The organism is Ruegeria sp. HKCCD4884, from assembly GCF_013110855.1.
Taxonomy (GTDB): Bacteria; Pseudomonadota; Alphaproteobacteria; order Rhodobacterales; family Rhodobacteraceae; genus Ruegeria.
Map to the genome: position 1 here is coordinate 114,998 of NZ_WVRJ01000003.1, position 57,671 is coordinate 172,668.

49 protein-coding genes (2 of these 49 running past the window's edge) are annotated in these 57,671 nt (G+C 57.8%); 17 read left to right on the plus strand and 32 right to left on the minus strand.

From position 1 onward, the window contains the following. The 4 genes from gatB to GS636_RS05380 form a co-directional block, all read left to right on the plus strand. Positions 1–874: the 3' portion of an Asp-tRNA(Asn)/Glu-tRNA(Gln) amidotransferase subunit GatB gene (gene gatB / locus GS636_RS05365; protein WP_171175256.1), read on the plus strand. Its footprint begins 638 nt before the window's first position; 874 of the gene's 1,512 nt are visible here — the last part of the coding sequence; its start codon lies beyond the left edge, outside the window; its stop codon occupies positions 872–874. Between the two features lie 147 nt (positions 875–1,021). Beyond that, positions 1,022–2,278, plus strand: a complete 1,257-nt coding sequence (pepT, locus tag GS636_RS05370; RefSeq protein ID WP_171092259.1) for a peptidase T — start codon at positions 1,022–1,024, stop codon at positions 2,276–2,278. Positions 2,279–2,358: 80 nt separating this feature from the next. After that, positions 2,359–2,778: a DUF4177 domain-containing protein gene (locus GS636_RS05375; RefSeq protein WP_171639120.1), complete on the plus strand. Its 420-nt coding sequence runs from the start codon at positions 2,359–2,361 to the stop codon at positions 2,776–2,778. Positions 2,779–3,108: 330 nt separating this feature from the next. After that, positions 3,109–4,185, plus strand: a complete 1,077-nt coding sequence (locus GS636_RS05380) for a PLP-dependent cysteine synthase family protein (protein ID WP_171668718.1) — start codon at positions 3,109–3,111, stop codon at positions 4,183–4,185. Between the two features lie 11 nt (positions 4,186–4,196). On the opposite strand, the gene GS636_RS05385 is transcribed toward GS636_RS05380, so the two are convergent. Next, positions 4,197–4,451, minus strand: coding sequence for a BolA family transcriptional regulator (locus tag GS636_RS05385; RefSeq protein ID WP_171184953.1), 255 nt, complete (start codon positions 4,449–4,451; stop codon positions 4,197–4,199). A 108-nt stretch (positions 4,452–4,559) separates the two neighbouring features. Here GS636_RS05385 and GS636_RS05390 point away from each other — a divergent pair, with 108 nt between their 5' ends. Both GS636_RS05390 and GS636_RS05395 read left to right on the plus strand, forming a co-directional pair. Then, positions 4,560–5,186, plus strand: a complete 627-nt coding sequence (locus GS636_RS05390) for a J domain-containing protein (protein WP_171668719.1) — start codon at positions 4,560–4,562, stop codon at positions 5,184–5,186. Between the two features lie 137 nt (positions 5,187–5,323). Next, positions 5,324–5,872 (plus strand): hypothetical protein, encoded by a 549-nt coding sequence (locus GS636_RS05395; protein WP_171668720.1) that lies wholly within the window; start codon positions 5,324–5,326, stop codon positions 5,870–5,872. 166 nt (positions 5,873–6,038) lie between these two features. Here GS636_RS05395 and GS636_RS05400 read toward each other — a convergent pair whose 3' ends face one another. After that, positions 6,039–6,872, minus strand: coding sequence for a Hint domain-containing protein (locus GS636_RS05400; protein ID WP_171668721.1), 834 nt, complete (start codon positions 6,870–6,872; stop codon positions 6,039–6,041). 375 nt (positions 6,873–7,247) lie between these two features. On the opposite strand from GS636_RS05400, the gene cobS reads away from it, so the two are divergent. The 5 genes from cobS to GS636_RS05425 all read left to right on the plus strand — a co-directional run bounded on the left by cobS (position 7,248) and on the right by GS636_RS05425 (position 14,113). Continuing rightward, a complete protein-coding gene (gene cobS, locus GS636_RS05405) occupies positions 7,248–8,234 on the plus strand; it encodes a cobaltochelatase subunit CobS (protein WP_171092274.1) in 987 nt (328 codons plus the stop codon). Positions 8,235–8,357: 123 nt separating this feature from the next. Beyond that, positions 8,358–10,235 carry a cobaltochelatase subunit CobT gene (gene cobT, locus GS636_RS05410; RefSeq protein WP_171092276.1) on the plus strand — a complete coding sequence of 626 codons (1,878 nt, stop codon included), beginning with the start codon at positions 8,358–8,360 and terminating at the stop codon, positions 10,233–10,235. Between the two features lie 136 nt (positions 10,236–10,371). Then, entirely contained in the window at positions 10,372–12,162 is a 1,791-nt protein-coding gene (locus GS636_RS05415) for an aminopeptidase P family protein (RefSeq protein ID WP_171668722.1), read from the plus strand. A 63-nt stretch (positions 12,163–12,225) separates the two neighbouring features. Then, positions 12,226–12,567, plus strand: coding sequence for a DUF427 domain-containing protein (locus tag GS636_RS05420; RefSeq protein ID WP_171092280.1), 342 nt, complete (start codon positions 12,226–12,228; stop codon positions 12,565–12,567). Between the two features lie 178 nt (positions 12,568–12,745). Beyond that, a complete protein-coding gene (locus GS636_RS05425) occupies positions 12,746–14,113 on the plus strand; it encodes a DUF3179 domain-containing protein (protein ID WP_171668723.1) in 1,368 nt (455 codons plus the stop codon). Between the two features lie 3 nt (positions 14,114–14,116). On the opposite strand, the gene GS636_RS05430 is transcribed toward GS636_RS05425, so the two are convergent. The 19 genes from GS636_RS05430 to GS636_RS05520 all read right to left on the minus strand — a co-directional run bounded on the left by GS636_RS05430 (position 14,117) and on the right by GS636_RS05520 (position 35,639). Continuing rightward, complete coding sequence (locus GS636_RS05430) at positions 14,117–15,802, minus strand: chloride channel protein (protein WP_171668724.1); 1,686 nt, start codon at positions 15,800–15,802, stop codon at positions 14,117–14,119. A 100-nt stretch (positions 15,803–15,902) separates the two neighbouring features. Next, positions 15,903–17,552, minus strand: coding sequence for a DNA repair protein RecN (gene recN, locus GS636_RS05435; protein ID WP_171668725.1), 1,650 nt, complete (start codon positions 17,550–17,552; stop codon positions 15,903–15,905). Between the two features lie 36 nt (positions 17,553–17,588). Then, a complete protein-coding gene (locus GS636_RS05440; protein WP_171184968.1) occupies positions 17,589–18,452 on the minus strand; it encodes an outer membrane protein assembly factor BamD in 864 nt (287 codons plus the stop codon). A 126-nt stretch (positions 18,453–18,578) separates the two neighbouring features. Beyond that, positions 18,579–19,499, minus strand: coding sequence for a UDP-3-O-acyl-N-acetylglucosamine deacetylase (lpxC, locus tag GS636_RS05445; protein ID WP_171668726.1), 921 nt, complete (start codon positions 19,497–19,499; stop codon positions 18,579–18,581). Between the two features lie 213 nt (positions 19,500–19,712). Further along, a complete protein-coding gene (gene ftsZ / locus GS636_RS05450) occupies positions 19,713–21,317 on the minus strand; it encodes a cell division protein FtsZ (protein ID WP_171668727.1) in 1,605 nt (534 codons plus the stop codon). 345 nt (positions 21,318–21,662) lie between these two features. Continuing rightward, positions 21,663–22,082 (minus strand): hypothetical protein, encoded by a 420-nt coding sequence (locus GS636_RS05455; protein WP_171092295.1) that lies wholly within the window; start codon positions 22,080–22,082, stop codon positions 21,663–21,665. Further along, positions 22,069–23,403, minus strand: a complete 1,335-nt coding sequence (ftsA, locus tag GS636_RS05460) for a cell division protein FtsA (protein ID WP_171092297.1) — start codon at positions 23,401–23,403, stop codon at positions 22,069–22,071. The genes GS636_RS05455 and ftsA overlap by 14 nt, the downstream gene beginning before the upstream one ends. 8 nt (positions 23,404–23,411) lie before the next feature. Then, positions 23,412–24,419 carry a cell division protein FtsQ/DivIB gene (locus GS636_RS05465; RefSeq protein WP_171668728.1) on the minus strand — a complete coding sequence of 336 codons (1,008 nt, stop codon included), beginning with the start codon at positions 24,417–24,419 and terminating at the stop codon, positions 23,412–23,414. Then, the gene (locus tag GS636_RS05470) at positions 24,407–25,324 is read right to left on the minus strand and encodes a D-alanine--D-alanine ligase (RefSeq protein ID WP_253762655.1); all 918 of its coding nucleotides are present in this window, start codon (positions 25,322–25,324) and stop codon (positions 24,407–24,409) included. Before GS636_RS05470 ends, GS636_RS05465 begins: the two co-directional genes overlap by 13 nt. A 108-nt stretch (positions 25,325–25,432) precedes the next feature. Continuing rightward, complete coding sequence (gene murB / locus GS636_RS05475) at positions 25,433–26,359, minus strand: UDP-N-acetylmuramate dehydrogenase (protein ID WP_171092303.1); 927 nt, start codon at positions 26,357–26,359, stop codon at positions 25,433–25,435. Further along, positions 26,356–26,649, minus strand: coding sequence for a hypothetical protein (locus GS636_RS05480; protein ID WP_171092305.1), 294 nt, complete (start codon positions 26,647–26,649; stop codon positions 26,356–26,358). The genes murB and GS636_RS05480 overlap by 4 nt, the downstream gene beginning before the upstream one ends. Before the next feature lie 21 nt (positions 26,650–26,670). Further along, positions 26,671–26,937 carry a DUF2484 family protein gene (locus GS636_RS05485; protein ID WP_171668730.1) on the minus strand — a complete coding sequence of 89 codons (267 nt, stop codon included), beginning with the start codon at positions 26,935–26,937 and terminating at the stop codon, positions 26,671–26,673. Continuing rightward, a complete protein-coding gene (locus GS636_RS05490) occupies positions 26,934–27,182 on the minus strand; it encodes a DUF2484 family protein (protein ID WP_171092309.1) in 249 nt (82 codons plus the stop codon). The genes GS636_RS05485 and GS636_RS05490 overlap by 4 nt, the downstream gene beginning before the upstream one ends. A 75-nt stretch (positions 27,183–27,257) precedes the next feature. After that, positions 27,258–28,667: a UDP-N-acetylmuramate--L-alanine ligase gene (murC, locus tag GS636_RS05495; protein ID WP_171668731.1), complete on the minus strand. Its 1,410-nt coding sequence runs from the start codon at positions 28,665–28,667 to the stop codon at positions 27,258–27,260. Then, positions 28,664–29,761, minus strand: coding sequence for a UDP-N-acetylglucosamine--N-acetylmuramyl-(pentapeptide) pyrophosphoryl-undecaprenol N-acetylglucosamine transferase (locus tag GS636_RS05500; RefSeq protein WP_171668732.1), 1,098 nt, complete (start codon positions 29,759–29,761; stop codon positions 28,664–28,666). The genes murC and GS636_RS05500 overlap by 4 nt, the downstream gene beginning before the upstream one ends. Beyond that, entirely contained in the window at positions 29,761–30,924 is a 1,164-nt protein-coding gene (gene ftsW / locus GS636_RS05505) for a putative lipid II flippase FtsW (protein WP_171092315.1), read from the minus strand. The genes GS636_RS05500 and ftsW overlap by 1 nt, the downstream gene beginning before the upstream one ends. Positions 30,925–31,061: 137 nt before the next feature. After that, complete coding sequence (locus GS636_RS05510) at positions 31,062–32,639, minus strand: S8 family serine peptidase (RefSeq protein WP_171668733.1); 1,578 nt, start codon at positions 32,637–32,639, stop codon at positions 31,062–31,064. 18 nt (positions 32,640–32,657) lie between these two features. Beyond that, the gene (locus GS636_RS05515) at positions 32,658–33,794 is read right to left on the minus strand and encodes a phosphatase PAP2 family protein (RefSeq protein WP_171668734.1); all 1,137 of its coding nucleotides are present in this window, start codon (positions 33,792–33,794) and stop codon (positions 32,658–32,660) included. 21 nt (positions 33,795–33,815) lie between these two features. Beyond that, positions 33,816–35,639 carry an adenylate/guanylate cyclase domain-containing protein gene (locus GS636_RS05520; protein ID WP_171668735.1) on the minus strand — a complete coding sequence of 608 codons (1,824 nt, stop codon included), beginning with the start codon at positions 35,637–35,639 and terminating at the stop codon, positions 33,816–33,818. Positions 35,640–36,450: 811 nt separating this feature from the next. Here GS636_RS05520 and GS636_RS05525 point away from each other — a divergent pair. After that, positions 36,451–37,686 carry an NAD(P)/FAD-dependent oxidoreductase gene (locus GS636_RS05525; protein ID WP_171668736.1) on the plus strand — a complete coding sequence of 412 codons (1,236 nt, stop codon included), beginning with the start codon at positions 36,451–36,453 and terminating at the stop codon, positions 37,684–37,686. Here the strand turns inward: GS636_RS05525 and GS636_RS05530 are convergent. The 10 genes from GS636_RS05530 to mraZ all read right to left on the minus strand — a co-directional run bounded on the left by GS636_RS05530 (position 37,629) and on the right by mraZ (position 47,720). Then, the gene (locus GS636_RS05530) at positions 37,629–38,003 is read right to left on the minus strand and encodes a glycine zipper family protein (RefSeq protein ID WP_171668737.1); all 375 of its coding nucleotides are present in this window, start codon (positions 38,001–38,003) and stop codon (positions 37,629–37,631) included. The two genes, GS636_RS05525 and GS636_RS05530, sit on opposite strands and share 58 nt — an antisense overlap. Before the next feature lie 99 nt (positions 38,004–38,102). After that, on the minus strand, positions 38,103–39,500 hold the full coding sequence (gene murD / locus GS636_RS05535; RefSeq protein ID WP_171668738.1) for a UDP-N-acetylmuramoyl-L-alanine--D-glutamate ligase: 1,398 nt from the start codon (positions 39,498–39,500) through the stop codon (positions 38,103–38,105). After that, a complete protein-coding gene (locus GS636_RS05540) occupies positions 39,497–40,042 on the minus strand; it encodes an AAA family ATPase (RefSeq protein WP_171668739.1) in 546 nt (181 codons plus the stop codon). Before GS636_RS05540 ends, murD begins: the two co-directional genes overlap by 4 nt. Further along, positions 40,039–41,121: a phospho-N-acetylmuramoyl-pentapeptide-transferase gene (gene mraY / locus GS636_RS05545; protein ID WP_171184995.1), complete on the minus strand. Its 1,083-nt coding sequence runs from the start codon at positions 41,119–41,121 to the stop codon at positions 40,039–40,041. The genes GS636_RS05540 and mraY overlap by 4 nt, the downstream gene beginning before the upstream one ends. Before the next feature lie 36 nt (positions 41,122–41,157). After that, positions 41,158–42,552 carry a UDP-N-acetylmuramoyl-tripeptide--D-alanyl-D-alanine ligase gene (gene murF / locus GS636_RS05550; RefSeq protein ID WP_171668740.1) on the minus strand — a complete coding sequence of 465 codons (1,395 nt, stop codon included), beginning with the start codon at positions 42,550–42,552 and terminating at the stop codon, positions 41,158–41,160. Beyond that, entirely contained in the window at positions 42,549–44,048 is a 1,500-nt protein-coding gene (locus GS636_RS05555; RefSeq protein WP_171668741.1) for a UDP-N-acetylmuramoyl-L-alanyl-D-glutamate--2,6-diaminopimelate ligase, read from the minus strand. The genes murF and GS636_RS05555 overlap by 4 nt, the downstream gene beginning before the upstream one ends. A 22-nt stretch (positions 44,049–44,070) precedes the next feature. Further along, positions 44,071–45,858 carry a penicillin-binding protein 2 gene (locus tag GS636_RS05560; RefSeq protein ID WP_171668742.1) on the minus strand — a complete coding sequence of 596 codons (1,788 nt, stop codon included), beginning with the start codon at positions 45,856–45,858 and terminating at the stop codon, positions 44,071–44,073. Continuing rightward, positions 45,855–46,223 (minus strand): cell division protein FtsL, encoded by a 369-nt coding sequence (locus GS636_RS05565; RefSeq protein ID WP_171092339.1) that lies wholly within the window; start codon positions 46,221–46,223, stop codon positions 45,855–45,857. Before GS636_RS05565 ends, GS636_RS05560 begins: the two co-directional genes overlap by 4 nt. Next, positions 46,220–47,212 carry a 16S rRNA (cytosine(1402)-N(4))-methyltransferase RsmH gene (rsmH, locus tag GS636_RS05570; protein ID WP_171668743.1) on the minus strand — a complete coding sequence of 331 codons (993 nt, stop codon included), beginning with the start codon at positions 47,210–47,212 and terminating at the stop codon, positions 46,220–46,222. The genes GS636_RS05565 and rsmH overlap by 4 nt, the downstream gene beginning before the upstream one ends. Before the next feature lie 4 nt (positions 47,213–47,216). Then, on the minus strand, positions 47,217–47,720 hold the full coding sequence (gene mraZ, locus GS636_RS05575; protein WP_171092341.1) for a division/cell wall cluster transcriptional repressor MraZ: 504 nt from the start codon (positions 47,718–47,720) through the stop codon (positions 47,217–47,219). A 992-nt stretch (positions 47,721–48,712) separates the two neighbouring features. Here mraZ and GS636_RS05580 point away from each other — a divergent pair. After that, positions 48,713–48,937 (plus strand): DUF1127 domain-containing protein, encoded by a 225-nt coding sequence (locus GS636_RS05580; protein WP_171668744.1) that lies wholly within the window; start codon positions 48,713–48,715, stop codon positions 48,935–48,937. Between the two features lie 373 nt (positions 48,938–49,310). Next, positions 49,311–49,601 (plus strand): DUF1330 domain-containing protein, encoded by a 291-nt coding sequence (locus GS636_RS05585; protein ID WP_171105720.1) that lies wholly within the window; start codon positions 49,311–49,313, stop codon positions 49,599–49,601. A gap of 4 nt (positions 49,602–49,605) precedes the next feature. On the opposite strand, the gene GS636_RS05590 is transcribed toward GS636_RS05585, so the two are convergent. Further along, on the minus strand, positions 49,606–51,999 hold the full coding sequence (locus GS636_RS05590; RefSeq protein ID WP_171668745.1) for an ATP-dependent helicase: 2,394 nt from the start codon (positions 51,997–51,999) through the stop codon (positions 49,606–49,608). Positions 52,000–52,178: 179 nt separating this feature from the next. Between GS636_RS05590 and GS636_RS05595 the strand changes: the two genes are divergently transcribed. The 3 genes from GS636_RS05595 to GS636_RS05605 all read left to right on the plus strand — a co-directional run. After that, entirely contained in the window at positions 52,179–53,954 is a 1,776-nt protein-coding gene (locus tag GS636_RS05595; protein WP_171668746.1) for a diguanylate cyclase, read from the plus strand. A gap of 38 nt (positions 53,955–53,992) precedes the next feature. Then, positions 53,993–55,120, plus strand: coding sequence for an alpha-hydroxy acid oxidase (locus GS636_RS05600; protein WP_171668747.1), 1,128 nt, complete (start codon positions 53,993–53,995; stop codon positions 55,118–55,120). Between the two features lie 154 nt (positions 55,121–55,274). Further along, positions 55,275–57,671 carry the 5' portion of a pyruvate carboxylase gene (locus tag GS636_RS05605; RefSeq protein WP_171668748.1) on the plus strand. Its footprint extends 1,041 nt past the window's final position, so the window shows 2,397 of its 3,438 coding nt (coding positions 1–2,397); the start codon lies at positions 55,275–55,277; its stop codon lies beyond the right edge, outside the window.

The window sequence follows — 57,671 nt, forward strand, 5'->3', positions numbered from 1 at the left end:
CGTGAACGTATCGATCTGTTTGCCGGGTGCCTATGAGAAGTATCAGGAAACGCAGGATTTCTCGCATCTTGGCACGCGGTGTGAGATCAAGAACATGAACTCGATGCGCTTTATCCAGCAAGCGATCGAGGTCGAAGCCCGCCGCCAGATCGCCATCGTCGAAGGGGGCGGTGAGGTCGAACAGGAAACCCGCCTGTATGACCCGGACAAGGGCGAGACCCGCTCGATGCGGTCCAAGGAAGAGGCGCACGATTATCGTTACTTCCCCGACCCTGATCTGCTGCCGCTGGAAATCGAACAAGCGTGGGTCGACGACATCGCCGCGAAGCTGCCCGAACTGCCCGACGAGAAGAAGGCACGTTTTATCAGCGAATTCGGTCTGACCGACTATGACGCATCGGTTCTGACCGCCGAGGTGGAATCTGCCGCGTATTTCGAAGAAGTCGCCAAGGGTCGCAACGGGAAACTGGCCGCGAACTGGGTGATCAACGAGTTGTTCGGCCGTCTGAAAAAAGAAGATCACGACATCACTGACTCGCCGGTTTCCCCGGCACAGTTGGGTGGGATCATTGACCTGATCTCGTCGGATGCCATTTCGGGCAAGATCGCCAAGGACCTGTTTGAAATCGTCTATACCGAAGGCGGTGATCCGGCACAGATCGTCGAAGACCGCGGCATGAAGCAGGTGACCGATACCGGCGCCATCGAAGCTGCTCTGGATGAAATCATCGCTGCCAACCCGGCACAGGTCGAAAAGGCTAAAGTGAACCCGAAACTGGCGGGCTGGTTTGTCGGTCAGGTCATGAAGGCGACCGGAGGCAAGGCGAACCCGAAGGCCGTGAACGAACTGGTCAGCAAAAAGCTGGGGTCTTAACCCGTTTTATGTGTACAGGTCTGCCAACGGCGACGCGCGGATTTGTACACATCATATACTCACGAAATCTTAAGACTTGGGGTCAAGCCATCGGCTTGACTTCCCGCTGTTCGCGTCCTTTCTTCGCCTCCAGAAAGGTGAGGTATCATGCAGAACAGATTTGATCAGGAACTCGAGGACCGGCTGGTGCGGTATGCGGCCATCGACAGTCAGAGCGACGAGACTTCCCCCACAACCCCCAGCACGCAAATCCAGTTCGACATGCTGAATCTGTTGCGCGATGAACTGGCCCAGATCGGCGCGCAGGATATCGAAGTCACAGGCGACAGCGTAGTGGTTGCGACCATTCCCGGAACCGCTCCGGGGCCGACAGTGGGCTTTTTGGCGCATGTGGATACCGCCCCTCAGTTCAATGCTACTGGCGTCAAGCCACGGGTGATCAAGGGATACAATGGCGGTGATATCTCATTCCCAGACGATCCTGATCTGGTTCTATCACCGGAAGAAAACCCCTATCTGGCCGAGAAAATTGGCCATGACCTGATCACCGCTTCAGGCACGACCCTGCTGGGTGCGGATGACAAGGCGGGCGTGTCGATCCTGATGACCATGGCGCGGCACCTGATTGAAAACCCGGATATTGCACACGGACCGATCCGCATCGGGTTTACCCCGGATGAAGAGATCGGGCGCGGTGTAACCGAACAGCTTCCCAAGGATCTGGGCGCGGATTTCGCCTATACTCTGGACGGTCAGGAAGTCGGTGAGATCGAGTACGAAAGCTTTTCAGCCGACCGTGCGGTGATCAAGATCGAAGGCGTTTCGATCCATCCCGGTTTGGCGAAAGACAAAATGGTGAACGCTGCACATCTGGCTGCAAAAATCGTTCAAACGCTACCTCAGGCCACCATGACTCCGGAAACCACAGATGGGCGCGAGGGATTCATCCATGTCACCGACATGAATGGCGGCTCGTCCGAGATGGAGATCAAGCTGATCCTGCGTGATTTCGAAATGGACGCACTGGAAGCCCAGCGCAACATCGTGCGACAGGTTTGTGCCGCCGTACAGGCCACCGAACCACGCGCAAATATCACCTGCGAGATCAGCCATCAGTATCGCAATATGCGCTATTGGCTGGAAAATGACATGACACCGGTCGACCTGGCCCGCGATGCCTGTCGTGAGTTGGGGATCGAACCTCTGTCCGTCCCGATCCGTGGCGGAACCGACGGGTCGCGCCTGACCGAATTCGGCACCCCCTGCCCCAACCTGTTCACTGGGATGCAATGCATTCACGGACCGATGGAATGGATCTCAGTACAAGACATGGCACTGGCGACTGAGCTGTGCCTTTCGGTTGTGACCAAGGCAGCACAGGCAGGCGGCAATCATCAGGGCTGATTTCCGCTGGTTGGGCAACGGCTCTTTCCCTCGGGGATCAGCGTGTTAGTTTGGCGCGAACAGGTGTTTAGGAACAGTTGATGCAGCGCTACGAATACAAGGTGATCCCCGCCCCACAAAAAGGTGTCAAAGCCAAAGGGGTGAAAACACCCGAGGGCCGCTTTGCGGTCTCGGTTGAACAGGTCCTGAACCAGATGGGTCAGGACGGCTGGGAATACCACCGCGCCGAGTTGCTACCCAGCGAGGAACGCGCGGGCCTGACCGGATCGACAACGAACTGGCGTAACGTGCTGGTGTTTCGGCGCGTGGTGGAAGAAGAAGTTGACGCATCCGAAATCGGTACAGCACCAGATATGGACAGCACCCCTTTGGCCCAGCCGGTTCCGGGCCCCGACGAGGTTCAGGCGCCGAAACCGATTGCGGCGGAAGCGGATGAACCGCCGTTGTCGTTGAAACAGTCTGATGAAGTATCCGAGGCCGATGACGCTTCAAAATCTTAGTCTTTGTCACAGGGGTGGGTATCTGAGATAAGGCATTAGACCACCTGCTGTTTTGAGATAAGTCCAACATCTTTAATCATTTGCCACGCCTTCAACACAGGTTGCCCGGCGGAACCCGTGTCCAGGCTTGTCCCGTGCGGGTTCCAGCGCACTCCGATTGCAAATGACCGGAACAGACGCCTGTCTATGCGTGATCTCGTCCGAAAAAGAACAAAAGCGTCAAAAGACTGGCGGCGACTTGAACACAAGCAGGACACGCCATTTGAAAAAGGGATACGCACCCCGAAAATCTGTGGCATGCTAATCGAACAACCGGGAGGGACATCAAAAATGGCTATTCGGCAGACGCAAGGGCGGGCACGCCTTTATGACAGCATTCTCGATACAGTAGGCGACACGCCTTGCATCCGAGTCAATCGTATCGCGCCAGATCATGTAACCGTCTATGTGAAGTTCGAAGCGTTCAATCCCGCTGGTTCGGTCAAGGACAGGCTGGCGCTGAATATTATCGAAGCGGCGGAGCGCGAGGGGCGGTTGAAACCAGGCCAGACCGTTGTCGAAGCAACCTCGGGCAATACCGGCATCGGACTTGCCATGGTTTGCGCGGCCAAGGGCTATCCTCTGGTTGTGACAATGGCCGAGAGCTTTTCGGTCGAACGGCGCAAGCTGATGCGGTTTTTGGGCGCAAAGGTCGTTTTGACTCCCAAGGCCCAGAAAGGGTTTGGTATGTACACCAAAGCCAAGGAACTGGCCGAGGAAAACGGGTGGTTTCTGGCCAGCCAGTTCGAAACCTCTGCCAATGCCGATATTCACGAAAACACGACCGCACGGGAGATTCTTGTCGATTTCGAAGGGCAGCGGCTGGATTACTGGGTGACCGGATATGGGACCGGCGGCACAGTTTCAGGTGTCTCGCGCGCCTTGCGGAAAGAGCGGCCCGAAACGAAGATCATCCTGACCGAACCAGCCAATGCAGCCATCGTGTCATCGGGGTACACCAACACCCGCAACGGGGATCATCAGCCGACCGAGAGCCACCCGAATTTCGAGCCGCACCCGATTCAGGGATGGACGCCGGACTTCATTCCTTGGGTCCTGCAGGAAGCCATAGACAATAAGTATTACGACGAACTGATCCCCGTACCCGGACCCGAAGGGATCGCGTGGTCGCGCCGACTTGCCTCGGAAGAAGGTATTTTCACCGGAATCTCGGGCGGGTCGACCTTTGCCGTCGCGATGAAGATGGCCAAATCCGCACCGGAAGGATCCGTTTTTCTGGTCATGCTGCCGGACACTGGCGAGCGTTATTTGTCGACCCCTTTGTTCGAAGGCATCGAAGACGACATGACAGAAGAAGAGTATGCAATATCAGCTTCAACACCTTCGGCGCAGATGAGCGCAGACTGACGTCTTAGCGTTCAGGTATCGATATCCAAGGCCAGCGCGTGAATGCGGGGCACGATATCGCCCAAAGCTTTGTGAACCGCGCGATGGCGGGCGACACGAGATTGCCCTTCAAAAGCGGCGGCGCGAATGCGGACGTTGAAATGGCTCTCGCCGCCTTCCTGAAAACCCGCGTGGCCGCGGTGGCTTTCGCTGTCGTCGATCACCTCAAGCTCGCGCGGGTCAAAGGCGGCTTGCAGGCAGGTTCGGATCTCATCGGTCACGCTCATTTTTTCGCTCAGCGGTAAAAATTTTACCGCCCCCCTCTTCTACTTTCGGCTGCTTAGATTAAACTGCTGCCTCCGAGTCGAAAAGATGCGTTCGTGAGGATTGAGAGCATGACGAAGTCAGACCCCTTCGGATTTGATATGTCCGTTTCCAGCGCCAAGAAAAAGAACCCGCGCGGGCGTCGGGGCATGTCAGGCGCGTCCGAGACGTCGGTCCGGATCTGTGATCATGAGGGCTGCAACGAGCCGGGCAAGTTCCGCGCCCCCAAGGCACCGGATGTTCTGGACGATTTCTACTGGTTCTGCCAGCAGCATGTCCGCGAATACAATCAGAAATGGAACTTCTTCGACGGCACCACAGAGGCCGAGTTGAACGCGCAGCGGTCGAAAGACAAAGTGTGGGAACGCGAAACTAAACCGATGGGCGACCCCGAGGCGCGCGCCTGGGCCCGTTTGGGTATCGAGGACCCGCATCAGGTTCTGGGTGCCAACAGCACGCAAAACAAAGGCCGCACGTCGGGTGGTGGTGGCCGTCGCCTGCCCCCCACCGAACGCCGCGCGATCGAGATTCTGGAAGCCAATGACAGCTGGTCCAAGGCAGAGGTGCGCAAGGCCTACAAGAAGTTGATCAAGGTTTTGCACCCGGACATGAATGGCGGTGATCGCTCGCAAGAAGAACAGCTGCAAGAGGTCGTCTGGGCCTGGGACCAGATCAAGGACAGCCGGAACTTCAAATAAATCTGCGATCCGACAGCTGTGGCTTTGTGTGTACACTGCCCGGCCCGATTGCGATCAAGCTCACTGGAAACCTTGTTCAATTCCCGCAATAGTGGTGGGGTTTGAACACGGGTATTAACGGAGCAGCCGCTGTGCGTATGCCATACCTCCTTTTGCTTTTTTCGCTGGGCGTTTATTTCGCGGCCCCGTTTCTTCCGCCTGAATTCGCGTTCGCCCGAGAACTGAGCCTGCTATTCATCGTCATCAGCCTGATTTGGGGGCTGCGCGCGTGGCTCAGGTGGCGCAAGGCAAACACATGGATCATCGTGGACGGGTCCAACGTGATCCATTGGAAAGAGGGTAAGCCGGATCTGGGCACATTGCGGCTGGTGCTGTCGGCGCTGAAGATGGCCGGGTTCAAACCGGGTGTCGTATTCGATGCAAATGTCGGCTATAAGCTCGACGGCGAATACATGAACGACCGGGCGCTGAGCCGCGCTTTAGGTCTGCGCACCAAGCAGGTCATGATCGCACCCAAAGGAACGCCGGCGGATCCTTTGATTTTACAAGCGTCGCGGGACAGCAAGGCACGCATTATCACAAATGACCGGTTTCGGGATTGGGTGGACGAGTTTCCGGATGTTTTGAAAGCGGATCGCCTCGTGAAAGGCGGCTTTCGTAACGATGAGCTTTGGTTTTCGCAATGAGTAGGTGACCGTCGTTTCAAAGCTAAAGTTTGCGCGCGGCGCTGTGACGTACTTTGTGTGCCGCCCTCATTTCAAATTGATGGTAGTCGATCTAGAGAAGCAAACTTTGCACTAACTTGCTTGACCGCGGTGTAGATCAGTAAATGGCAGGGCTTTCTCCGCGAGCTTAACTTCGAATTACAAGTGCTTCCCAACGCTTCAAGCAACTCAGGCGAGCTTGTGAGGGCACTGTCGAGCGATCACTTAATTCCGAAAATAGCGTTAGCAACTCTTTTACGTCTTCGCGGTGGAAGGATTTCAGCGCTATATCACCCAGAAATAAACTTTCAGTTGGCAAACCGTTGGACATCAGTATTGCGTGGCGACAACAAGCAATGTGGTAGTACGTGACTGGCTCATTGAAATGAACCTGACGAATGGTTTTGTCGTTCACCAGATGGATTGCTGCGGCAAAGACTCTAGGCTCTCCGTACAGAAGTTCTGCGCGCCATCCTTCCAGAACAATTCTGTGTTGCGGAGATACGTACAAATCGCGGTGAGGAATGCCTTCTCCCAACGCTCCCTTTTGGATACAAACGGGGTGCAATTGAGGGTTGCGCCTCAAATCCTCCGCGCTCAGGGTCTTTTCTCCAATCCACTCAATGGGCAGCAGATCACCGCTGGAAAGGCGCACTTTCTCTCCGACTGAAAGATCTTCGACAGCACAATACCCTTTTTCGGTTGCTATCATAGTGCCCTTCACGAAACACGGCACAGTTCCAGCCGGAAGCGCGACCGTCACTGAGAGTGTGTCGTTGTTGCCATTTCCAGGACCCGTAGACGCGAATATTTCGACGGCCAGTTGCGTGTTGGGAGGAATGACGACACCCGGGGTGAGGTCAACAGTTAAAACCCCGCTCGACGAAATCGAAACAGAGTAATCGGAAGGGTTCAATCCCCCTGTTCCCGTAACAACAACATTCCATGAAGCTCCGGCTTTGGTTGCAGTGTATTGTTGCATAACGGAAGACGACCCAGTGGGGACCGCAATTGAAGATGGGCCTAGAATTGTAAGCGCCATTCGAACTTTTTCCGTTAACAAACACCTAGAGCGACTTATGCATGAGCATATAGCCAGATTAACCCTTCACATAATATAATTGTAATATTTTTATATTTAATTTCTTTTAAGCTGCAAGCCCCGGGGATAACGTTCCTTTCTCGGTTTGAGCCGAAAGTCACAAGCCTCGGCGCGCGATAACGATAAGGCCAGTTTCAAAGAAACATCCCCTCAGCTTTTCAGGTCTGCCTCTTTCCCTTGCCCTTGCCCGCAATATGTTGCACCACACACGGGTTCAGACCCGGCAAGGCGGGCCAAAGGATAAGGACAAGACGAATGGCTGACGGATCGATCGACGTTAACGCAAAACCAACCGAAGATATCTCGGTTCGCGACGTATTCGGCATTGATACGGAAATGAAGGTCAAGGGTTTTGCCGAGGCCACTGACCGTGTGCCGGCCATCGACCCGACCTATAAATTCGATCCTGAAACCACGCTGGCCATACTGGCGGGTTTTGCCCACAACCGTCGTGTGATGATCCAAGGCTATCACGGTACGGGTAAATCGACTCACATTGAACAGGTTGCGGCGCGTTTGAACTGGCCCGCAGTACGCGTGAACCTGGACAGCCATATCAGCCGGATCGACCTGATCGGTAAGGACGCGATCAAGCTGCGCGATGGCAAGCAGGTCACTGAGTTCCACGAAGGCATCCTGCCCTGGGCTCTGCGTAACCCGGTCGCCATCGTGTTCGACGAATATGACGCGGGCCGCGCGGACGTGATGTTCGTAATCCAGCGTGTTCTTGAGCATGACGGCAAACTGACCCTGCTGGACCAGAACGAGATCATCACACCGAACCCGAACTTCCGCCTGTTTGCCACCGCCAACACGGTTGGTCTGGGCGACACCACGGGTCTGTACCACGGCACGCAGCAGATCAACCAGGCACAGATGGACCGCTGGTCTTTGGTCTCGACCCTGAACTACCTCAGCCACGATGCCGAAACAATGATCGTGCTGTCGAAAGCGCCACATTACAACACCGCCGACGGCCGCAAGACCGTCAGTCAGATGGTCACTGTGGCCGACCTGACCCGGACTGCCTTCATGAATGGCGATCTGTCGACCGTCATGAGCCCCCGTACGGTGATCAACTGGGCTCAGAACGCCGAGATTTTCCGCGATGTCGGGTATGCTTTCCGCCTGTCTTTCCTGAACAAATGTGACGAGCTGGAGCGTCAGACCGTGGCCGAGTTCTATCAACGCTGCTTCGACGAAGAGCTGCCGGAAAGCGCGGCGAGTGTGAGCTTAGGGTAGTACGCCGAATTGCGCCCGTTTGCGGGCGCAATGCCTCCGGCGGAGGTATTTTTAGCCAGATGAAGGCGGATCCTGTTTCCCTGCTGATGGAAATCGGGGCTGCAATGTGAAAGGCTTGGGGACATGGCACAGAAGAACGACAACCCTGCTGATCCGTTCAAGAAGGCTTTGGCCGAGGCAACCAAGGTCATGGCCGATGACCCCGAGCTGTCCGTAACCTATACGGTTGATCCTTCGGGCATGTCCGGCGAGTCGATGCGTTTGCCTCAGGTATCGCGCCGGATGACGCGCGAAGAGGTGCTTTTGGCGCGCGGCACTGCCGACGCTCTGGCCTTGCAGCGCAAATATCACGACGATGCCACTCATGCACGCTATGCCCCGCCGGGTGATATGGCGCGGGACCTCTATGAGGCGATGGAGACCGCTCGCTGCGAAGCGATGGGCGCTCGGGATATGCCCGGCACCGCCAGCAATATCGACGTCAAGATCGGGCATGAGGCGATCCGGCGTGGCTATGACCAATGCAAACAGCCTGCCGATGCACCTCTGGCCGTGGCAGCAGGCTATCTGATCCGGCATCTGGCCACCGGGCGCGATCTGCCGCCTGCGGCCGAGAACATCATGAACCTGTGGCGCGGCTTCATCGAGGAACAGGCCGGAGGCACGCTGGAGAATCTGGACGAAATTCTCTCGGATCAGGCCGAGTTTGCCAAATTTGCCCGTCAGGTGATCAAGGATCTGGGCTATGGCGACCAGCTTGGGGATGACCCTGATGAGCTGGACGATGAGCAGGAAGATCAGGCCGAGGAAGACGCTGAAGAACAGCCCGACCCAGACAGCACCGGTCAGGATGATCAGGACGAGCAGGACGCCGACGCCACCCCTGAACAAAGCCAGGAAGAGCAACAGGATCAATCTCAGGCACAGGTCTCGATGGATGAGATGGCCGAGGATGAGCTGGGCGATGAGGCGGAGATGCCTGAAGGTGAGGCCCCGATGGAGCCACCTGCCCCGCCGCCAGCATCCGAGGCTGACCCGGATTACAAAGTCTATCTGGATACCCATGACGAAGAAATCGCTGCCGAGGACCTGGCGGAACCTGCCGAGCTGGAACGGTTGCGTGCCTATCTTGATCAGCAGCTGGAACCGCTGAAGGGGGCTGTGAGCCGCCTGGCCAACAAGCTACAGCGTCGACTGCAGGCACAACAGAACCGCAGTTGGGAGTTCGACCGTGAAGAAGGTATTCTGGATGCCGGTCGTCTGGCGCGTGTGGTGGCGAATCCAACCACACCATTGAGCTTCAAGGTCGAGAAAGATACCGAATTCCGCGATACAGTGGTCACACTGCTACTGGACAATTCCGGCTCGATGCGGGGACGTCCGATTTCGATCGCGGCCATCTGTGCGGATGTTCTGGCGCGGACGCTGGAACGCTGCAATGTGAAGGTCGAGATTCTGGGTTTTACCACGCGGGCGTGGAAAGGTGGTCAGGCGCGCGAGGCTTGGCTAAACGATGGCCGCCCGCAGCAGCCGGGGCGTCTGAACGATCTGCGCCATATCATTTATAAGGGTGCCGACGCGCCCTGGCGTCGAGCGCGCCCCAATCTGGGCCTGATGATGAAAGAGGGCTTACTGAAGGAAAACATCGACGGTGAGGCCTTGGAATGGGCGCATCGTAGGATGCTGGCGCGGCGCGAGGCGCGAAAGATCCTGATGGTCATTTCGGATGGTGCTCCGGTCGATGATTCCACGCTGAGCGTGAACCCGGCCAACTATCTGGAAAAACACCTTCGCGATGTGATCGCCATGGTCGAAAAGCGCAAGATGGTGGAACTGTTGGCCATCGGGATCGGCCACGACGTGACCCGGTATTATGACCGCGCCGTGACAATCACCGATGTGGAACAGCTGGCAGGAGCTATGACCGAACAGTTGGCGGCTTTGTTCGACAGTGATCCGCGCGCACGGGCCCGGGTGATGGGGATGCGAAAGGCCAGCTGAGGCTGGCCTTGCCTCCGGCGGGAGTATTTTTGAAAAGATGAAGTCTGGGATCGGCTTTTGTTCGGGTCATACTGATCTGGACATTTGTTCCACTGCGCCTCAGGGTCTGCCGGTACCACAGTGAATGAGGCCCTTCATGTTCCAATCCTTTCAAGTGACTGCCCGCCCGGAACAAGGCCCACCAAGGTTGACCGCGCTGCGAGCGGAAATGGCGCAAGCGGGTTTGGATGGGTTTCTGATACCGCGCGCGGACGCCCATCAAGGGGAATATGTGGCCCCACGTGATGAACGTTTGGCTTGGTTAACGGGTTTTACAGGCTCGGCCGGGTTTTGCGCCGCCTTGCCTGATGTCGCCGGGGTCTTCATTGACGGGCGCTATCGTACGCAGGTTAAGGCACAGGTTGCCGATGACTTCACGCCAGTGCCCTGGCCCGAGGTCAGCCTGAGCGCGTGGCTGAAAGAGCAGCTGCCCAACGGGGGCAAGGTGGGGTTTGATCCTTGGCTGCACGCTGCAGGTCAGATTTCCGACTTGATACGTGACCTGGACGGTACCGGTATCGAACCAGTGAGATGTGAGAACCTTGTTGACCGGATCTGGGCGGATCAACCTGCACCACCCATGAACCCGGTCAAGGTGCATCCGATTGAATTTGCCGGGGAGTCGTCGGACAGCAAAATTACGCGTCTGGCCAAAGATTTGCAGCGGAATGGGAATAGTGCTGCGGTCCTCACCCTGCCGGATTCGATAATGTGGCTGTTGAATATTCGCGGATCTGACATTGCCTATAACCCGGTCGCACATGGTTTTGCGATTTTACATGCAGATGGCAGGGTCGACCTGTTCATGACAGCCGACAAGCTGGCCGAAGTCAGGGATCATCTAGGTTCAAATGTGACCGTGCATGACCCGCAGACTTTTCTCGACACGGTCGGCGCACTGGAGGGACCAGTTCAAGTGGACATTGGCACCCTGCCCCAGATCGTAGCGGATGTGTTGGGGACCGCGATGACTGAAGGTGGCGATCCTTGTGCCCTGCCCAAAGCCTGCAAAAACCCTGCCGAAATCGCGGGCAGCGCCGAAGCGCATTTGCGTGATGCAGTGGCCGTGATCGAGACCCTCTGCTGGCTGGACGAGCAAGCCCCTGCCAGTGTGACCGAGACTCAAGTGGTCACGCGCTTGGAAGAGAACCGGCGCAAGGACAATGCGCTTCAGGATATCTCGTTCGACACCATCGCAGGGACCGGGCCAAACGGTGCGATCATGCATTATCGCGTGACCGAAGAAACCGACAGCCGCTTGGAAGACGGTCACATTCTGGTTCTGGACAGCGGCGGGCAATATCTGGACGGTACAACCGATATCACACGAACCATTGCCATCGGCGAAGTTGGCGATGAAGAGAAAACCTGTTTCACACGTGTTCTGAAAGGCATGATTGCCATGTCGATGTTGCGCTGGCCTGCAGGGCTTGCAGGTCGTGACATCGAATGCGTGGCGCGAACGCCGCTTTGGGCCGCAGGGCAAGACTTCAATCATGGGGTCGGCCACGGGGTCGGAGCTTATCTGAGTGTTCACGAAGGGCCGCAGCGCCTGTCAAGGGTAAGCCATGTGCCGTTGCAGCCAGGTATGATCCTGTCAAACGAGCCTGGATACTATCGTGAAGGCGCTTTTGGCATCCGCATTGAAAACCTTGTCGTAGTGGAAGAGGCTCCCGCCCTGCCCGGCAGCGACGCAGAGCGTGCAATGCTGAACTGGCAGACCCTGACTTTCGTACCGATTGACCGCAGGCTGATCCTGGTCGATATGTTGACACCCGACGAACGTAACTGGCTGAATGCCTACCACCGCGACGTTGCGGAAAAGATCCGCCCAAGGCTGGGACGTGACGCGCAACTGTGGTTGGATGCCGCAACTGCGCCGGTCTGACACCGGGCTGTTACATAGAACGGGCAGAGGAGAGGCCCGAATACGACGAAGGAAGGAATAGGAATGACCGAGATCACGATCCAAAAAGCGCCGGGCAAATGGAGTGTCCGCTCGGGCGGTGCGATCCTGGGCGAGACAAACAATGCCCTGGAACTGCACGAAGGCGACAAGGATCCGGTGATCTACTTCCCGCGCAACGACATCGCGATGGCCTTTTTGGACCGTACCGACAAAGTAACCCATTGCCCCGGCAAGGGCGACGCAACGCATTTTTCCATCGTCAACAAATCATCCGTGACCGAAAATGCAGTCTGGAGCTATGAGAACCCAATCCCGGACGTGGCTGAGATCAAAGATCATCTGGCATTTTATCCTGTGGAATCAGTGAAGGTAGAGCAGATTTAGTCTCTGCTTAGGGATCTTTGTTGCGCATTCAAACGGGCCGGAAGGCCCGTTTTTTTTGCGACTATTGTAAAGCTTCTGGAAGCGAAAGCGCTCTCCATTTCCTACCCTCACGCAGCTGTGGAATGCATGTGAGCGGCAATTGCGGCACACTTACCTGCGGGTATCACCGGAGGCTTCCATGTTGATTTCACGTCGCGGTTTTGCAGGGATGATCGGGGCTGGTGCGCTTGCCCCCGGTGCGCTGTGGGCACAGCAGGATCCAGTGCTTGAAGCTTTGCGTAGCACGCTGGAGGGGCGACGTACCGCGTTTGAGGCGCAGATGGCGTACCTCAAGGATCGTGGGCAGCCGGATGTTGTTCCTGGGTTGTTGACCGCGATGCGTTATGCCGACCGTCGGCGAGACGAGATCGTCAAGGTGATGGAGGCTCTGACCGGGCAGCGCTATGGCAACGACTGGTTCGAGTGGATGCTGTGGCAGGAGCGGAACCCGCAGATTACTCCTCATCCGTCGCTTATCCCGTTCAAGCGCGAGGTTCTGCTGCGGATCGACCCGAACTTCGACGTGTTCCTGCAACCCGAATACCTGCAACGCGACCGGATGAGGATCCGTTTGGAAGAAATCGCATGGGGCGGAGTGCATAAGGACGGTATTCCGTCTTTGGACAATCCGTCTCTGATTTCACCTTCGAATGCCGGATATCTTAAAGGCGATGATCTGGTCTTCGGCGTAGCAATCAACGGGGACGAGCGCGCCTATCCGTTGCGGATCATGGGCTGGCACGAGATGTTCAATGAAGTGATCGGCGGAGTACCCGTGGCGCTGGCCTATTGCACGCTTTGCGGGTCCGGCATTCTTTTTGAAACGCAGGTGGCGGGGCGGCGAAAACCGTTCATTTTCGGTTCGTCAGGGTTCCTTTATCGCTCGAACAAGCTGATGTTTGACCGCGAGACACATTCGCTTTGGAACCAATACACCGGCAAACCTGTTGTGGGTCCTTTGGTGAATAGCGGCATCACGTTGAAACAGCGCCCGGTTGTGATCACTACGTGGGACAGTTGGAAAACCTCGCACCCAAAGACGCGCGTCTTGTCTCTGAATACCGGGCATCGGCGCAACTATGGGTCGGGCGTTGTCTATCGAGATTACTTCGCCTCAAGCGAGTTGATGTTCCCGGCAGTGGTGGATCAGTCCAGACATCGGCAGAAAGACTACATCTTTGCCGTGCGCCAGTTCGGAGCCGCGCGCGCTTGGCCGCTGGATGCATTCAAGCGCAAGCCGGTGATAAACGACGCCATTGCCCAAACGCCACTGGTTCTGATCGGGGACCCAAAAGAACGCAGCGTACGCGCCTATGAGCGCAAAGGTCATACATTCAAGGCCACGCAAACAGGTTTGCAGGATGGCAGAGGTCAAAGCTGGACCGTGACTGAAGACGCGTTGATCGGACCGGATGGCACACGCTTGTCTCGGGTTGCGGGCCACATCTCTTATTGGTTTGCGTGGGACAATTACCTGGGGGACGCTGCCAGCGTCTACGGTGGTTGAGGATCAGGAATGTTCCTCGGCCGCGGTGGCGGCAAGCGCTCTGTTGTAGGCCTTGAGCGCATCTATGTGGTAAAGCGCACCTACCGGTGTTTCAGTTCCATCGGCATCCAGAATAACCACCGGAATACAAGGGATGTCCGCCCGGTCGAAATAGGGCATAGCAGCTTCCAGTGTGGCGCTGGCCTGAATGCACAGGCCCTGTTCGATCAGTCTCTGCGCTTCTTCCTTGGTGATCGAACGCGGGTCACCGATTGGGCGCATCACGGCCCCGGCGCGCAGCATGGCCAACAGATATGCCTGCGGCCCGGCCGCCAGATGGACATCCCGCCGTTCCAGTTGGGTCAGGAAGAAGGACCGATCCACAAGACGCGAGGCCAGCGCAGTGGACATAGAAACCGTCACCATCACCGCAAGACCGATCTGCCAATCCCCGGTCAGTTCAAAGACAATCAGTGTGGTCGAAATAGGTGCACCCAGCACCGCGGCAGCCACAGCACCCATTCCGGCAAAGGCATAAAGCGTGTGTGTTCCGGACACGTCCGGCAACAGACCGGTGGCGATCAGTCCAAAGGCCAGCCCGGTCAGCGCGCCCACCATAAGTGAGGGAGAAAACACACCACCGCCCATGCGCCCGCCCATGGTGATGGCGACGGCAACGGTTTTGGTAACGGCAAACAGGATGGCCGTTGTCAGAACCAGATCACCGGTCAAAGCACGGATTGTGGTCTCGTATCCCACGCCGATGATATGCGGGAACCAGATCGCCATAAGCCCCAGCATCGCGCCAGAGACCGCCGGGCGCAGCCACCCCGGGATGGACAGACGGCTTTGGATATGACTGCCGATATCCTCGGCAAAGAAGATCGATCGCATCAGCAGCAGGGCGACAAATCCACAGATCAGACCGAGGATCAGGAAAGCCGGAAGTTCGACATAAAATTGCAGCGACCCCGGCGTATCCAGGGTGAATTCGGTAACATCGCCGTATTCCAGCCGGTTGATCACCGTTCCCGCGACCGAGGCGATAACGATCGGCGCAAAGGCATGAACGGCGAAATGGCGCAGCACGACCTCGAGCGCGAACAAGGCCCCCGCGATAGGCGCGTTAAAGCTGGCCGATACGGCGGCGGCAACGGCACATCCCAAAAGGTCACGTCCCGTGATCCCGTCCGCATGGATGCGGTTACTGACCCAGGTGGAAATCACTCCGGCCATATGCACTACAGGCCCTTCCCGGCCCGTTGACCCGCCCGAACTGAGCGTGATCAGAGAAGCAAAAAACGACGCGATCCCGGCCTTGACCTCAACCCGGCCGTCCGTCACGGCGGCGCCTTCGATTACATCGGCCACAGACCGCACACGCCCGTCATTGGTGAAACGGTTCAGGATGACGCCCACAAGCAGGCCGCCGACGATGGGAATAATCAGAACCATGAACCACGGCAGTTTCTCGGCATGACTGTGCAGCAGCAGGATATCATCCGTGTCGTAAAGGTAAGCCTGCAGGGAACGGATGGCTTTGCGGAAGCCAAGCGCCATGAACCCTGCCGCGATACCGATGGCCAGTGCGATGAACCAAAACTGGATCTGGCTTGGCCCCCGGCGCAACATCACCCGCCACGCATCCTTGATCGCGGCCAGAGCCTGATTGAACTGGTTGCGCAGAACGGTGCGGGTCGATTGGGTCATTGGCCCTCGGGGATCATCACTTACACCTTAGTAAGCCACGGAGCGCCCATATAAAAGTGAGATAGCGACAGTGTGAGCACTGATTCACGCCATAGGCACATCAGGCTTGCAGCAGAGCCCGGGCAGCAGCGCGTGCTTCCTCGGTGATTGTATCACCTGCCACCATACGCGCGATCTCATCCACACGGTCCGGTTCCGCCAAGGGAATTACGGTGGACAGGGTTTGCCCCTTTGTCACCTGTTTCTGCACACGCCAGTGATGCGCGGCACGGGCGGCAACCTGAGGCGAATGGGTGACGACAAGAACCTGACCGCCCTGCGCCAATGACGCCAGCCTGCGCCCAACCGCATCAGCTGTGGCACCGCCAACGCCCCTGTCAATCTCGTCAAAGATCATCGTGCGCGCGCTGTCATCCCCAGTCAGACAGACCTTAAGCGCCAGCAAAAAGCGGCTGAGTTCACCGCCCGATGCAATCTTGTTCAAAGGACCGGCCGGAGCGCCGGGATTGGTCGCCACGGTGAACGCAACTGCGTCAGTGCCTTCGGGGCCCGGCTCTGCCAAAGTGAGCTCGGTTTGGAACACGGCGCGTTCCATCTTGAGCGGGGCCAGTTCAGTCATGACGGCCGCATCAAGCCGCCCAGCAGCCGCCTTGCGGGCTGCGCTCAGCTCGGCAGCAGCGGTGTTATAGGCGTCCTGCGCCGCGTTCACGGCTGTACGTTTATCCGTCAGATCGGCGTCACCCGCCTCCAGCCGATTCAACCGGTCGCGCAGGGTGTCGGCAAATGTTCCCAGATCATCCGGTGATACATCATGCTTTCGCGCTTGTGCCCGGATGGCAAACAGGCGTTCTTCGGCCTGTTCCAGTTCCGCCGGGTTGAAATCCAGCGCCTGAAGGCATGCATTCACGCCGTCCTGCGCCTCGCCCAGTTCGATCATCGCACGCCCAAGCGCGGCAATCGGTTCTTCCAATTGACCACCTGCGTTGTCTGACACGCCTTCCAACCAGCGGATCGCGTCAGACATTGCACCTTCAGCCCCATCCCCGGATAACAGCGCGAAAGCGCGGGCGACATCATCCCGGATGCGTTCGGCCCCTTGCATCATGCGGCGGCGCGCATCCAGTTCGGCATCCTCGCCCGGTTGCGGATCAAGCTGGTCCAGTTCGGCCACGGCATGGCGCAGAAATTCTTCTTCGCTGCGGACAGCGGCCAGTGCGGCCTCGGTCTCGGCCAGGGCCTTACGCGCACGAGACATCTCGGACCAGGCCGCACGCACTTTGGCCAAATGCCCCGATACACCAGCGAAATCGTCCAGCATCGCCCGATGCCCGCGCGGGTTCAGCAACCCGCGATCGTCATGCTGGCCATGCAGTTCGATCAGGGTTTCGGACAGAGCCCGCAACACGTCGCCCGAGCAGCGCCGGTCATTGACCCAGGCGGTCTTACGCCCCTCAGCAGTGTTGACCCGACGCAGGATCAGTTCTTCGCCCCCCGGCAAGCCGGCTTCAGACAGAATCGCATGAGCGGGATGGTCGGCAGAGAGTTCAAATTCGGCGACGACCTCGCCCTGTGCTGCACCCTGCCGCACCAATTCGGCCCGTCCGCGCCAGCCCAATACGAACCCAAGCGAATCCAGAAGGATCGATTTGCCAGCCCCTGTTTCCCCGGTCAAAGCGTTCAAACCCGGTTGGAAGGTCAGTTCCAACCGGTCGATGATGAGCATGTCGCGGATATCTAGGGCGCGCAGCATCGGGTCTTTAGCGTCCCAAGCCAGAAGCCATGGCGATTACAACCATTCACCCTTGATGGTCTGACGATAGATCGTGCTGAGCCAGTTGTTGCCACGGCTCTTGAGATCAAGACCGCGTGACGTCAGCAGCTTGTAGGCATCGTCATACCATTCCGAGGATTGATAGTTATAGCCCAGGATGGCACCGGCTGTCTGCGCTTCGTCCAGCAGGCCAAGGGACAAATAAGCCTCGACCAGACGATAGAGCGCTTCAGCGGTGTGAGAGGTCGTCTGGAAATCTTCAACAACAACGCGGAATCGATTGATCGCTGCGATGTAGTGATCCTGACGCAGGTAATAGCGCCCGATTTCCATCTCTTTGCCTGCCAGATGGTCAAAGGCGAGGTCGAATTTCAAAACCGCCGAGGTGGCATATTCGCTGTCGGGATACACCTCGATCACGGTGCGCAGCGATTGCAGCGCCTGAAAGGTCAGGCCCTGATCGCGCCCGACCTCATCGATCTGATCATAGTAGCTGAGCGCCAGCAGGTATTGCGCGTAAGCTGCATCTTCATCCGTGGGGTAGAAGTCGATATATCGCTGCGCCGCAGCCCGGCTTTCTTCATAGTTCTTGTCGGAGTGGAACGAAAACGCCTGCATGATCAGCGCACGTTTGGCCCAATCGGAATAAGGATACAGGCGTTCAACTTCCGAGAAATACCAAGCCGCATCGTCCGAGCGATTCTGCGACAGTTCGTATTCACCACGGGTGTAGATCTGTTCCGGCGTGAACCCTTCAAGGTTCTGGCTCCGGTCAGCGCCTTTGTTGCCGAAAAGGCCGCCTCCGTTACCACACGCTGCCAAAACTGCTGTCAGAAGAATCGCGCCTGCGAGTCTGACTGCCGCTTTGCTGCCAACCATACCGCCCATCCTTGTCGTCTTACTTAATGGGGTTCGCCCCGAATTGAGCCATGGTCTAGCACAGAAAATTCCGGTGCAAAACGCCTTATGCAACATCTGGCGCAAATGTCGTCAGAGTTGATCTGATCAGGCGACTTCCGGAATTTCGTTTACAATAAGCCCCTGCCCCGGCAGACGTGCGGCCTGCTGCGGCGTGCACAGCACCGGACGCACCGCACCGGGTGTCTCGAACAGGTTGCGCAGAAGGGTATTGGTCAGAGAATGGCCCGACTTGTTACCGGTGAAATGGCCCAGAATCGGACCACCTGCCAGATAAAGGTCACCTAGAGCATCCAGCATCTTGTGACGCACAGCTTCGTCGGCGCGGCGGAAACCACCGGGCGTCAGCACCTCGTCGCCCTGAACAACAACGGCATTGTCCAGCGTACCGCCCAAGGCCAGCCCGTTGGCACGCATGGCTTCGACATCCGTGCGACGGCAGAATGTACGGCAATCGCTGAGTTCGCGCGCAAAGGAACCGTTGCGCATATCCAGCGTTTTGGTCTGGCTGCCGATTGCGCTGTCTTCGAAATCAATGTGGAAGTCGATGATCAAACCGTCGGCAGGAACGATACTGGCATCCGCGCCTTCGCGCGATGCAGTCACGGGCTTTAGAACCTCATAGGCCAGAACCGGGCTGGCCTGACGGCGTACGCCTTTGGCCATGATCCCGCGCACAAAATCAATCGACGACCCGTCCATGATCGGTACTTCGGGACCGTCAATCTCGATCAACGCGTTATGAACACCGCATCCGGCCAAAGCGGCCATGATATGTTCGATGGTCGAGACCGAGACGCCTGAGTCATTCACCAGTCGGGTGCAGAGCGGGGTACGCTCGACCGAATGGTAGATGGCGGGGATCATTGCATCGCCCAGATGAATATCCGTACGTTTGAACCAAATCCCATGCCCCGCTGCAGCAGGCTTGAGAACCATGGTTGCGGGTTGGCCGCCATGCAGTCCAACGCCTTTGAACGTGACCGGAGATTTGAGCGTATGTTGCAAAATGGGCCTCGGTGAGCAGTGTCCAGCCTGCGAGGGCTGTGTTGGACACTCAGTTAAGGAAGCCTGCGTCAAGGCTCAACTCACTCTTTGTAACCGAATGAAACATGTATGTAACAGATCGGCAAAACCCTGCTTACATATTCGTAAACCACCATTTCTAAACGATAAAGGGCCGCTAAGAAGCGGCCCTGTGAGTGGATTTTGTTACCGCGATCAGTTGGCTTGGCGGCGCAGGAAGGCAGGAATTTCGATACGATCCTGCTCGGGATCGGCCTCATCCTGGACCGGCGCGGTGGCCTCGGACTGGCGCAGAACCGGTTGCTGACGTGGTGCTTGCGCCGGTGTATCCGCTGCGTGACCGGTCATCCGATCGATCAGACGATTGAAGCCAAAACGCGACCGCTCTTCAGGTTCGGGCTGCGAAACGGCCTCGGGCTGACGCGGTGCAGCCGGACGCTGCGGCGCAGACGGAACCTTTTGTACAGCCGCCTGCAGACGCTGCAGCGCTTCAGGCGACGGTGTCCCTGCCGCATGGCCGCGCGGGGCGACAAAGCTTTCGGGCGCGGGTTCGACGTGTTCGGGCTGCGGCTCAAAGTCGGCGACGCGCGGCTGGTACGCCGGAGGCGGCAGATCATCCTCTTCCCGCTCGTCTCGCGGCTGGAACTGCGGTTGCGCAGGCTCTTCCGCTGTCTCAAACAGCGAAGGTTCACGAGGCTCTTCCATCTGAGGCGCGGCTTCTACCATTTCGGCTGCAACAGGTGCGTCTTCCTGAATGTGCTCTTCCGCCGAAACGGTGCGTGTCAGTGGCTCGGACATTGACCGACGCGCAACAGGTACATCCACGGGTTTTTCGCTGGCGTCGATACCGGTCGCAACGACCGATACACGCATGCCGCCTTCCATGGCTGTGTCCAGCGTCGACCCGACGATGATGTTTGCTTCGGGGTCCACTTCTTCGCGAATGCGGTTGGCCGCTTCGTCCAGTTCGAACAGGGTCAGGTCGTGGCTGCCGGTGATGTTGATCAACACGCCCTTCGCGCCTTTGAGGCTGATTTCGTCCAGCAGCGGGTTGGCAATGGCTTTTTCTGCCGCTTGAACCGCACGATCTTCGCCGGTTGCCTCGCCGGTTCCCATCATCGCCTTGCCCATCTCGTCCATTACGGCACGAACGTCGGCAAAATCGAGGTTGATCAAGCCCGGGCGAACCATCAGGTCCGTAACACCCTTAACGCCTTGATACAGCACGTCGTCTGCCATCGAGAACGCCTCAGTAAAGGTGGTTTTTTCGTTGGCCAGACGGAACAGGTTCTGGTTCGGGATGATAATCAGCGTGTCGACAACCTTTTGCAGTGCTTCAACGCCGTCTTCGGCCTGACGCATCCGCTTGGCGCCTTCGAATTGGAAAGGCTTAGTGACGACACCCACCGTCAGCACACCCAATTCACGGGCGGCTTGCGCGATGATCGGTGCAGCGCCGGTGCCGGTGCCGCCGCCCATACCGGCGGTGATAAAGCACATATGCGCGCCTGCCAGATGATCGACGATCTGCTCGATGCTTTCTTCGGCGGCTGCCGCGCCAACGGTTGGACGAGCCCCTGCGCCCAGACCTTCGGTGACCTTCACGCCCAACTGCACGCGTGCCGAAGACTGGCTTTGCTGCAGCGCTTGCGCGTCGGTGTTGGCGACCACAAAGTCGACGCCGTCCAGCTGTTTCTCAATCATATTATTGACGGCGTTCCCGCCTGCACCGCCAACGCCAAATACTGTAATCCGAGGCTTCAGTTCGTCGTGCCCGGGCATCGAAAGATTCAATGTCATGCTCTGTCCGCCTGTATTTATGTCCCGCCAAAGCGGTGTTTTTCTTACCTATCCTTGTTCGATTTTAGCCGGATGATGCGAAAAGGTCACGTCAAAAATCGCGTTTTGCCACAAAATATGGAGGAAATAAGGCAGCAACCGGCGGCATTTCGCAAGCACTGCCAGATATAGCGGAAACATCGGCGACCATAACAAGACACCCATCACCACGCGAAGGAATCCTCTCCTTCGCGCTCAGACAGACTATTTCTACACTGCGGAAAACTGCTCAGGTCCTGCCGCGAGACCTCTGACGGGCCCTGTGGATATTTTGAGGGATAAATCTGCGCGCCGCAACCAGAAACTTCAACTGGTCGGGGCGTTTGGACAGTTCAGGCTGCTTTCCGTGATACTACGCACTTCCTGAATTTCTCCGTCTGCAAATGAAGCCAGCCTCACCATCAGACGGCCTTCGTGCAAAAACGGCCACCAGCAAACCGGGATTCCGTCCGGATCGTTGTCATAAAGAAAGCAGATCTGACCGTTTGGCGTTGTGATTTGCCCATAAACACATCCACGTCCCTCTTCCCGCCAAACCGAGACGCGACGGTTCAGAAATTGCTCTGTCCCGACCAGATCGCCACTGCGAATCTCGTAAAACGTAAGCGTTTTGCCGACCGCAGCGTCCAGAAACGCGTCTGGCGTGATCATACTCTGCGCCGTGGCCCAGCCCGGCAACAGGGCAGCGCCCAGCGCGGCCCAGCGCAAGTGCTTACCAGTTATCACGGAACCACCGCACTGCGCGTTTGAACGGGCGCGCAGCATAGGTGTCGACCGGGATCTCGAAATCCCACCATTCATCCTGAGGATGGGCCGCAAACAGGCTGAGACCCACGGCTGAGGAAAACGCAGGGCCTGTCGCCGATTGCGGCAGGCCATGCACACGCAACGGGCGTCCCAGACGCACGCGCTGTCCCAGAATGCGGGTGGCAAGTCCGTCCAGCCCCATGATCTGGCTACCGCCTCCTGTCAGAACGATTTGTTGGCTTGGCATATGTTCGAACCCAGCGGCGTCAAGACGCACGCGGACCTCTTCCAGAATCTCTTCGACGCGCGGGCGCATGATGCCGATCAGCTCGGCCCGGCTGACGGTGCGGCGGTCATGTTCCCAGTCGCCCGTGTCACCACCGATATCGATCATATCCCGGTCATCGGCCCCGGTTGCGTGCACGCCCCCGTTGAAGGTTTTGATCCGTTCGGCCACAGCCGCAGGCACACCCAAACCCATCGAGATGTCGCTGGTTACGTGATCGCCCCCCATACCGACGCAATCCGCATAGATCATGTGCTTCTTCATGAAGATCGACACGCTGGTGGTGCCACCACCCATGTCGATACAGGCTGCGCCCAGCTCCTGCTCGTCCTCGACCAAGGCTGAGATGCCCGACACGTATGCCGAGTTGGCAATACCTGCGAGCTCAAGATCACAACGCTTGATACAACGCACGATATTCTGGATCGCCATCGCGTCTACGGTCAACATATGCATGTCGACCGCGAGGCTTTGACCCATCTGGCCGCGGGGATCGATCAGACCCGATCGGTTGTCGAGCGCAAAGTTCACCGGCTGCGCATGCAACACCTCGCGCCCCTCACCGTAATCTGGCACGTCGCAGGCGTTCAGAACACGGCCGACCTCGGCCTCGGTCACAAGCTGACCATCAAGGTCGACTTGCGCATCCAACCCATAAGAGCGCGGATTGGCCCCCGAGAAACAAGCGATCACGTGATCGACTCGCATATCGGCCATCTTCTGCGCCGCTTGCAACGCGGTGCGGATGGCGCGTTCGGTTTCCTGCATGGCGGTGACTTCGCCAAATTGTACACCGCGCGAGCGCGTGGTCGCCGCGCCAATGACGCGGAACCCGGTCTGGCCAGCCATCGAACCGATGGTGTTGTCTTCACTCAGCCGACCCGTGCCGTCAAAACGCAAAACAAGGCAGGCGATCTTTGAGCTACCCACATCCAGAATGGCAATCACACCGCGTTGCAATGCCTGCCGCCGCATCTGACGCATAGCGCGTTGGGACTGATAAAGATCGGTCATCATGGTCGTTACTGCCCGTTACTCACGTTCACTTTTGTATTCCACCAGTCTTCGCTGGCGGCTTTGCTCATTCGGATGGTTGGACGCTGGCCAAGGCGCATGTCGACAACGGCCACATCACGTTCCAGAAGGTCCTGCACTTCGTTGACAGCCAGCACGCGTTCGAGCGCACGCACCGGGCGGGTGGTCGGCAACATGATGCGCTGGCCACGGTCCAGAACCAGATCCCAGCGCCGCTCGCCCACGCGCACCAGCCCACGCACGCGGTTGCCCAGGCTGCGCGAGGTTTGAAAGATCTCAAGCGCTTCAGCGACATGAGCGTCCGCGCCCTTGCCGGCAATCAAAGGCAGGTCTGAATGGTCCTTACGCGAAGGAGTCTCTTTGACGTGGGCTCCGGTATCATCCAACAATTCCAGCCCATCGCGGGTGCGCCAGACTATCGCTGGCTGACGCTCAACTACATCCACCTGCAGGATACCGCCCGGACGGATGCGCACGGTTGCTGATTTCACCGGGTCCAGGCCGGTTATCGTATCGCGCATGTGTTCGACATCCAGGTCCCAGGAACTGATCGGGAAATCCAAAGGCACGACCTCGCGGATGTCCTCGGACAAGCTGGTGCCAGCCCCATCAATGGCCATCAGATTGACCATGAACTCAGGACGTTCCTGAATCGAAGTGCGTATATCGGCAACAAAGGCCGTGACAGCATCGCGCCGCTCTGGCGAGGCGAAGTAAAGCCCAACGGCCGCAGCAACAGCACAGATCGGCAAACCGACTTTGACACCCATGCGGATGCCCGGCGTGAGCATCCAGCGCTGAAGCCTGTAGCTCAGGCGCGACGGTGCCGGATCGCTGCGGCGTGCGGTGCGGGAAAACACCCGCGCCCCGCGCAGGCGCAAAATCGGCTCTGCTTCGTGCGTTTCCGTGTCTGCGGATGCGAAATCAGCATCCGGCCCCGCAAGCGGTTTGGATCGATGGATTTCCAGTGAACGGCTGGCGGTCAACGGTCGCATGAGGCGTCCTCCACCATCCAGGCGCATAGCTGGCCAAATGTCATGCCCAGATGGGCGGCCTGTTCCGGGGCCAGCGACGTGGGCGTCATTCCGGGTTGCGTGTTGGTTTCCAGCAGAAACAGACCATCAGCGCCCATGCTGTCATCCCACCGGAAATCGGTACGGCTGACGCCCCTGCACCCCAACACATCATGCGCGCGCACGGCGTAATCCATGCAACGATCGAAAATTTCTTGCGGAACGTCAGCGGGCAGAACATGCCAAGATCCGCCGGGTTTGTACTTGGCGTCGTAGTCGTACCAGCCATCATCCGTCATGATCTCGGTCACGGTCAGGGGTCGGTCCCCCATCACAGTCACGGTCAGCTCGCGCCCGGCCACGTATTTCTCGACCATGACCTGCTCGGGCATCGCTTCATCCAGCTGCGGCGGACCATTGGCGTTTTCGTGCACGATGTAGATACCGACGCTTGAACCCTCATTATTGGGCTTGGCCACATAGGGTGGCTCCATCACGTGGACTTCGATAACTTCGACCTTTGGCACGATCACGCTGGGCACGATCGGCAAGCCCTCGGCCTGATACACTTCTTTGCTGCGCTGTTTATCCATCGCGAGGGCCGAGGCCAAAACGCCGGAATGGGTGTAGGGAATCCGCATCCACTCCAGCAGACCCTGCACACAACCATCTTCACCCCAGCGTCCATGCAGGGCGTTGAAAGCCACATCCGGTTTGATGTCCAAAAGGCGCGCATAAAGGTCGGGACCTGCGTCCAGTTCGACCACTTCAAAGCCTTCTCCCACAAGGGCGGCTGCGCATTCGCGCCCAGAGCTGAGAGACACCTCGCGTTCCGCCGAGGGTCCACCCATCAATACCGCCACTTTGGGGTTTGTCCTGCTCGACATTCCCAACGTGCGCCTCAATGTCCCCGGACCTTATGTGGTGGTCCGTACTGCGTTATGCCTTTGATCCGTCGCCTGAATTAGCCTGTTATTGGTCTGACGGTTGGGGCTTTATTCTTTCAGCGGATCACCGACCCGCATGATTTCCCACTCTAGCGTGATGCCGCTTGTTTCGTAAACCTTTTTTCGCACTTCTTCGCCCAGACCTTCCAGGTCAGCGGCAGTGGCCGCGCCGGTATTGATCAGGAAATTCGAGTGTTTGGGGCTCATCTGTGCACCACCCAGCGTCGCGCCACGCATTCCGGCGTCATCGATCACTTTCCACGCCTTGAGATCATGCACGTCATCCGCCTGCCCCGTCGACGAAAACCCGGCCGGATTGCGGAAAGTTGACCCGGCGCTACGATCTTTAGTGGGCTGGGTTTCATCACGCTTTTTCAGTTGCGCTTCCATGCGGGCGTGAAGCTCTGCCGGGTCGCCAGAGGGCCCTTGAAACGTCGCCGAAATCAACACGGAGCCTTCAGGCAGATCGGACTGGCGGTAGCGGAAGTTCAGATCTTCGGGGGTCAGGTCAAGCAACTCACCCCGTCGGGTGACAATAGTCGCTTTGCGCAAGACATCCGCCGTGTAGCTGCCATAACAGCCCGCGTTCATCCGAACCGCCCCGCCAACAGAACCGGGTATGGTACGCAAAAAGGTCAGATCGACCCCGGCATCCGCTGCTTTGCGCGCCACATGGGCGTCCAATGCCGCCGCGCCTGCGGTGACCGTGTTTCCTTCGATCTCGATCCCGTTGAAACCGCGTCCCAAGCGGATCACCACAGCGCGCAAGCCACCGTCACGCACGATCAGGTTTGAACCGACACCCATTGGGAAAACCGGAACATCCGACGGAAGACCGCGCAAAAACGTTTGCAGGTCCTCGACGTCGGCGGGTTGGAATAAGTAGTCTGCGGGGCCACCAACGCGCAGCCATGTCAGATCGTTCAGCGGTCGGGCCGGGGTCAGACGACCCCGAACTTCGGGCAGATTGCTCATGTGGTTGACTTTTTCGCCAGGCTGCGCCCGCCAACACCACCCACGATAACAGCAAGAAGGAACGGCAGGACCGATCCAGTCAGCCAGATGAAGGGACCAAATGCCTGCTCCTCCTCGCCCGTGCTGACGCCCGCCAGCAAAACGATCAGCGCCAACGCAACTGCCGAGGTCAGGCCGATGAGCCAAAACAATCCTCTCACACCGATCCAGAGCCCGGCAATAAGCCCGGCAACTCCGCCAAGTATCAAAGAAATGAGTGGCAAATAGGCGAATGTGGCAATATCGACCATGTGGCCTCCTGAATATGGCCGTTACTTGTTGGCCGCCTTCATGCCCTGCATTTTCGCTTTTGTCCAACGGCTCAGGTAAATCACCGGCCAGCGCAGCATCGACATGCCCATACCCAGCACCAACAGGCCGATCCACGGACCGTGCTGATATGTGACATAACCGAGAATCGGGATTCCCACGACAATCAGGATATAAGCACGTGTCCAGTGGTTATCCTTGCTGGGAACCATCGCAAGGATATTGGCGGACAACCCCCAAAGAGCGGCCAGAGCAAGGGACCAACTCATTCCGCCACCTCTCGGCCCGTCCATTTACGCCAGAAAAAGCGGATCGGATTGCGGAACATCGAAACAAAGCCGCCAAAAGCGAGAGCAGACCAAACCCAACCATGGTCATATCCCAACCAAACGATCAAAACCGGCGCACAAATCAAAAGTACAATCCCCGGTGGGAATTGCAGCCGCATTGGCATCATCGCCACAACAGTGGCACAGATTACCCAGAGGGCTGAAAAGATCACGGAAAAATCCATTTCCCCCTCCAAAGGATGGTGATGGCGGTTAGCAGGTCAATACACCCTATGGTTGCGCACCAACGGCCCGGAATGTCAAACGGCTTGTTTTCTCATCAGTCTCTCTGGCAGACCATTGGCCCATGCACTGATGGTCCCCGCCCCGAGACAGACGACCATGTCCCCTGGACGGGCTTGTTCCCGCACCAGACGTTCAAGATCGTTTTCGTCCAACAGCGCTCGTGCGTGGCGATGGCCGTGACGGATCAGGCCCTGTACCAGATCGTCGCGCGAGGCGCCTTCAATCGGGTCTTCCCCGGCGGCAAAAACCTCGGCGATGGCCACGACATCCGCATCGTTGAAACAAGTACAGAAATCATCAAACAAGTTGGAAAGACGTGAGTAACGATGAGGTTGGTGGACAGCGATGACACGACCTTCGGTTGCTTGGCGCGCAGCTTTGAGGACAGCAGCGATTTCGACCGGGTGATGCCCATAGTCATCGATGATGGTAACCCCATCGACTTCTCCGACCTTGGTGAAGCGACGATTAACGCCGCCAAAATTGGCAAGCGCATCACGGATCTCATTCGCTTTCATGCCCAGATGGCGCGCAACCGCCACCGCAGACAGCGCGTTCGAGACGTTGTGGTCCCCAGGCATCGGCAGGGTGCAACCTTCAATCACTTTGTCTTCGTATTGCAGGTGAATGTCGAAATGCGCAACGCCGCCTTTGTAGGTCAGATTCTCGGCCCGCACATCTGCCTGAGCATTGAAGCCATAGGTGCGCACACGGCGGTCCGTGATGCGCCCGACCAAAGCCTGCACCTCGGCATGATCCGTGCAGCAAACGGCCAGACCATAGAAAGGCAGGTTCGAGACGAATTCGTGGAACCCATCACGCAATTTGTCGAAATCCCCCCAATGCTCCATATGCTCAGGGTCGATATTGGTAACGATTGCGATGGTCGCGGGCAGACGATTGAACGAGCCGTCGGATTCATCCGCCTCAACCACCATCCATTCGCCCTGCCCCATGCGCGCATTCGAGCCATAGGCGTGGATGATGCCGCCATTGATCACGGTTGGGTCGAAGTCACCCGCCACCATTAGCTCAGCCATCATCGTGGTCGTGGTGGTCTTGCCGTGTGTGCCCGCAATCGCGATGTTCGAGCGCAGGCGCATCAACTCGGCCAGCATGTCAGCACGCCGGACAACGGGCAGTCCTTGGGCGCGTGCCTCATCCAGTTCCGGGTTGCCGGGTTTAATCGCAGTCGAAACAACCACAACAGCGGCGTTTTCAAGGTTTTCAGCCCGCTGCCCGACGAAGATTTCAGCCCCCAAACCCGCCAGCCGGTCAGTGATCTTCGATGCCTTCAGGTCCGAGCCCTGCACCCGATACCCCAGATTCAAAAGCACCTCGGCGATCCCGGACATCCCGATCCCTCCGATCCCTACAAAGTGGATCGGTCCTACGTCTTGCGGCAGTTTGGTTGCAGGATTCATGCGGTCTCCTTCTGCGCCAGTTGTTCGACAAGATGCACCAAACGCTCGGTCGCGTCGGGGGCACCGGTCGAAAGGGCGGCATGGGCCATTTTCTGTGCGGCTTCGGGGTTGGTCAGAACCGTGGTGATTTGCTGCGTCAAGGCGCGAACGTCAAGCGCATTTTCAGGGATCATGATCGCACCGCCCGCCTGTACCAAGCCACGCGCATTGGCGGTTTGGTGGTCTCCGGCAGCGGCGGCAAAGGGGATCAGGATCGAGGGTCGCCCGATGACCGAGATATCGGCCACGCTGGATGCACCCGAACGCGAAATGACCAATTGGGCGTCCGACATGCGACGGGGCACGTCCGCGAAAAAGGTCTGAACTTCGGCGCGGATGCCATGATCATTGTAAAACGCTGTGACTCGTGCACTGTCCTCATCCCGGGCCTGATGTGAAACGCGGATGTGGTTGCGGATGTTTTCAGGCAAGGCGGCAATGGCCTCGGGCACCACGTCGCTGAGGATACGCGCACCTTGTGAGCCGCCCATGACCAAAATCGACATCGGATAATCGCCGGGTGGAATGTATCCCGCGGCGGCGCGGTCCAGAACGGCGGCGCGCACCGGATTGCCTGTGTGGACGCCCTGTGCCCCCTCGGGCAGATCGGTTGGCCAGACACCGCAAGCAACCTGTGCAACGCGAGTGGCGAACAGCTTGTTCACACGGCCCAAGACACCGTTCTGTTCATGGATCATGCGCGGGATTTTCAGCAGTGTTGCCGCGCCCAGCGCAGGGATCGACGGATACCCGCCAAACCCGACAACCACGTCGGGCTTATTACGCATCATCTGGAACGCCATGCTGGTCACGCCGCCCACGATCTTGGGGCCGACCAGCGCCTTGGCTGCTAAACCGCCGCGCGCAAAGGTGGCCGAGGACACCTCGGTAATCTCGGTCGCATCCGGGAAGGCGCCGGTATAGCGCGCACCGCGTGCATCGGTGGACAAGCGCACGCGCCAACCTTTGTGAAGCAAAGCCTCGGCCAGGGCCTGAGCGGGGAACATATGCCCCCCGGTTCCGCCAGCCGCAATTAACAGGTAAGGGTTCCCCATTATCCTCGTCCGCGCAGAATATCACCAAGCTCGCCCTGTGGACGGGTTCGGGTAAAGGCCAGCAACATGCCGATGGCAATGCCACCCGCAATCAGCGACGAGCCGCCATAGCTGACGAAAGGCAACGTCATGCCCTTGGCGGGCAACAGGCGCACGGCGACGCCCATGTTGATCATCGCCTGAACGCCGAACATACAGGCCAATCCGGTGCCTGCCAGACGTATGAACATGTCCCGTTCGCGCATCAGCCGCAGCAACGAGCGCACGACAATCAACGCATAGAGCGCGATGATGATCAGCACCAGGATCAGGCCGTATTCCTCGGCCGCGACAGCAATGATGAAATCGGTATGGGCATCAGGCAGGGACCATTTCACTTGCCCTTCCCCGACACCAACGCCGAACAACCCGCCTTCGCGAATGGCGTTGGTGGCATAGCCAAGCTGGGTGGTCGGATCGACCTCTTGATTCAAGAAGCCATCGATGCGGCGGGCAAAGTGTTCGGAGTTTGAATAGGCAAACATACCAGCCAAAACGACCGCGCCTGCCATGCCGACGAGCAAAAGCATCGGGGCCCCTGCCACGAAATACATCACGCCCCAGCCGAACAGGATCAGGCAGGCCTGACCGAAATCGGGCTGCATCACCAACATCCCGACGATCGACATGCACAGCGCGAAGGACCAGATACGCCCAGGAGGGCCATTGATCTCTTGCGAGGCCGCCAGCAACCATGCGGCCACGACAATGAAACCGGGCTTCAAGAACTCGGACGGTTGCAGAGAGGCAAAGCCCAGCGAATACCAGCGGACAGCACCTTTGCCAAAGTCGGTTCCGAAGACCGGAAGGAAGACCAGCGCTACAAATGACGCCAGAAAACCAAGAACGGCCAAGCGCCGCACCAGCGTCGGTGACATCATCGATGTCAGCAGCATCGCGATCAGCGCCAATCCGCCGAAGATGGCCTGACGCTCAACATAATGGAAAGGATCGAACCCGTTGCGCCCGGCCAGCGGCGGCGATGAAGCCAAACCCAACAACAGACCGATGGTGAAAAGGATCAACACGCAGGACATCGTCCAGCGATCAATTGTACGCCACCACTTTGGTAGAATCGGTTCTCCGCGCTGGTCCTGGACCGCGCCATACACCATCTCAGTCATGAGATACCGCCACTCTCTGCCTCGTTAACGTCCCGTTTTCGGGATCTGTTTGAGAGTCTACATGCAATTTGGTGTTTGGGCTAGTGGAATGAGGGCCAAACCAGATTTTCAGCCCCCATGCTGTTTCGTTCGAATGATCAGACCAGCGCCAGCAGCTTTGCAACGTCCAGAAGACCCGCTTTTCCAAAAAGCTCATCCTTGGAAGGCATGACCGGATTACCGGCGGCATCCTTTTTCCCGTTCACGTCGTCCACCTGAAGCTCATTAACTGCGGCGGGCAACCAATACCAATGTGCAACACTGTGTCGAGTTGGACTTGCATTCAGCCCCTCGAACAGGTCCTTGATGTCCTTTCCCGACAAATTGACCGCAGATTTTCGCTGCATCAAGGCAATCGCCCCGGCGACCAGAGCACAAGCGCCAGACGTACCGCCAAACTCTGTGTACAGCCCAGCCGGATCGTCTCCTGCTTTTGCCCGAGCAGCGACCGGCCCCGCAAGCGTTCCTTCAACATAACCACGAGGTCCCGGCACGTCGAGCGTGACAAGTCGCTGAGGTGAATAGCTAAGGTAAGGTATTTTTTCCGTGCAAGATCCCGGTTTCTTGTGCAAGTCGGGATCTACGTGAAAATCGCCAGCTGAAGCGGCTTGCCGGTCAAGGCGGATCTGGTTCCGGTTATACACCTCTCCGTCATCCGAAGGGGCCACAACGGTCAGGTGGTCGTCGGACGAATAGTTTGAATAGCCAGACCGAAAAGCCTGATAACTCACGGCACCTACAGAAATGACACCGTTATCTGTGTCGGACGACAAGCTGGCGGGGTAGATCAACTTGCTTCTGCCATCATTGCCCGCAGCGCAAACCACAGGGATTTTTTTGCTGACCCATGTGATGACCTTGCTCAGAAGAGCCCAGTCCGCGCTGATGCCAAGTGCATCCTGTGACGGCTCACCTAGCTTGGTTTCGTGAATCCGCGTCTTTTCGTCGTCATCTAGATCAGGATACCCCGGCCAATGGTTCGGGTCCGCAACATCCCTTGGGAAAAGGATCACCTCGACATCCTTCGAAAAGGCATACAGGAACGCTGCAATCAGTTCTCGCGGACTGGGAGAGATTGAGGTGGTGATTGGCAGGACTTTGCTCAGCGGGTCGACACCGAAATAGGTTGCGATGTTGCCCGCGTTACCGAACTGATCAGCCGCATATGAGGTGCCGCTGGTTAGACCTGCGCAGCTGGTCCCGTGCGCGGCATAGCGGTCATCATAGGCGTGAACATACCGTTTGACACCGCACCCTGACCGGATTTCATCGACGATCTTTTCTTCTGCCGAAGTGAGCGTGCCGATGGTCGAGCCTGCGGGCAAGCCATTCAGCCAAGAAACCTTTTCTTCCCGATGCTTGGCAGCCGCTGGGAACGAGGTCAGCAGATCGTATTTCACCCCATATGGATGGCTGGCAAGATCAATCGCATCGTCCCATAGAATCTGTCCGTCCCCTGTTGGTGCATCCAGATTCGGGTGATAGGGCGCGACACCCATATCGATCAGAGCGATATGTGCCTTGCTGTCCGGCGGCGGGGTGAAATCCCAAGCCACATCCCCAATCACCGGGCAAATCTCACCGCTTGCCGGAGGGGTCGGTACCGTGATCGCGTTGATCGCGACCAGATGCCAAAGATAGTAGAAACGTTCATAGTTTTCCTGACCGTCGGTCATCTCAAATCCTCCCCTATCTCAACCCAGCCACTCGTCCTGGGCGGCGTCCATTAGCTCGTCCAGAACCTCGGCCATATAGGCGACTGTCTTGCGGGCCAATTCCCGCCCTGCCGCCGTGTCGCTGGGATAGTGCAGCCCTGCCCATTCGCGGTTTTCAGCAATACGCTGTGCCCGATGGAAAAGGGCGATCGTACCAGGGTGTTCGGGCAGGATACGCGAAAACATATCGGCAATTGCGAAGGACTGGAAGGAATGGTTTGAAGGGTAAGCGGCGTGGTATGGCACCGCAATGTAAGGCCGGATCAACGGCTGAATAATGTTCGGGCGCGGTCGGCTGAACCGGTTCTTATAGGTCAGCCCGACCTCATTGGTCAGTTCCAAAAGAATAACCATTAGCGCTCGTGTAGCACCAAAACCTCCGTCGTCTTCGATGCCAAGGGGCGACAGGTAGTCATCGATCCCGAAACTGGCCTGCGCGACGATTTCTTCACGGCGCAACGCTTGGTCAGCGTTTTTCAATGCACCTTGCAGTTTGAGCAGATAGCGCGTCTCTTCAAGACTATCATCCGGCCCAGGAGGCGGAAGCAAATCGATGTTCTCCCAGATCTTGCCTTTGAGCTGATCTGCCAGCGGAACGCCGATCTGGCATATATCGCGGATCTCACGCCACCCGAAAGCGGCCTCGCTGCCCTCAAAGGCAAAATCGCTACGGTTCCGATTTCGGTTTCGGTTGCGATTTCTGTTCCGGTTTCTGTTCCGGTTCCGATTTCTGTTCCGGTTTCGGTTGAGCGCAAAGGCCGAGCTTTGGCTGAGCGATAGTGCGGCGACCCCAAAAGCGGATCTGTTCAGAAGTTCGTCCTGAACTGCATCCATAACCTCACCGACTTCGAACAAGCGCAAAACTTCACTATCGCTAAAGTACTTTCTAATTTCTTCAAGGTGATCAGCGGTGATCAATGTCGGATTGATCTTGCTCAGCGCCTCAATAAAGATCAGAGCGTTTTTACTTTGTGTGGCAAACAACGCGGCTTCAACTGCTGCACGCGGATCACCCTGACCCTGGCCCAGGCTTGCGGCTTTTAACGCCTTGCAGGAAATCAACTCACCACGTCGCGCAAGCATGCCAAACGCGTTGAGCGTGAATACATAATCCATATTGTCCCCCTTCCAAAACTCTTAAACCTGTTGTGGCAACCCGATCCGTGACAGGCCACTTTCCATCAGATGCGCGCTGAACCGGGTCGGCACCGGGAAACGATCCTGCTGAATGCACGCCAGTGACATGTCCGGCTCCAGGTTGATCAGCCGCTTCAAAGCCTGCTCCCCCATCTGGCGGTTTCCCGCATGTCCGTAAGCTGCCGCCAGATAGCGCATGACGGTTTTGAACTGCGGCTGCACCTCCATCACGGATTCACCAAATTCGATGGACTTCTCAAAATCGCTACTGACCAGCGACGCAACGCAGGCCGCACCGTCAAACAGATGCCGATACGGGCTGTGACGCCCAACCAGTCTGGCCTGCTGCGCAGCTTCCCGCGCCAACGCGGGTCGATCCGTATAGCAGTAGAGCATTGCGGCCGAATCCCAGCTCATGGCGCGATACGGGCTAAGTTCCAACGCGCGGTCCACCAGATCCTGTGCGACCGAAAACTCGCGGAAAACGTAGGAATGCACATGGGCAACAAGACCTAGCACAGTGCCATTATTGGGGTCAGCCTCGACAGCGCGGCGGGCCAGGTCGCGCGCCTGCGCCTCAAGCGTAGCGTCCCAAGTGCCATATCGCTCGCCGACCTTGAACGTGGTCACATAGGCCAGCCAGGCCAGATAGACCGGCTTGGGGTCAAGCTCGTACGCGGCCAGGATGTCGGCTTCCAGTTCGTCCAACCCCGGCCCACTCATCGTCAACAGATGATGCACGGCCGCAACCGCCGTCTTGGCCGCATGATGCGCTGCCGGATCACGCATATGACGCCCGTTGAGCAGGGCGGTGAGCAATGCATCAGTGGCATAGCTGATAAAGGACGTCAGGCCAGAACAGTTTTGTCCCAGAAAGTCACCCTGATCAGCCACGACGTTCTGGCTCCAGATCACTTTCCGGTCTTCAGACCTCATGGCAGTTGCAGACACTTGCAGCATGTCACCGCAACTCGCCGCCCGGCATTGCAAGAAAAGATCAGGCCCTGCCGTCAGCGGATCGGTCGGGAGCGGGATCTGTGACACCCGGTAATCCTGCACTTCAAGCGCTTCGATCTCGATCAGCGATTTTGACAATTGTTCAGCAACGATGTTGGAGACAAAAGTGGCCGTCTCGGACCCTGCCCCCACATCCGGAGACAACAGACCAACCACAAAATTCGGACGGGGGTGTGCAATCGAAGACGGCAGTGAAACACGCGCAGGCTGGCTTGTTGGTACCGGCATGGGGCCTGCTGCTGATGCCTGCTCAAGCGCACCCTCTATCGTCGCCCGCGACACCGTGAACAGCTCAAGCGAAGCGCCGATATTCTTGAGCTTGGGACGGCCGACAGAGTTAAAGAGAAAGTCGTTTCGACCACGTAATGCATTGCGCACAACGCTTGAAACCAGAACTTCGCCGGGTGAGCCCACACTTTCGATCCGGGCTGCCGTGTTGACCGCGTCACCAATAATCTGATGATCGACTTCAAACGTGTCACCCAGATGCACGCCGATACGATACCCTTTTGCATAGCGTTCAGCGCTTTGAGTCAGCACCTCCTGCACCCCCAGTGCGGTTTCCACCGCAGCACGCGCGCTTGGGAACACGGCGCACAGGCCGTCACCCGTCAGGCCCGTCACGCAGCCGCGAAAGCTTTGGACCAGTTCGCTGGCGCAATTCAGGTCGCGGCGGATTGTGGCAAGAGTTTCAATTTCAGCTTCGCGTACTTCAACTGAATAGTCGCAAGCATCCAAAAACAGAATGGCCCTGAGCTGTGCCTTAGGCAATTCGGTCGGCCTGTATAGATTCAGGTTTAATCCCATGATCGTATCTCTGACTTCTTTAACTAATTGGGATGCACCGCCCCAAGAATGATCAGGCTGCATCCGATGCATGCGTGGCGCAGATCCAGAGGTTGTGCACGTTTCGGCGCCGTCTTTTTTCGCAGGACCGACCCTTGGTCTGAATGGGCTTCAAAAGGCTGTTGTCGGCCTGACGGAGAAATTCGGTTTCTAAAATATGTTAAGTTCAATCTAATGCAGCTTATTGTATGTGTTTTATGAACTTTCGTCGACTTAATTTTGCTTTACACCCTCAAACAGGACTTTTCCTGACGGCTCTGAGGGCGGTGGCAAGCTGGTCGAGATTGGCCAGAAACGACGTTTCTTTCCCGCAGAGGGCGTGTAATCGCCGCTAAAACACTGAAGGACAGTATTGAGAACGTGCTCCAGAAACCTCGACGTTACTGCTGCCTTGCACATCCAACGCGTGGGGCAACCGAACTGGAAAACCCAATCGACGTATGGTGTTATGCTGCCTTCCCAATGCAAACAAAAGGGACAGATAACGTTCTAAACAAGTGTCCTATTGCTTCGATAGAACTTACCAATGTCTCAACTATAACGAATGTACAGTTTACCGCCCGCAGTTTATTTCGAAGTGATCCAGATGCTCTCGCGGGCCCGTTCCCAAGTTGCACAACGCAGTAGGAACATTTTTGCCTGTTCAACAGCTCGAAAAGTGGCGCGCGTGGTTCTCTGAGAATCGTTAATCCTGCAACGAATTTTAATATCACCAACGGTTGGCAGGGCTTTCTCTCTTGTCATTGTACAGAATCCGCGCCAATGGCGGTGCATGAGGTTCGACACTATCATATTGGGGGCCGGAGCCGCAGGCATGATGTGCGCAGCCCACTGTGGCGGGCACGTTTTGGTGATTGATCACGCCAAAGCACCGGGCGAAAAGATCCGCATATCGGGCGGTGGGCGCTGTAATTTCACCAATATGTACACAAGCCCGAGCAACTTCCTGTCGCAAAACCCGCATTTCTGCAAATCTGCGTTAGCACGTTATACGCAGTGGGATTTTGTCGATCTGGTTGGGCGTCACAATATCGCCTGGCACCAGAAAACGCTGGGTCAGCTGTTTTGTGATGAGTCATCGAAACAGATTATTAAGATGCTGCTGGACGAGATGCGCGAAGCAGGAGCAGAGCTGTGGGTGCAAACGTCTCTGCGCGATCTGCGCAAGACCGAAAGCGGGTTTGCATTGGAGGTCGAACGTGACGGTCAACGGCAGCACCTGACCTGCGCGAATCTAGTGCTGGCCACCGGCGGCAAGTCGATCCCGAAAATGGGCGCGACCGGGCTTGCCTATGACATTGCCGGGCAATTCGACATGCGCGTGACCGACACGCGCGCCGCGCTGGTCCCGTTCACCTTCTCGGATGGTCGGTTCAAGGACTTGTCCGGTGTTTCCTTGCCAGCGCGATTGTCAAACGATCGCACCAGCTTTGACGAAGCGTTGCTGTTCACGCATCGCGGCCTCAGCGGGCCGTCAGTGTTGCAGTTGTCATCCTATTGGTCCGAGGGTGAAGCGATCCGGGTAAATCTGATCCGTGATCTGCCGTTGTTCGATCTGTTGCGGACACAGCGTCGGAGCGGGGGTCGAAAGGCTTTGACGACAGAACTGGCGCGCCATCTGCCCGCCCGGTTGGTGGACTATCTGAGTAAGGTCATTCCTATGTCCGGGAACCTTGCGGATCAGTCAGATGCGAAACTGACAGACCTGACCGAAACCCTATCCGCCTGGCAATTGGTACCATCGGGAACCGAAGGGTATCGCACGGCCGAAGTCACGCTGGGTGGGATCGATACCGAAGATTTGTCTTCTAAAACCATGGAGGCCAAGGATGTCCCTGGCCTCTACGCGATTGGCGAAGCGGTGGATGTCACCGGCTGGTTGGGTGGCTACAATTTCCAGTGGGCATGGTCGTCAGGCCATGCCGCTGGTGTTGCCATTGCCGCCAAGCATCAACCGACGACGTTATACCCGCGCCCGCGCATACAGTTGCGCACGATCACTTCCTGATTCTGAGTGTTGTTGATCGCGCTTGCACCAGCACCGATCAACGCACCGGCTGCTGCTGCACGGCCCAGATCACTGGCACTGTTGTCGATGATTGCAGTGGTTGCCGCAGCACCGGCCGCGCCGATGGCAGCGGCGCCGGCAGTGTTGCTATCGAGCGTCGGCTGAGATCGTGCCAGCGCCTGACAATTAGCCAGATCGGACTGATAATTAGGCCCTACCGCCCCATCGATGATCGGGACATAGTTCGCCCCGCTATTGGCGCAGGCTCCGGCCAGTGCAACGATAGGAAGGGCGAAGAAAATTTTGCGTGCAGACATATCCGCTACCTCTTTGTGAACTGAAGGTGACGCAACCTTACTTCCCACAAAGTGTCAATCTGATTGGGAAAAGTCCAGATCAACCGGCAGAGCGTCGCCTTACGTCAGTCGTTTACGCACTTGTTCGGCAAAGTCTTCGCCGCGTTTCTCGAAATTGTCATATTGATCGAAACTGGCAGCCGCCGGTGCCAACAACACCGTATCGCCCTCTTCTGCGTCTTCGATAGCTTGCGCCACTGCAGCTTCCATCGTGGTGCAAACCTGGGCGTCCGCTTCCAGCTGCATCGCAAAACCCGCCGCTTCGCGACCGATCACATAAGCTTTGCGCACCTGATCCGACGCCGCGTTCAAAGCTGCGATACCGCCTTCTTTCTCAAGTCCACCGCAAATCCAGCGGATATTCTTGAACGCGCTCAGCGCCTTCAAGGCGCTGTCGACATTGGTCGCCTTGGAGTCGTTGACGTAGGTAACCCCACCCGCTTCGGCAATGATCTGGCTGCGGTGCGGCAGGCCCGGATAGGAATGAAGCGCATCCTCGATCACACGCGGCGCAAGCCCCAACGACCGGCAGGCGGCGTAGGCCGCGCAGGCGTTTTGGTGGTTATGCGCACCGGGCAGACCCTTGATCGCGCGCAGGTCGATGGAACCTGCCTGACGCCCCTTGCGGTATTCCGACAAGAAACCCTTGCGTGCAAACACCTGCCATCCCGGGCCTGTCAGTTTGCGCGCAACCGAGATGCGGATCACTCGGTCATCCGTTGGCCCTTCGGACAATTGTCCGGCCAGAAACGCGCCTTCGATCTCGTCAATGCCAATGATCGCGCGGTCTGGCCCGCCTTCGGCAAAGAGACGCCGCTTGGCAGAAAAATAGCCGCCCATGCCGCCGTGTCGGTCCAGATGATCGGGTGAGAGGTTGGTGAATACAGCCACGTCGGGAGTCAACGCACGAGCAAGTTCCGTCTGATAGCTGCTGAGTTCCAAAACCACCACCGAACCATCGCCGCCCGGATCAATATCCAGAACCCCGCGTCCGATATTGCCCGCCAATTGCGCCTCGCGCCCGGCTTCGGTCAGGATGTGGTGGATCAACGCCGCCGTGGTGGATTTCCCGTTCGAGCCCGTCACTGCAATCACGCGCGGCGGCGTGTCGTAGTTGTTCCATTCCGACCCCGCGAAGGAACGGAAGAACAGGCCGATATCGTTGTCCACCGGCACGCCAGCGTCCAAAGCCGCGGAAACGACCGGGTTCGGTTCAGGATAAAGATGCGGAATGCCCGGTGAGACGATCAGCGACGCAACGCCATCAAACGCGCCGTGTTTGCGCAGATCGACGCAGGTGAACCCCTCGCCTTCGGCAGTTTCACGAGCTGCCGGGTTGTCGTCCCAGCACACAGGCTCAGCCTTGCCAGCACGCAACGCGCGTGCTGTCGCCAAGCCCGAACGACCCAGCCCCAGAACTGCAACTTTTTGCCCTGAAAAGCCTTTGACCGGGATCATGTCTTACTTCCTTCGTCTAGCTGTGCCTCAAGCCAATCCGCCCGTTCTTCGACAGGTCGCTTTGGAACAAGGGTGGTCTTGAAACCAAGTTTGGGCAAGCGGTCGCACAAACCCTCATATTCCGCAAGAGCGTCAACCAGATCGTGCTGACGCTGACTGTCTTTCACATAGATTTCAGGCCAGGGCGGGAACAGAAAAATCTGACGGTCATAGTCAAGCCGGACGATCTGGTCTCGCAGGGCATTGTCCAGATCAGTGCCTGTGCGCTCAAACCAGATCAATGCATCCAATGCGGACCGGTCGAATAGAACCAAACCGTCCGGGGCTTGGGTCATATCGTTGAAGGCCGTCTCGATGACTTTCCGGCAAAACGATTCAGGATCTGTCCAGGGCAACGCGGTTCCACCGACCTGCTGTTCCGCGATTACGACTCGGCGGCCGGGTTCTGTGACAGTCGCATAGCCGCGCCGCGCCATCTCTTGCAGGAGGGTGGATTTACCGCCTCCTGAACAGCCTGACAGCACAATACGACGGTTGCTCACCTTACCTTCAGCGTTGCCAGTCCGATCATCGCCAGGATCAGCGAGATGATCCAGAAACGGATGACGATGGTCGGTTCAGCCCAGCCTTTTTTCTCATAATGGTGGTGGATCGGGGCCATCAGGAAGACCCGCTTGCCGGTGCGTTTGAAGTAGAGAACCTGAATGATCACACTCAGCGCTTCGACCACGAACAGACCGCCGACCACGGCCAGAACAAGCTCGTGCTTGGTGGCGACGGCAATTGCACCCAGTGCACCACCCAGAGCCAATGAACCGGTGTCACCCATGAAGACCGCCGCGGGTGGCGCGTTGTACCACAAAAAGCCCAAACCGCCGCCGAACAAAGCAGCCGTAAAGATCAGGATTTCACCGGTTCCGGGCACGTAGTGCACGTCCAGATACTCGGTAAAGTCCACACGTCCAACCGCATAGGCGATGATTCCAAGGGTCGTGGCGGCAATCATTGCGGGCATGATCGCCAGTCCGTCCAGCCCATCAGTCAGGTTCACCGCATTGGCGGCCCCCACGATTACGACCACCGCAAACGGAATATAGAATAGGCCTAGATTGACCAGAGTGTCTTTAAACACGGGCACCGCCAGTTGGTTCTGCAACGCCTCGGGATGGTGCAAAGATGCCCAGAGCGAGGCCAGAACCGCAATGATGACGCCCAACGCCAGACGCATCTTGCTTGAGACGCCTTTCGTATTTTGCTTAGAGACTTTGGCATAGTCATCCGCAAAACCGATGGCCGCATAGGCCAGCGTTACGAACAGAACCATCCAGACATAAGGGTTGTCCCAGCGTGCCCAGATCAGGGTCGATGTCACAAGCGCACCAACAATCAGCAACCCGCCCATGGTCGGCGTGCCCGCCTTGGAAAAATGGCCTTCGGGGCCGTCATCGCGGATCGGTTGGCCCTTGCCTTGTTTTTTGCGCAGCACATTGATCAAGGGCTTGCCGAACAGGAAACCAAAGATCAGCGCCGTCAAAAAGGCGCCACCCGCGCGGAAGGTGATGTAGCGGAAGAGGTTCCAGAAGTCCCCGCCATCCGACAGGGCGGTCAACCAATACAGCATGACAATACCTTTCTCACACGCGGCGTCTGGGTGCGATCACCCATCAAGCGCGCTCCCTTGCCCCATTTTACGCAGACCGTCAACAATCGTTGCCAATGCCATGCTGAGTGACCCTTTGGCCAATACCGTGTCACCTTCATTGATCAATGCAGGTAAATGCTCGGCCATCTCGGCGCTGGTTTCGAACCAGAGCCCGCGCTTGTCATCGGGTAGCGCCTTGTGCATGGCCTGCATCAAGGGGCCGATGCAATGCACCTGATTTACTTTCCCCATGGCTGCAACATTCGCCATTTCGGCGTGCATCGCCACTTCCTGCGAGCCCAGTTCCTTCATGTCACCCAAAAACGCGATGCGGCGGGTACCTTGCGACGCAGCCAGCACGTCCAGCGCGGCCTCCATCGAGGTTGGGTTGGCGTTGTAGCTATCGTCCAGCAGTTCGATTTGGCCACCACCGGACAGCGGCAAGCTTTCGCGCACACCGCGCCCCTTGACCGGCGACCACGCTCGCAGTCCCGCGACCGCCTGATCCAGATCGACACCCAGTTCCACGCAGGCCGCCAGAGCCCCAAGCGCGTTCATGGCAAAATGGGTGCCGGCAGAGTTGACCTCAAAGCGGATGGGATAATCGCCGATCACGGCTCGGGCGTTCACGGCGTTGGCCGCTTGCTGCACGTCGGTCAATCGGTAATCCGAGGCCTTGCGACCGAAATCAACAATTCCCGTCCCGTGGCCCAGCGCGGTTTGGCGCAGAATGTCTGCGTGCTCGATGTCTGCATTTACAATCGCGGCCCCGCCGAGCTCCAACCCTTCAAAGATCGCCGCTTTTTCATGGGCGATGCCTGCGACTGATTCAAAGGCTTCCAAGTGCACCGCAGCCACGGTTGTGACCAGCGCCACATGTGGGCGCGCCTGTTTGGCCAGAGGGGCAATCTCGCCCGGGTGATTCATACCGATCTCAATAACGGCGAATTCCGTGTCGCGCGGCATCCGCGCCAAGGTCAGCGGCACGCCCCAATGGTTGTTGTAACTGGCCACGCTGGCATGGGTCTTGCCTTGGGTTTCGAGGATCGTCGCCAGCATTTCCTTGGTCGAGGTCTTGCCGACGCTGCCTGTTACGCCCACCACGCGCGCATCCGTTCGCGCCCGTGCGGCCTGACCCAAGGCTTCAAGTCCAGCCTGAACGTCTTCGACGATTAGCAAAGGTGCGCCGTCCGGCACATCATCGGGTATGCGCGACACCAGTGCAGCGCCCGCCCCCTTTTCCAACGCCTGCGCCACAAAATCATGACCGTCCCGCGCAGCTTTCAACGCGACGAACAAGTCTCCGGGCTGAAGGGTGCGGGTGTCGATCGATACTCCATTTGCAACCCAATCACGCGTCGCCTGACCGCCTGTGGCCTCGGCGGCTTCGGATGCTGTCCAGAGTGTCATGCTACCCTCCCGTCAAGCGCGGCCACAGAAATACTGGCCTGTTCAACGTCATCAAAGGGCAGAACCTGATCCCCGACGATCTGGCCGGTTTCGTGCCCCTTACCAGCAATCAGCAGCGCATCGCCCGGTTGCAGCGCGTCGATGCCACGCAGGATGGCTTCGGCCCGGTCGCCGACCTCGGTCACGCTGGCCTGGCCTGCGGCCTCAAGCGCACCTTCCATGACTGCAGCGCGGATGGTGGCCGGGTCTTCGCTGCGTGGGTTGTCGTCGGTGACAAACACCACATCAGCATGGTTCGCCGCCGCCTTGCCCATCAGAGGGCGTTTCGTGGCGTCGCGATCCCCACCTGCCCCAACGATGGCGATCAGACGCCCCATGACATGCGGGCGCAGCGCCTTGAGGGCCGTGGCCACTGCATCGGGCGTATGCGCGTAGTCCACAAAAACCGTTGCACCGTTGTCGCGTGTTGCGGCCAGTTGCATCCGTCCCCGTACCGTCGTCAGATGTGGCAGAGTTTCAAAGACTTGCTCGGGGCTGTCGCCAGCGGCGATGACCAACCCACAGGCCAGCAGGATATTTTCGGCCTGAAATCCACCAATCAGGTTTAAACGAGTCTGGTAGGTTCGGCCTTGCCACGAAAAGCGCAGGTCCTGTCCTGTGGCGTCAAACCGCTGATTGATCAGGCACAAGTCAGCATCGCCAAGACCAACGGTCAACACCGATTGGCCCCGGGATTTTGCGATCCGCTGGACCTGCGCCCCCTTAAGGTCACTCAGATTGATCACCGCCGTGCCGTCTTGCGGCAACACACGGTCGAACAACCCGGCCTTGGCGGCAAAATACGCCTCGAAGGTTTCGTGATAGTCCAGATGGTCTTGTGTGAAGTTGGAAAACCCTGCGGCAGTCAGGTGCACGCCATCCAGGCGACGTTGCTCCAGGCCGTGGGACGATGCTTCCATCGCGGCATGGGTCACACCATTTTCAGCCGCCTCTGCCAGACAGCAATGCAGGGTGATTGGTTCAGGGGTGGTGTGCGCCAACGGTGCGGTCCATGCGCCCTCAACCCCGGTGGTTCCAAGATTGACAGCAGCGTGATCCAATTCAGACCAAATCTGGCGCACAAAGGTGGCGACAGATGTTTTTCCATTGGTTCCCGTGACGGCGACGATGGTTTTTGGTTGTGCTCCAAACCACAACGCAGCCGCCCCGGCCAGCGCCTGACGCGGGTCTTCAACCACAATCAGTGCCGCGTCTGATGCAGAAAGCTCGACCTCGGCGATCTGAGCCCCTTCGGCATCGGTCAGGATCGCGGATGCACCCATGCGCAGGGCAAACTGGATGAACTCTCCGCCATGCACTCGCGTACCGGGAAGGGCCGCGAACAGGAAGCCGTCTTTCACTTCACGGCTGTCAACAGCCAGACCTGTGATGTCAGGGTTTGCGCCCCCGCGTGCGGTCAGGGCCAGTTGGTTGAGTTTCTTTGTCCTTGTGCCCATGACCCACCTCTTGCCGGACAGCCTAGTTTGAGGTCAGCGTTATAGCAGCGCCCGCCTCAGGCTCAAGCCGGGGGCGCAGGCCCAGCAAGGGTGCGACGCGACCAATAAGTTCGGCGGCGACCGGCACAGCCGTCCAGCCCGCAGTGCGGCGCTTTTCGCCATATGCCACAATCGAAGGTTCGTCCAATGTGACGATCAGAACGTATTTCGGATCATAGGCCGGAAAGATCGTCGCGAAGGTCGCAATGACCTTGTCATCGTAATACCCGCCACGCGGCTTTGGCTTATCCGCTGTGCCCGTTTTACCAGCCACGTCATAGCCTTTGACCTCGGCAAAGCTGGCGGTGCCGTCTGTCACCACTTTGCGCAGCATATTCTGAGCCTGACGCGCCGTGCTGTCCGACATGGCCCGAGGGCCGTATTGCGGACCATTTTTTCTTAGAATAGTCGGGCTGACATAATGCCCGCCATTTGCAATGGCCGCGTACCCGGCCGCCAGATGCATCGGGCTTGTCGACAGACCATGGCCGTAGGAAATGGTTACAGTGCTCAACTCACCCCATTTCTTGGGCTTCAGGGGCACCCCGCCCTTAGCCTCGACAATTTCAAACGGCGTTGGATCGAACATGCCCAACGTGTTCAGGAAATCCTGCTGCCGCTGCGCACCGATCTGCAACGCCAACCGGCCCGTACCCCGGTTCGAGCTGTGTACGATCACGTCCGCAACACTGATCTTGCCGTAATTCTTGCCGTTGAACTCTCCGATGGGAAAACGCCCGATCTTCATCGGGCCTGACGTGTCGATGATGGTATTGGAATTCACAAGCCCCAGTTGCACGGCCTGCGCTGCAGTGAAAATCTTGAAGACTGAGCCCAGTTCGTACACGCCTTGCACATAGCGGTTGAAGAGCGGGCTGTCTGATGGATCAAACCCCGAGGTCGGCGGGCGCGGACGGTCATTTGGATCAAACGACGGCAGAGACGCGGCTGAGACAACCTCACCCGTGTGTGCGTTCATCAGAACGGCCGAGGCCCCCTTGGCGTTCATGATCTTCATGCCGCCATACAGCACCTGTTCCACAGCCGCCTGAATGGTCAGGTCCAGCGACAATTGCAGCGGCTTGTTGCCGTTGGCCGGGTCACGCAGATAGTCGTCGAACTGTTTCTCGACACCTGCAACACCGATCACTTCCGCAGCGCTGACACCTTCACGACCAAAGCCGGACCCGCCCAGAATATGCGCGGCAAGCTTGCCGTTAGGATAAAGTCGCATTTCGCGTGGTCCAAACAGAATGCCGGGATCCCCGATGTCGTGTACGGCCTGTTTCTGTTCGGGTGAGATTCGTTTCTTGATCCACAGGAACTTACGCTTGCCCGTGAAGTCCTTGACCAGACGCTCTTTGTCCAGATCCGGGAAGATTGCCACCAACTGATCTGCGGCGGCGATCGGGTCGATCATTAGGGGCGGCTGCGCGTAGACCGAATAAGTGTCCAGATTGGTCGCCAGGATGCGCCCTTCGCGGTCAACGATATTGGCACGCTGCATGGCAATGGCCGCACCCGGCGCACTTGCCACTGGCTCCTGCGCTTCGGATGTGGCCAGCATACCCATCCGGACGCCAACAACCGAGAAGGCGCAAAAGAAGAACAGCCCCAACACCAACAGGCGCCCTTCCGCACGGGCGCGGGCGCGGTCTTTCATATCCTCGTGGCGTTTGCGGATGTTTTCCCGTTCAATCGCCTTTGGGTTTTCACCTCGGGCGCGGGCATCAAGAATTCGGGCCAGCGGTCGCAGGGGGGTGCGTGTCATGGAATCTGCACCTCGCCCAACGCCTGAATGTCGGTGATGGCCTGCAACTCAATCGGATCAACGATGGGCAGATCGGGGTCTTCGGCATAGGCAATCTGATCGGCACGCCCAAACTGTTCTGCCCGCAGCGGCAACAGACCCAGACGCTCAAAATTCAAATCTGCCAATTCGCGCAGTCGGTCAGGACGATTCAGGTAAGCCCATTCCGCGTTCAGAACAGCCAGCCGAACCTGTGCCATGCCAATCTCGCGCTGGAGTTTCTGCGTTTCTTTAACCACCTGCTGGGTGCGGTAGTTTTCCTGATAGGCCCACAGCGCCAATCCAAAAACGGACAGAGCGGTCAACACATACAAAATACTCTTCATTTTGCCCTTCCCCCCAGTTGCGGCATCCCTATGGCACGGGCCTCAATTTCCCCTGCCGGTGCCTCAGTTCGGATTGCCACGCGCAGTTTGGCCGAGCGCGCACGCGGGTTTTCCTGCAATTCCTGCTCATCTGGCCCAACGGCCTTGCGGGTCTTAAGCGTGAATTGGGGCTGATCCTGTTCGATTTCAGGCGCATAGCGATTTGCACGCCCTGTCTTGCCCGCGCGGGACTGGAAGAACCGCTTGACCATTCGATCCTCGATGGAATGGAAAGTCACGACAGCCAGTTGCCCGCCAGGTTTCAACGCGCGTTCCGCAGCCATCAACCCCTGAAACAACTCTTCATACTCGGCATTGACCGCGATCCGCAGCCCTTGAAAGCTGCGGGTCGCCGGGTGCGATTGTCCGGGCTTGGGGCGCGGCAGGCAGGATTCAATAATCTCAGCCAGACGCAGGGTCGTAGTAATTGGTTCTTCGCTTCGCGCTTTCACAATGGCCTTGGCGATCCGGCGGCTTGCGCGTTCCTCGCCGAAATGGAACAGGATGTCAGCCAGTTGCGCCTCGGTCGACGTGTTGACCAAATCAGCAGCGCTTTCGCCTTCCTGGCTCATGCGCATGTCCAAAGGGCCGTCCTTCATGAAGGAAAAACCGCGCTCGGCCTGATCTAGCTGCATCGAAGACACTCCAAGATCCAGAACAACGCCGTCCAGATCCTGTGCGTATTCGTCCATCTGTGAGAATACACCAGGCTGCATAACCAACCGGTTGCCATACTCACCCGCCCAATCAGCGGCCATTTCAAAGGCCAGCGGATCACGGTCGACGCCAATCACCTTGTCTGCCCCTGCATCCAGCAACCCGCGCGTATATCCGCCTGCCCCAAAGGTGCCGTCCAACCAAACACCCGACACCGGAGACACTGCGGCCAACAGAGGGCGCAGTAGAACAGGGATATGGGGTTTCTCAGAGGGAAGGACAGCGCCGGACATGCCGTCACGCGTCCCCGACGCCATCGAGATAGACCATCGGGTCGAAATCGTCGGGCAGATCGTCCATCCACTCTTCGGCCTTGGCCAGCTCCTCGACCTCATAAGTCTCGGGCTTCCAGATCTGGAAGGTGTCACCGGCGGCGATAAAGAAGGCCTCATTCTCAAGGTCGATCTTGTTGCGCAGCTTGGCAGGCAAAACCAGACGTCCTGTTTCATCTACGTTTGTCGGGAAGGACTGACCGTGGAACATGCGTTGCAGCATCTTGCGTTCCATCGAGCCACGCGGCAACGCGTCAATCTTGGCGTCGACCTCGTCAATCGCCTGCATGGTATAGCACTCGAGGTATTTGCGGCGGTGGTCGCCATAGACAATCACTAGCTCAGGATTGTCACCGGGCTGCCAGTTGGGATCGGATGCTTCAAGCACACGGCGAAACGAGGCCGGGATCGAGACCCTGCCCTTCGTGTCCACCTTATGGTGGCTTTCACCTCTAAACCTGCGCGCCAAGACGACTGTCCCTTTCGCTTGCGCCCCACCTCAAATTCACGTTCCCCCCGGAAGAAAAACGGCGGGTTGATCTGCTGCCACTGATCAACCCGCCGCATTGACCCGCTTTGCGGGATGTCCAGCTGCACGCGCCACCTGGGGGGATGTCTGCTCGCCCGCGCGCCGGATCTCTTGGTTGATGAAAGCGAGATGCCTGTATGAAACCTGATTTGTATTTTTGGTTCGGGGTCGTTTGGCGCCCCTGCTGCCTCGTCCTCATCGGATGCATAAGGGATGCCATGGGAATTCATGGAAATCAACAGGAATTTTTCCATTCGTGACACCTGAGGCACGCGATGTATATACTAAAATACAAGGACTTTGGCATCAAGGCACCACAAATAGTGAAGCTCAACCAGACGCAGACTATATATAGAAAAAATCACTGGGGAAAAATTTCCCGCGCCTTCCCGAAAAAAATTGAAATTTTTTGCTCAGGCTGGATTTTTTGACTCGCATGAAGCAGCCAAGCGCAAGAATCTACCAGAAAAAGACAACAAAGATTCCGGCATTCCCCTGCCCGTACCAGCGTCGCCCACGAATTCCCATAGGTCGTCACTTGGCACTTTAAACGCCCTACTTCGCGCTGCCGCCAACCCGAGCGGTTAGAATCGGCAAGACGACTTTAGGCACTCCAAACAGTCATTCTTTGACATACTGCGCACATCCAGAATCCGTCCTCTGCGTTTCAAGTCGCACAAATTCCCGCCGAATGCGCTCAATTCCAAGGCAGTTCACATCGATGCGATTTTCGGGTCGATCAAGTTGCCCTTGGGTAAAACCTATATTTTAAAGGCGCATATCGTTGCCGGGAAAAAAGCGAACCAATCTATGCATTTGCTGCATAGCAGCATTGATGACGTGACCCATTGTGCAATCGCAGCATTTGCCTATCTTCAGTCTCAAGCACGGACCGACTGATATCGGTAACGCAAGAAAGACGGATGATGAAAATGGCAGTTGCAAGCACACAAACCGCACCCAAGAGCGCACCGGCGTTCGGACTGAACACGCTAGTTGAAAACGCCAAGACACGCTTTGCACGCTATCGCATGTACCGCCAGACTGTGAACGAACTGTCCTACCTGTCGAACCGCGAGCTGGCTGATCTGGGCCTGCACCGTTCGATGATCCGCCGGGTCGCCATGCAGGCGGCAGAAGACCACACCGCGCGCTGAGCGCACCAAAGATACCGAGATCAGGCCCTTCCTCCTCCCTTTAGGGTCTGTAATCAGCGGCAACGTCTCTCCTCCTCCCTGACGTTGCCGCACCCTATACCGGCCTCAAGATGCCGGAACCTGATACATCGAGGCTCTCCTCCTCCCTGCCTTGATGTTGAAAGCGCGCGGCGACGTCGTCCTCCTCCCTGACGTCGCCGCGTCTTACCCATACCGGGCTCAAACCCGGGTTCGTATACATCAGGGCTCTCCTCCTCCCTGCTCTGATGTTGACAAGACGGCGGTTCCCCTTCCTCCTCCCTGGGAACCGCCGTTTTTTGTTTTTCGGGCACCTGTGTAGGATGGCATCCTGATTTCTGATCCGGAGAACGCCATGGCTGCCTATTTCATCGCGCAAATCGACATACACGACCCGGACGGGTATCAAGATTATCTGGCAGGGTTCATGCCGATCTTCGACCGCCACAAAGGCCGTTTGCTCACGGTCTCATCGAAACCGATCGAGCGAATCGAAGGCGATTGGCCGGAAGGTGGAATTGTGCTGATGGAGTTTCCAGACCTAGCCACAGCGAAAGCCTGGAAAGACGACCCTGATTACATCGAGTTGGCGAGGATCCGGCAAGCCACCGCCTCGACTAATTTGGTTCTTGTCGAAGGGATCTGACGCCTCAAAACGGAACGTCGTCCTTGTTGGTCAAAAAACGCGACACAACCTTCTTCGTGCCTGCCTTGTCGAAATCAACCTCGACCTTGTCGCCCTCGATACCAATGACCGCGCCATAGCCGAATTTCTGGTGAAACACGCGCTCACCCAGCGTGAAGCTGGCCAAAGCGGTGGCGTCGATCACCGTGTTCCGACTTTCGCGGGGTTGTGACATGCCATATTGCCCCTGCCGCGCCTGCATCCGCTTCCAGCCCGGTGAGTTATAAACATTGGCTTCGGCTGCGCGCGTTTCGATTCCCGCTGTCTTGTGCCCGCCGCCATAGAGGCCGGGAGGAGTCAGAACCTCGACATGGTCTTCCGGCAATTCGTCGATGAAACGCGAAGGCATGGAGTTCTGCCACTGCCCAAAAACCCGCCGATTGGCGGCGAATGAAATCGTACAAACCTCTTCCGCGCGGGTGATGCCGACATAGGCCAGACGCCGTTCTTCCTCGAGCCCCTTTAGGCCGGATTCATCCATGGAACGCTGCGAGGGGAACAACCCATCCTCCCACCCCGGCAGGAAGACAACCGGAAATTCGAGCCCCTTGGCAGCGTGTAGGGTCATGATCGACACCTTTGCCCCGTCGCTGTCTTGTTCGTTGTCCATCACAAGGCTGACATGCTCAAGAAAACCTTGCAGGTTTTCGAAATTGTCCAGTTGGTTGACCAGTTCCTTAAGGTTTTCCAAACGCCCCGGCGCTTCGGGAGTCTTGTCGTTCTGCCAATGGGCCGTATAGCCGGATTCGTCGAGGATGATCTGGGCCAATTCGATATGAGTGTGCTCGGGCGCACCGAACCGCAGGGGTGATCCGTCATCGATCACCGAGTCGTCGTCCACCTCGATCCTCGGGCCGCGCGTCATCGCGTTCCATCGCGCCAGCCCATCAATCAACTCGCGCAGGGCTTTGCCACCCTTCCCCTTGATCAGCCCATGGTCGACGGCGATCCGTGCACCATCGACCAGAGAAACGCCGTTTTCACGTGCGGTCATCTGAATGGTCTGCTGCGCCTTGTCACCAAGGCCGCGTTTTGGCGTGTTTACAATACGCTCAAAGGCCAGATCGTCTTCGGGGCTGATCACCAGCCGGAAATACGCCATGGCATCGCGAATCTCCATCCGTTCGTAGAATCGCGGGCCGCCGATCACTTTGTATGGCAGACCAATGGTCAGGAAGCGGTCTTCGAACGCGCGCATCTGGTGCGAGGCGCGGACGAGGATGGCGATTTCATCCAGGTTCACCGGGCGGATACCGCGTGTACCGCCTTGCATCGCGTCGATTTCCTCGCCGATCCAGCGGGCCTCTTCCTCGCCATCCCAATGGCCGATCAGGTTGACCTTGTGGCCGTCCTCGGCATCGGTCCAGAGCTCTTTGCCCAGCCGGTTTTCGTTGCCTCGAATGACGTTCGAAGCTGCCGCCAGAATATGCGGGGTCGAGCGGTAGTTCTGCTCCAACCGCACCACATAAGCGCCCGGGAAATCTTTCTCAAAGCGCAGGATGTTGCCCACTTCGGCACCGCGCCAGCCGTAAATCGACTGATCGTCGTCCCCCACACAACAGATATTCTTGTGCCCTCCGGCCAGCAATCGCAGCCACAAATATTGGGCAATGTTGGTGTCCTGATACTCATCCACCAGGATGTAGCGGAACCAGCGCTGGTATTGCTCCAACACGTCCGGATGGGTTTGGAAGATCGTGACCATATGCAGCAGCAGGTCGCCGAAATCTACCGCATTCAACTCTCGCAGGCGCGTCTGGTACTGTGCATAAAGCTCAATACCCTTGTTGTTGTACGCCCCCGCGTCTGCGGCGGGCACCTTATCCGGTGTCAACGCACGGTTTTTCCAATCGTCGATAATACTGGCCAGCAACCGCGCAGGCCAACGCTTGTCATCTATGTTCGCCGCCTGAGTAAGCTGTTTCAGCAGTCGCTTTTGGTCATCGCTGTCCAAAATAGTGAAGTTCGATTTCAGATCGACCAATTCCGCATGACGGCGCAGCAGCTTGACACAGATCGAGTGGAACGTGCCCAGCCACGGCATCCCTTCGGCAGGCTGGCCCAGCAGGCGACCGACCCGCTCTTTCATCTCGCGCGCGGCCTTGTTTGTGAATGTCACAGAGAGAATCTCATTCGGACGGGCGCGCGCCGTGTTGAGCAAATGCGCGATACGGGCCGTCAGAGCCTTGGTTTTGCCCGTCCCTGCCCCAGCCAACATCAGAACCGGGCCATCCAGATGTTCGACCGCGTCCCGTTGCGCCGGGTTCAGTTCATCCAGATAGGGTGACGGGCGCACGGCCATAGCCCGCGCCGACAGCGATGCGCCCTCGAAGGCGTCCATTTCGTCAAAACTGCTCATGGGCCCAAACTACGCCGGATAAGCCCGAAGGGAAAGAGTTTGTTCACGGCTTGTTCACAGGCTTTTTGCCTCTGTTCCAATAAATCTAAAACATTTGCTTTGGTATGTTCCGGGCTGAATTAACGCTCTGTCAAACCCCTCCGCACATCCTGCCCTTACCAATGTGGGAGAGTGTGGACATGGACGGGGCTGGGACGGCAGGCATCAGCACAAGGCTAAAGACGTTCATAATAACGACAATGCTGCTTGCGCTTACAGCGCTGGCCGGTTGGGGAATCTATGCCATCCCTGGTCCGGTCGTCGATCATATGCTGGAATCCGATTTACGCCATCGTGCCGTTCAGATGGGACGCCAAGTCGAAAGCCAACTGTATGATCTGCAGGTGAGTTTTGAACGGCACATTCTAAGTCAGCATGACCTAGCCTTTCTGGCTTTGCTGCCTGAAACCTCTGACATCTATAGATTCAAGCTATTCGACGCCTCCGGTCAAGTGTTCTGGTCCACGCGCGAGTCTGATGTTGGAAGTGTGAACACAAAACCTTACTTCGCTGACGTCGTCGCGATGGGTAACTTGTTCTACAAACACGCTGAAAAACCGATTGCCGAGGTCGACTCGCTGGATACCCACCAGCTAGAGGGTTTTGACACCAATACCCGTCACGTTGCTGAAATCTATGCGCCCGTGGTCCAGAATGGCCGATTTCTTGGGGCAATCGAATTCAATTCTGACATCACAGATGTAAGAAATCTGTTTATCAGCCGCGTGCGGCTTTCTTTGATCGTCGTCAGCACAGTGGTTTTGCTCGCCCTGAGCACCGTGAGCCTTGTGGTGTATCGCACCAACCAGAGGCAATTGGGTGTGTTAGAGCTTCGGGCGCAGAAAGAACGCGCATTGATGGATGATCAACTCCGCCTGGCACGCGAGGTGCGTTTATTGGGCGAGTTGAACGAGTGGCTACAGTCCAGCCGATCGCTGGACGAGCTATTCGACATGGTATCGCGGTTCATGACCCACATTCTGCCCGAGTCCGAGGGCAGTGTTTATGTCTATTCCAACTCGCGCGATGTGCTGGATGGCTGTGCAAGTTGGAATGGCGGCGCACACAAAGCGCATATTCATCCCGAAGGGTGCTGGGGTCTGCGAAGGGGGCGAACCTATGAATTTGGCGCATCCGAGATCGACTTTGTCTGCGAACACGCGGAACCGCATGACGGACGGCCCTATTTCTGCTTTCCCATTCTGGCCCACGGGGAGGCCGTTGGCCTGCTGCATCTGCGTGCGCTTGAAGGGCGCGAGGCTTGCTTCCACAAAAGCCGCAAACTGGCACAGCCTTGCGCCGAACAGATCAGCATGGCGATTGCCAATGACCGCATGCGCGATCAACTGCATGACCAATCGGTGCGCGACCCGCTGACCGGCCTGTTCAATCGACGTCACATGACCGAAACGCTGCGGAAATCCATAAGCCGCAGTCAACAGACGGGTGCCGCGCTGAGCTTGATTGCCGTGGACGTGGATCACTTCAAGAAATTCAACGACACGCATGGGCATGACGCCGGTGACATGGTCCTGCGTGCAGTTGGGGGCGCGTTGGAACAGAGTTGCGACCGGGACGAGGTTGCCTGCCGTGTCGGCGGTGAAGAATTCATGCTGATCCTGCCGGACAACACCCCCGAAGACGCCATGACGCGCGCCGAACAATTGCGTCAGGCGATTGAAGCAGTCGCGGTCCGCTATGGAGAAAAGGCGTTGCCGCGTATCACGATCTCGGTCGGCGTTGCGCATTACCCGAAACACGGAACCATGCCGCAGGATCTTATGCGCGCAGCAGATGATGCGCTTTACGTCGCCAAGGACCAAGGGCGCAACCAAGTTCAAGTTGCTGGCGAGTCGCAAATTCAACCCAAACGATCTGAAGCTGACAGTGACCCGAAAAATTCAGATGCGGCCTAACCCCTTGCCGAATCGCACGGTGGGTCGGATCAATCCGCATGGACTTGCACAGCACCTTTCCGGGCATCCCGGACCTGAAACGCCGCGCGCGCCGCCGTTTGCCGCATTTCGTGTGGGAATATGTCGAAAGCGGAACAGGTTCGGAAACGGCCCTGCTGCGCAACCGCAAAGCGCTGGATGACGTTCGCCTTGCTCCTTCCATCCTGCACGGAGAGTTGGAGTTTGATACGACAAAGACGATTCTGAACCGTATTTGTGCTTTGCCCTGCGGGATCGCGCCCATTGGAATGTCCGGGTTGGTCTGGCCGAATGCAGAGCGTTTGTTGGCGCAGGCCGCCGCGCAGGCGAAGATTCCCTATACCCTGTCGACCGTCGCAAGTCAGAGCCCGGAGGATCTGGCCCCGTATCTCGGACCAGATGCGTGGTTTCAACTGTACCCACCGAGGGATCCAGATATTCGCAAGGATATGCTGGACCGTGTACGTGACGCCGGTTTTCGTACGCTTGTCCTGACAGTAGACGTTCCCGTCGCATCGCGCAGGGAAAGGCAAACCCGCTCTGGCTTAAGACAGCCGCCAAAGCTGACACCGCGCTTACTTGCACAGATCGCGATGCGGCCTGCCTGGGCGATGGGTATGCTGCGCAATGGCGTGCCGCATATGCGCACTCTGGACAAGTATATCGAAGATCCGGGCGATCTGCCGCCGACGGCCCATATTGGGTACCTGTTGAGGACATCGCCGGGGTTGGACTATGTATCGTGGCTGCGCGATCATTGGGACGGAGGCTTTGTGGTAAAAGGCATCTTGCGTCCCGAAGATTCTGACAGACTGGAACGGGTTGGTGTGGACGCCCTGTGGGTCTCGAATCACGGAGGTCGCCAATTTGACGCAGCCCCGGCCAGCATTGAAGCTCTTCCAGCTATTCGCGACGCCACCAATTTACCGCTAATATTTGACAGCGGTATCGAAAGTGGCCTGGATGTACTGCGCGCGCTTTCCCTGGGCGCCGATTTTGTCATGCTTGGCCGCGCTTTTTTGTACGGGTTGGCGGCACTTGGCCCTCACGGCCCCGTGCATGTCATCGATATTCTGAGACAGGATCTGCACGCCAATATGGGTCAGATGGGTCTGGCGACACTGTCTCAAATTGAGAGATTATGTTAATAATTTGATGCTGCAGCGCGGCATGCGTATAAGGCTACAGCGGCCAAAGGGCGTTTGCGAGCGGTAACATGCCGGTTCTACCCAGAAGAACGGATATACCTGCGCGTATTGTTCGCCCAATAACACGCCCATACACAAAAGACCGGGACTTAATATGACAGACTTCACCAAGATCCTGATTGCCAACCGCGGCGAGATTGCGATTCGCGTTATGCGCGCAGCGAACGAGATGGGCAAACGCACTGTTGCTGTCTTTGCCGAAGAGGACAAGCTTGGCCTGCATCGTTTCAAGGCCGATGAGGCCTATCGCATCGGCGAAGGCATGGGCCCGGTTGCTGCATATCTGAGCATTGACGAGATTATCCGCGTGGCCAAGGAGTGTGGCGCGGACGCGATCCATCCGGGCTATGGCCTGCTGTCCGAGAACCCGGATTTCGTGGATGCCTGTGTGCAGAACGGGATCACCTTTATTGGCCCCAAAGCTGAAACCATGCGCGCCCTGGGAGACAAAGCCAGTGCGCGGCGTGTGGCGATTGAGGCTGGCGTTCCGGTCATCCCCGCAACCGAAGTGTTAGGTGATGACATGGACGCGATCCGGGCCGAGGCCGCCGAGATCGGTTATCCGCTGATGCTCAAGGCCAGCTGGGGCGGTGGTGGTCGGGGTATGCGCCCGATCGAGTCCGAGGACGAATTGGAAGAAAAGGTGCTGGAAGGCCGTCGCGAGGCCGAAGCCGCCTTTGGCAATGGTGAGGGCTATCTGGAAAAGATGATCACCCGCGCCCGCCACGTCGAGGTTCAGATACTGGGCGACAAGCATGGTGAGATTTATCACCTTTATGAGCGTGACTGCTCGGTCCAGCGCCGCAACCAGAAGGTGGTCGAACGCGCCCCTGCCCCATACCTGTCCGAAGAGCAGCGCGCTGAGATCTGTGAACTGGGGCGCAAAATCTGCGCCCATGTGAACTATGAGTGCGCGGGCACTGTCGAGTTCCTGATGGATATGGAAACCGGCAAGTTCTATTTCATCGAAGTGAACCCGCGCGTGCAGGTGGAGCACACTGTCACCGAGGAAGTCACCGGTATCGACATCGTTCAAGCACAGATTCTGATCGCAGAAGGCAAGACCCTGGCCGAAGCCACAGGCGCTGCCAGCCAGGCGGATGTGCATCTGAACGGCCATGCGCTGCAGACCCGGATTACGACCGAAGACCCACAGAACAACTTCATCCCCGACTATGGCCGCATCACCGCCTATCGCTCGGCCACCGGCATGGGCATTCGTCTGGATGGCGGCACCGCCTATGCGGGCGGGGTGATCACGCGGTATTACGACTCGCTGCTGACCAAGGTGACGGCCAAGGCCCCGACGCCTGAGGCCGCAATTGCCCGCATGGACCGCGCCCTGCGTGAATTCCGCATTCGCGGTGTCAGCACCAATATCGACTTTGTCATCAACCTGCTGAAACACCCAACTTTCCTGTCGAATGAATACACCACCAAGTTTATCGACACGACACCCGATCTGTTCGCGTTCAAGCGCCGCCGCGACCGGGGCACCAAGGTTCTGACCTATATCGCGGACATTACGGTGAACGGGCACCCCGAGACAAAGGATCGCCCCGAACCGCGCGCCGACTTGAAAGAGGCCAAGCCCCCCGCGCAAAAGGCCGAACCACAAATGGGCACCCGCAACCTGCTGGAGCAAAAGGGCCCGCAGGCCGTGGCCGATTGGATGAAGGCGCAGCGTCAACTGCTGATCACCGACACCACCATGCGCGACGGGCATCAGTCACTGCTGGCGACCCGGATGCGGTCGATCGACATGATCAAGGTTGCTCCGACTTATGCGGCCAACCTGCCGCAGCTGTTCAGTGTAGAATGCTGGGGTGGCGCAACGTTCGACGTCGCCTATCGGTTCCTGCAGGAATGCCCGTGGCAGCGTTTGCGCGACCTGCGCGAAGCGATGCCGAACCTGATGACCCAGATGCTGCTGCGTGGAGCAAACGGGGTCGGCTACACCAACTACCCCGACAACGTGGTGCAGGAATTCGTGCGCCAGGCGTCCAAGAACATTGATGTCTTCCGCGTGTTCGACTCGCTGAACTGGGTTGAGAACATGCGTGTGGCGATGGACGCTGTCGTCGAGAACGGCAAGATCTGCGAAGGCACGGTTTGCTACACGGGCGACATCCTTGACCCGGATCGGGCCAAGTACGACCTGAAGTATTATGTCGGCATGGCGAAAGAGCTGCGCGACGCAGGTGCGCATATCCTTGGCCTGAAAGACATGGCGGGTCTGTTGAAACCGGCCTCGGCCAAGATCCTGATCCGCGCGCTGAAAGAAGAGGTCGGCCTGCCGATCCATTTCCACACCCATGACACCGCCGGTATCGCCAGCGCGACCATTCTGGCCGCGTCCGATGCGGGTGTGGACGCCGTGGACTGCGCGATGGACAGCTTCTCGGGCAACACGTCACAGGCAACGCTGGGCACCGTGGTCGAGGCCCTGCGCCACACCGACCGCGACACCGGGCTGGACATCAAGGCAATC

Coding starts and splice junctions, on each gene's coding strand:
- murC (WP_171668731.1), bottom strand. CDS start 28,667: ATGAATCCTGCAACCAAACTGCCGCAAGACGTAGGACCGATCCACTTT.
- GS636_RS05480 (WP_171092305.1), bottom strand. CDS start 26,649: ATGGTCGATATTGCCACATTCGCCTATTTGCCACTCATTTCTTTGATA.
- GS636_RS05530 (WP_171668737.1), bottom strand. CDS start 38,003: ATGTCTGCACGCAAAATTTTCTTCGCCCTTCCTATCGTTGCACTGGCC.
- GS636_RS05500 (WP_171668732.1), bottom strand. CDS start 29,761: ATGGGGAACCCTTACCTGTTAATTGCGGCTGGCGGAACCGGGGGGCAT.
- GS636_RS05385 (WP_171184953.1), bottom strand. CDS start 4,451: ATGAGCGTGACCGATGAGATCCGAACCTGCCTGCAAGCCGCCTTTGAC.
- GS636_RS05490 (WP_171092309.1), bottom strand. CDS start 27,182: ATGGATTTTTCCGTGATCTTTTCAGCCCTCTGGGTAATCTGTGCCACT.
- GS636_RS05580 (WP_171668744.1), top strand. CDS start 48,713: ATGGCAGTTGCAAGCACACAAACCGCACCCAAGAGCGCACCGGCGTTC.
- GS636_RS05380 (WP_171668718.1), top strand. CDS start 3,109: ATGGCTATTCGGCAGACGCAAGGGCGGGCACGCCTTTATGACAGCATT.
- recN (WP_171668725.1), bottom strand. CDS start 17,552: ATGCTGCGCGCCCTAGATATCCGCGACATGCTCATCATCGACCGGTTG.
- GS636_RS05420 (WP_171092280.1), top strand. CDS start 12,226: ATGACCGAGATCACGATCCAAAAAGCGCCGGGCAAATGGAGTGTCCGC.
- GS636_RS05510 (WP_171668733.1), bottom strand. CDS start 32,639: ATGACCGACGGTCAGGAAAACTATGAACGTTTCTACTATCTTTGGCAT.
- ftsZ (WP_171668727.1), bottom strand. CDS start 21,317: ATGACATTGAATCTTTCGATGCCCGGGCACGACGAACTGAAGCCTCGG.
- GS636_RS05425 (WP_171668723.1), top strand. CDS start 12,746: ATGTTGATTTCACGTCGCGGTTTTGCAGGGATGATCGGGGCTGGTGCG.
- ftsW (WP_171092315.1), bottom strand. CDS start 30,924: ATGACTGAGATGGTGTATGGCGCGGTCCAGGACCAGCGCGGAGAACCG.
- GS636_RS05470 (WP_253762655.1), bottom strand. CDS start 25,324: ATGTCGAGCAGGACAAACCCCAAAGTGGCGGTATTGATGGGTGGACCC.
- GS636_RS05565 (WP_171092339.1), bottom strand. CDS start 46,223: ATGAAGAGTATTTTGTATGTGTTGACCGCTCTGTCCGTTTTTGGATTG.
- GS636_RS05395 (WP_171668720.1), top strand. CDS start 5,324: ATGCCATACCTCCTTTTGCTTTTTTCGCTGGGCGTTTATTTCGCGGCC.
- mraY (WP_171184995.1), bottom strand. CDS start 41,121: ATGCTGTATTGGTTGACCGCCCTGTCGGATGGCGGGGACTTCTGGAAC.
- GS636_RS05430 (WP_171668724.1), bottom strand. CDS start 15,802: ATGACCCAATCGACCCGCACCGTTCTGCGCAACCAGTTCAATCAGGCT.
- murF (WP_171668740.1), bottom strand. CDS start 42,552: ATGACACTCTGGACAGCATCCGAAGCCGCCGAGGCCACAGGCGGTCAG.
- GS636_RS05585 (WP_171105720.1), top strand. CDS start 49,311: ATGGCTGCCTATTTCATCGCGCAAATCGACATACACGACCCGGACGGG.
- cobS (WP_171092274.1), top strand. CDS start 7,248: ATGGCTGACGGATCGATCGACGTTAACGCAAAACCAACCGAAGATATC.
- GS636_RS05515 (WP_171668734.1), bottom strand. CDS start 33,794: ATGGATTATGTATTCACGCTCAACGCGTTTGGCATGCTTGCGCGACGT.
- GS636_RS05525 (WP_171668736.1), top strand. CDS start 36,451: ATGAGGTTCGACACTATCATATTGGGGGCCGGAGCCGCAGGCATGATG.
- GS636_RS05400 (WP_171668721.1), bottom strand. CDS start 6,872: ATGCAACAATACACTGCAACCAAAGCCGGAGCTTCATGGAATGTTGTT.
- GS636_RS05485 (WP_171668730.1), bottom strand. CDS start 26,937: ATGAGTTGGTCCCTTGCTCTGGCCGCTCTTTGGGGGTTGTCCGCCAAT.
- GS636_RS05555 (WP_171668741.1), bottom strand. CDS start 44,048: ATGGGCACAAGGACAAAGAAACTCAACCAACTGGCCCTGACCGCACGC.
- GS636_RS05415 (WP_171668722.1), top strand. CDS start 10,372: ATGTTCCAATCCTTTCAAGTGACTGCCCGCCCGGAACAAGGCCCACCA.
- murD (WP_171668738.1), bottom strand. CDS start 39,500: ATGATCCCGGTCAAAGGCTTTTCAGGGCAAAAAGTTGCAGTTCTGGGG.
- GS636_RS05375 (WP_171639120.1), top strand. CDS start 2,359: ATGCAGCGCTACGAATACAAGGTGATCCCCGCCCCACAAAAAGGTGTC.
- cobT (WP_171092276.1), top strand. CDS start 8,358: ATGGCACAGAAGAACGACAACCCTGCTGATCCGTTCAAGAAGGCTTTG.
- GS636_RS05600 (WP_171668747.1), top strand. CDS start 53,993: ATGGACTTGCACAGCACCTTTCCGGGCATCCCGGACCTGAAACGCCGC.
- murB (WP_171092303.1), bottom strand. CDS start 26,359: ATGAGCAATCTGCCCGAAGTTCGGGGTCGTCTGACCCCGGCCCGACCG.
- GS636_RS05590 (WP_171668745.1), bottom strand. CDS start 51,999: ATGAGCAGTTTTGACGAAATGGACGCCTTCGAGGGCGCATCGCTGTCG.
- GS636_RS05595 (WP_171668746.1), top strand. CDS start 52,179: ATGGACGGGGCTGGGACGGCAGGCATCAGCACAAGGCTAAAGACGTTC.
- GS636_RS05560 (WP_171668742.1), bottom strand. CDS start 45,858: ATGACACGCACCCCCCTGCGACCGCTGGCCCGAATTCTTGATGCCCGC.
- GS636_RS05390 (WP_171668719.1), top strand. CDS start 4,560: ATGACGAAGTCAGACCCCTTCGGATTTGATATGTCCGTTTCCAGCGCC.
- pepT (WP_171092259.1), top strand. CDS start 1,022: ATGCAGAACAGATTTGATCAGGAACTCGAGGACCGGCTGGTGCGGTAT.
- GS636_RS05465 (WP_171668728.1), bottom strand. CDS start 24,419: ATGCGACCGTTGACCGCCAGCCGTTCACTGGAAATCCATCGATCCAAA.
- ftsA (WP_171092297.1), bottom strand. CDS start 23,403: ATGACCGATCTTTATCAGTCCCAACGCGCTATGCGTCAGATGCGGCGG.
- rsmH (WP_171668743.1), bottom strand. CDS start 47,212: ATGTCCGGCGCTGTCCTTCCCTCTGAGAAACCCCATATCCCTGTTCTA.
- GS636_RS05520 (WP_171668735.1), bottom strand. CDS start 35,639: ATGGGATTAAACCTGAATCTATACAGGCCGACCGAATTGCCTAAGGCA.
- GS636_RS05440 (WP_171184968.1), bottom strand. CDS start 18,452: ATGGTTGGCAGCAAAGCGGCAGTCAGACTCGCAGGCGCGATTCTTCTG.